Origin of the sequence: Domibacillus sp. DTU_2020_1001157_1_SI_ALB_TIR_016 (assembly GCF_032341995.1) — a bacterium.
GTDB classification, from domain to species: Bacteria; Bacillota; Bacilli; order Bacillales; family Domibacillaceae; genus Domibacillus; species Domibacillus indicus_A.
The window spans coordinates 2,973,547-3,029,868 of sequence record NZ_CP135439.1 but is presented as its reverse complement, the minus strand read 5'-3'; the positions used below and the strand labels follow the sequence as shown (position 1 = coordinate 3,029,868).

The following is a 56,322-nucleotide window of genomic DNA, read 5'->3' as shown; positions in this document are numbered from 1 at the left end:
AATGAAGCCAAAAAAGGATAGGGGGAATGAAATTTGATCAAGGTGCTGCTTATTGAAGATGATTTAATGGTTCAAGAAGTAAACAAGGAGTTTATCAACAAAGTAGACGGATTTGAGGTAATCGGCATTGCGGGCAACGGGAGAGAAGGAATGGAGCTGATCCGCCGCTTGTCTCCAGATCTTATTATTATTGATTTATATATGCCGTTAATGGGCGGGCTTGAGACGCTTCATTTACTGCGGCAGGAAAGCATTCAAGTAGACGTAATCGTGATCACGGCCGCAAGTGATATAGATACCGTCCGCCAGGTGATCCAGCATGGCGCGTTTGATTATATTATGAAGCCGTTTAAATTTGAGCGGATGAAGCAGGCGCTTGAACATTATCAATCTGTTCAAAATCGATTAAGTGAAAAAGGAAGAATCAGCCAGGAAGAGCTTGACAGCCTTTTGTTTCAAAAAGCAGGCGGACCGGATGAAGCGGAGCAGCTTCCGAAAGGGCTGAATGCTGTTACATTGCAAAAAATTGTTTCGCACCTGCAGAAAACGGACAAGCCTTTGTCAGCGGAAGAAGTCGCGGAAGGAGTCGGTGCTGCCCGGGTTACCGTGCGCCGCTACTTAGATTATTTAGAGAAAAGCGGAAAGGTAAAAATTGATATTCAATACGGCGTGATTGGCCGGCCTATCAACCGTTATAAGCTGGCATAACCGGATGCGCCGAATTCTTTTCATAATGATACAATAGAAGCAAACAAAAAGAATGGAGTTCCTTTGTATGCTTCGAGCAGTGAACATATTTTTAACGCGGTGGATGCCGCTTTTAACACCTGTGAGTGTTCTTGCCGGCGTTTTATTAGCGGAATGGATTCACTCATGGGTTTTTATTGTGCCATGGGTCTTTGCTTTTATGACGTTTACCGGCAGTTTAAATTCAAATTTTCGGATGCTGCATCATACGATGACTCATCCGTTTCCTGTTTTTCTTGCGCTTGTGATTCTTCACATGATTACGCCGCTGTTTGCCTGGACGGCTGGACATCTTTTATTTCCTGATGATCCGCTGATTGTTACAGGCTTTACACTGGCGCTTGTGATTCCGACTGGAATTACAAGTGTGATCTGGGTAACGATGTACCGGGGCAGCGTACCGCTTGCGCTTGTGATTATTTTACTTGATACGATTCTGTCACCCATTGTCGTGCCGTTCAGCATGTCTGTGCTGGCCGGGAGTAAAGTGGAAATGGATGTTTTCGAGATGATGAGCGGGCTGTTTTGGATGATTGTACTGCCGTCTTTGCTTGGCATGCTCGTGAACGAGTGGGTAAAATCAGAAAAAGCAAGCCGGATCAGCCAGACGCTGTCGCCTTTTTCAAAGTTGTCGCTTCCACTCGTTATTGCGATTAACAGTGCTGTGGTCGCCCCTTATTTACGTGATATTGATTTGAAATTTGTTCAGATTCTCACGGCTATTTTATTTGTCGTGTTGTGCGGCTATCTGCTTTCCTGGGCCCTTGCCGTGGCGTGCAGACAGCCGCATGAAACCGTTGTGACGCTTATTTACACAGGCGGTATGCGCAACATCAGCGCAGGTGCCGTCATCGCCGTTAACTTTTTTCCGCCGCAGGCAGCAGTGCCGGTTGTAGTATGCATGCTCTTTCAGCAAATGCTCGCGGCATTTCATGGGTTTCTGCTTAAAAGAGTGTACCCTAGGGAGGTCAGGGCATGAGAAAAGGGAGATGGAAGCTGCAGACCGTTATTATTGCTTTTGTTTGTGCAGTCGTTGCTTTTTCTCTGCTTGTCACAGATATTTTAGTTACAAAAACCGTTACCGATTCCGTTGAAGCAGGACAAGCAGAAAAAGCGCAAAGTGCATCGCGCATGGTGGCGCATACGCCGCTTGTTGCTCAGGCGCTTACAGGCGCACGAAGCGAAGAGGACATTCAGGACTTTGCTAGCGATATCCGCAGGGAAACCGGTGTTCAGTTTGTTGTTGTCATGGATATGAATGGGGTACGCAAGTCGCATCCAAACCCTGACAAAATCGGCCAGCCCTTTACTGGCGGCGATGAGGAACATGTACTCGCTGGTGAGGAATATGTGTCTATAGCTGAAGGGACACTGGGACCCTCTGTCCGCTCTTTTACCCCTGTCTTCGATCCAGGTGGAAAACAAGTTGGGGCAGTGGCCGTCGGTATTTCATTGGAAAGTGTTCAAAATGCGGTTGCCAGCAGCCGAAACAATATTCTGGCAGGAACAGCTGCTGGTATTTTGGCTGGTGTTCTCGGCGCTGTACTGCTGGCTCGTTACATCAAAAAAGTGCTGCTTGGCCTGGAGCCTTTTGCGATTGCCCGGCTCGTTGAAGAACGTGATGCCATCCTTCAATCCGTGCATGAAGGCATTATCGCAGTGGACCGCGATTCGACGATTACGCTCATGAACAGGGCAGCCATGTCCCTTTTTAAAGAGGGGAAAACAGAATCGATTCCTCTTCATTCTCTGCAGCGCGTAATGGAAACAGAGCAGCAGGAAATTGACAAGGAGCAGCGGATCGACGGGGTTGAGCTTCTCGTAAACAGCGTACCGATTCACGTGGATGGAATGCTTGCCGGAGCAGTTGCTACATACCGTGATAAAACAGAAGTGAAACTGCTGGCTGAGCAGCTGACAGGGGTTCGTTTATACGCAGACGCACTTCGGGCGCAGACACATGAATTCATGAACAAGCTTCATGTAATCCTGGGAATGGTTCAAATGAAGTCGTATGAGGAGCTTGCCTTGTTTATTCAAGAGACGGTTGATTTTAAAAGCAATGAGATTCAAATGATGACAGAAAAAATAAAAGATCCGGTACTGGCCGGCTTTCTCGTCGGCAAGCTAAGCTATGCGCGTGAATCAGGTGCTTCTTTGCACCTGAAAAGCGATTTTCCGATTCCGCAGCCGGAAGATCCAGCGCTTACACATGATTTGATTACGGTCGTTGGCAATTTAATTGATAATGCGATCGACGCGGTACAAAAAAGCCGGAAAAAAATCATTCATGTTGCGTTCAGCTATGGAGATGATATTCTAACAGTCGAAGTCGCCGACTCCGGTACCGGCATTGAAGAAGAAAAACAGCATCTCTTATTTCAAAAAGGGTTTTCGACGAAAGGAACCGGCCGTGGGATTGGGCTGTCACTAGTGCAAGATATTCTTGCCCAGCGGGACGGTGAGTTTGATTTGTTATCAGAATCAGGCAAAGGAACAAAATTAACCGTTTATATACCATTCCAGGAGAAAGGAGAGGAAAGGAAAGCATGATACGCGTTTTATTAGTAGAAGACGAACAGCGGGTGGCTGCTCTGCACGCAAAGTATGTAGAAAGCATCAGCGGGTTTTCACTGGCCGCATCGGCTGGAACCGTGGAAGAAGCTATTTCGGTTATAGAAAACCAGGAAATTGATCTTATTCTGCTCGATATTTTCATGCCGGGTCCACACGGATTATCATTGCTTACGTATGTAAGGGAAAAGGAAAAAGAAATAGATGTAATCGTCATATCTGCTGCTTCCGATATGGAACGGGTACAAAAAGCGATTCGCTATGGCGCAGTCGATTATTTAATTAAGCCGTTTCAATTTGACCGGTTTGAAGAAGCATTAAAAGAATATCGTGATAAACGAGCATTTATGACACAATCCCGCCAGGTCAGCCAGGAAGAATTGGACCGCCAGCTGCTTGGCAGGGGAGAACAGGATATGCCGAAGGATATTCCAAAAGGGCTGACGAAAGCTACACTCAATCAAGTGTGGGAAGAGATTCAAAAAATAGAGGATGCTTTTTCAACAGAAGACATTGTTAAAAGAGTTGGCATTTCCGGTGTGTCTGCACGCAAGTATTTAAAGTTTCTCGCAGATATCGAAGTGCTTGATGTAAGGGTGGTTTATGGCACGGTAGGACGCCCGGTTTATCAGCATACACGCAACCTTTCCAAGGAGTATATAATGAAAAACTTTCTGTAAGCAGTTTGAAACTGCTTACTTTTTTTAATTAAAAAACAATTTAAAAAAATAAATAATATATGATAACGCTTTAATTCCGGATAAGATGAAGCAAGAAACAAACAGGAGGTTATCACCATGGGAGCAGAACGAAAATTGGAAACGTTTCCTTCAAACGAGCAAAAGCCATCTTTTTTTCAAAAATTAAATAGTATTACTGTAGGACCAGTTCCACTGCCGCTTTATGTGGTGCTGGCTACTGTGATTTATGCAGCGTCTGTATACAATCAGCTGCCGCCGGACATGATTGGCGGGTTTGCCGTTATTATGATTATGGGTATGCTGATGGGCGATCTTGGAATGAAAATTCCCATTTTAAAAGACATTGGCGGTCCAGCCATTTTAGCACTTCTTGTTCCATCTATTTTAGTTTTCTTTGATTTAATTAACCCTAGCGCAACAGAAGCTGTTACAACGCTTATGAAAACATCGAACTTTTTATATTTATATATTTCGGTGCTTGTTGCCGGAAGTATTCTTGGGATGAACCGCAAAGTATTGATCCAAGGGTTTACACGCATGTTTATCCCGCTTGTATTAGGGACGCTGGCATCTGTTGTGGCAGGCTGCCTTGTCGGCATGCTGTTTGGCTACAGCATTAAGCATACGTTCTTTTACATTGTTGTGCCAATTATTGGCGGTGGTATTGGCGAAGGTATTCTGCCGTTGTCGCTTGCTTACGCGCAAATTTCTGGCGGTGCAGCTGAATCATTTGTTTCTCAAATGATCCCTGCAGCAGTAATCGGAAATATCGTCGCCGTTGTATGTGCCGGTCTTATGATGCGTCTTGGAGAGAAAAAACCTGAATTAACAGGAAACGGTGTCCTTGTTAAATCAAAAGAAGGGGACCAGATCTCCTCAGAAACAACGATTAACAAACCAGTTGATTTCTCGTTAATGGGTGCGGGACTGTTAATTGCCTGCAGTTTCTTTATCTTCGGAAGCTTTGCCCACTTGTTCCTTGGTATTCCGGGACCTGTATTGATGATTGTCGGGGCAACGTTAGTAAAAATCTTTCAGGTTATGCCGGCACGAATGGAACAAGGCGCTTATCACTTGTACAAATTCGTTTCAACAAGCTTAACATGGCCTTTAATGGTCGGTCTTGGCATGCTGTACATTCCGCTTGAGGATGTAGTGAAAATTGTAACACCGGCTTACGTGATCGTATGTGCAGCCGTTGTCATTTCAATGGTTGCGACAGGCTACTTTGTCGGAAAGTTCATGAAAATGCATCCAATTGATGCAGCAATCGTAACAGGCTGCCACAGCGGTCTTGGCGGAACGGGTGACGTCGCGATTCTCTCAGCTTCAAATCGTATGTCACTGATGCCGTTCGCGCAGGTAGCAACACGCTTAGGCGGCGCCTCTACGGTTATTTTAGCGACATTGCTAATGAAAATGTTTGGTTAAGAAAAGAAAAACGCTTGTCTCAATCGAGACAAGCGTTTTTTACTTTTTCCTTCTGTTTTGGCGATCCCGGTGGGCAGCAGCTAGCTCTTCTGCATCACCTTTTAGTAAGCAAAATGAAATCATACCGGAGAAAAGGGCCGCTCCCGCTGAAATAAGCAGGCGGGTATCACGTGCAATCATCGTATAATCCTTGTTTAACATCCAGGTGGCAATGGAAAAAACAATCACCATAACAGGAACGACAAAAACAAATCGCTTCAGCATTCTGGCCGCGTCCTTTCCGCTTTTTTCTTAGTGTAGCACATTCTTTTCCAAAAAGCGGGCCGCGCTGAGCTAATGCAGAGAAGGAAAAGCCCGCCTAACATTTCGTGACACGAAGTTTTTTGTTATAATAGTGGAACAGAATAAATAGAAATTGGGTGTAAAAACGTGGAAGGAAAAAAAGAGACGGCCTTTTGGTCGATTATTTTTGCGGTTTTCTTCGGCAATTTTTTAGCTGTGATGAATACTTCTACCGTAAATGTAGCTGTCCCGGCGTTTATGAATCAATTTCATGCGGATCTGCCGGCAGCACAATGGACGGTAACAGGATTTATGCTGGCAGCCGGAGCAGTAGCGCCGGCAGCAGGCTGGTTCGGTGCGCGCTTTGGCTTTAAGCGTGTGTATTTGGCTGCGCTCATTGGCTTTTTTGTTTGTTCACTGATCAGTGTATTTGCCTGGAGTATTGAAAGCTTGATTGTGCTGCGTATTCTACAGGGGATATTCAGCGGAATGATTATGCCGTCAACGATGACACTTGTTTATAAAACGATTGAAAGAAAAAAACAGGCATACGGGATCAGCTTATGGAGTTTATCTGCCGTACTTGCTCCGGCTCTTGGCCCGGTACTGGCCGGCTTTTTTATCGATGCCGCGGGCTGGCCGGCGCTGTTTTATGTAAACCTTCCGATTGCAGCGGCAGCTATCTGGGCAGCTGCGGTATTTATTCCCGGGACTGATGCAGGAGCGAAAATGCCGTTTGATCTGCCAGGGCTCCTTCTGTCTTTTATCGGCAGTATTCTTCTTTTAACCGCTTTTGCTGAAGGGGAGTCATGGGGGTTCACGAGTGCAAAAACGCTCGGCGTTGCCGGAATCGCACTCGTTTTGCTGTTTTTATTTGTGCGGCGCGAGCTCCGTATCCAGTTTCCGCTGCTGAACTTTGAAGTGCTGACGCACCGCCGTTATGCTTACAGTCTTTTGCTTAGTGCCGTTCTGTCTATTGGGCTGTACGCAGGGGCATTTCTCGTGCCGGTTTTTCTGCAAAGCTCACTTGGATTTGGCGCCCTGGAAACAGGACTAATTATGATGCCCGGTGCGCTTGTGATGGCGCTGTTTACACCGGTAACCGGCAGGCTGTATGACAAAACAGGCCCGGCTCCTCTTATATTATCAGGCCTCGTCATTATGATTATTGGCAGTTATATGATGGGGAATTTGGATATCGAGACAACGATCGCTTATGTCATCATCTGGACATCAGTGCGCTATCTTGGAATCGCTCTTTGTAATATGCCTATCACCAATGCGGGCATGTCCGCTATCCCAGTGGAGATTGCCGGGTATGCCTCTGCACTCAACAACTGGGCACGCCAGTCGATTGCTTCTTTGTCTATCGCTTTGTTTTCAGCTCTGCTTGCTTTTCGTTCTTCGATTTATGCAGGAGAAGGAACAGAGGCTCACGCTTCTTCTGCGATAGCAGCAGGGGATGTGTTTGTATACTCGCTCGTTCCGCTTGTAGTAGCATTGCCGCTGTCGTTTTTGTTAAAAGAAAAACGCGCTTTGGCTGAGAAAAGAGGCTAGCTATTGGAACAGCTGAAAAATGAGAGAGCAGGCTTTTCATCCTTGGCAGGTTAAGGATTGTTTATTGAAGATAAAAAACGATCCGGGGCTTCCGGATCGTTTTTTTATTGGAAATATTGATAATAAACCCGCTTGCTTTCTTCAACAGAAGATACCCCTTGAATCAAAACGCGGCCGTCGCGGAAAGCCGTAACCGTATAAGGTGTTTGCTGAAAAGAAAGTAAAAAGCCATTTTGGTGCGTAATCGTGGTTGTTTGTTTAATATGATCCGCCAGCTTGGCCAGGTTTCGTTTCGTTACATCAGCTGGCCGGATTTGTACCGTGTCACGTCCGCACAAAACCGCAAACTTGGTTGTCCGCTCGTACGATAAAAACGGATAAACAGGCTTTGTGCCGCAGGAAGGACAGTCTCGTTTTTTCATACGCTGCACATCAACCGATGAAAATTGGTTTTTCCATAAATCAAAAGAAAAAATGGTCCCGCGCAGTGCCTCCGTGTTTCCTGAAAGCCATTTGAGCGCTTCCGCCGTTTGAACAGACGCAGTCATTTGCACAGCGGGCGAAATAATGCCGGCGGTGTCACAGGTGGCTCCTGTTCCCGGCATCGTATCCATCAAGCAGTGGAGGCAGGGTGTTTTGCCCGGCACGATGAGCATGGATAAGCCGCCTGATGCTACACAAGCTCCATACACCCAGGGAATGCGCTTTTTTTGGGCGACATCGTTTAAGATAAAACGCACATCAAAATTATCGGTGCCATCCACAATCAAATCGATATGGTTTCGGGCCGTGATCTGCTCTAAAAAGGCCGAGTCGGCATCCTGGGTAAGGGCGGTGATGTGAACGTCAGAATTAACTGCGGCCAGTCTTTTTCGCGCTGCTTCTGCTTTTGGCATCCGGTCTACAGCATCTTGCTCAGTGTACAAGTTCTGCCGCTGTAAATTAGAAAAATCTACGTAATCCCGGTCTACAATCGTTACCTGCCCGACACCAGCACGGACAATCATTTCTGCATTAGCCGCACCAAGAGCCCCAGCGCCAATGATCAGCACATGTTTTGTCTGCAGCGATTCCTGACCGCTTCGTCCAATGCCAGGAAACAAAACCTGTCTTGAGTACCGGTCTGTCAAAGCACGCTCATTCCTTCAAGCGGGCTTGAAGCGTTCGCATGAAGTTTTTTTGGAATCCGTCCCGCCTGGAATCCACCTCGTCCGGCAAGCACCGCATATTTCATTGCTTCGGCCATTTGAACCGGGTCCGCTGCGCCGGAAACCGCTGTGTTAAGCAGTACACCATCCGCCCCAAGCTCCATCGCTTTGGCTGCGTCTGATGGTGTGCCGATGCCCGCATCCACAATAACGGGTACATTCGCTTGCTCAATAATGTAATGAATATTGAGCGGATTGACAATTCCAAGGCCGGTGCCAATGGGGGATGCGCCCGGCATAATCGCATGGCAGCCAAGGTCTTCGAGCCGCTTGGCCAAAAGTACGTCATCTGATGTATACGGAAGAACAATAAATCCTTCTTCTAAAAGCATTTCGGATGCACGCAGGGTTTCAACAGGGTCAGGCAGCAATGTTTTGTCGCAGCCAATGACTTCCACTTTAATCATGTCGCATAAACCGGATGCTTTCGCGAGCTTGGCGATCCGTACTGCTTCTTCCGCCGTTTTGGCGCCCGCTGTATTTGGCAGAAGGGTATATTTTTTAACGTCAATTTTTTCTAAAAAGTTCGGCTGATTCGGCTCGAAAATATTCATCCGCCGCACCGCAAACGTTAAAATTTCTGTTTCAGACGCTTCAACCGCCGCTTTTTGTATATCAAAATCAGGGAATTTGCCCGTGCCGAGCAGCAGCCGGGATTCAAATGAGTAAGGTCCAATCTTTAACATGTTTATCCGCCTCCTACAAATTGTACAATTTCCACACGGTCGCCATTTGCCAGCTTTTGATCGTCCCGCGTTGTTTTATCTAAAATAGACTGATTCAATTCCACAATGGCAAGATCTTTATTTAAACCAAAGTGATCCAGCAGGTCACGTACCGTCCTTACATTTTCCGGTACATCTACTTCGCGTCCGTTTACAGTCATTTTCATACAGGTGCCGCCTCCTTTTGGGATAAAAAGCGCGCTGGAGAAAACGGCGCAAGGCGCGCCGCCGTTCTTGAACAGCCGCTCAAATATTTTTCCATTAACAGCCCGGTGGCAGGGCTCAGCAGGATGCCGTTTCGGTAATGCCCGGTGCATATGTATAAGCCGTCAATAAAAGGGTGCGCACCGATAACAGGAAGATGGTCTGCCGCTTGGGGCCGGACTCCGGACCAGGTGCGTTCGATCATGCCCGTATCTAAAACCGGGAGCAGGCGGGCTGCGCGGTTTAACAGCGAGCGAATGCCGCCGGCTGTAACAGATGGATCAAACGTATTTGGCGTGGAGGTCGCACCGATCAGCATTTCATTGTTTCTTTTTGGCACGATGTAGCAGCCATCAACTGCAAATACCGTTTTAACAGGCGCTTCTTCTGTCAGCTTCACGGAGACACATTCGCCTTTCACAGGAATAACGGGCAGAGAGAAGCCAGTGTCTGAAAGAAGAGAAGAACTCCACGCACCCGCTGCGTTAATGACACGATTCGCACACACGTCACCCAATTTTGTTTGGACGCCAAGAACTTGTCCATTTTTGATAAGCAGCTTTTGAACGGCGGTGTGCTCATAAACGTGAACGCCTGCATTGGCTGCTGAACGAAGCAATGCGAGCGCAAGCAGCGGCGCTTTAATTTGATTGTCTTTTTCTAAATAAATCGCACCGGCGGTATGGCCCGTTAACTGAGATTCTATTTTGGGAATCTCTTCAGGCTCAAGCCAGGAAACCGTCGGATCTTTTTCCGACAAAAAACGGTATTGATGGGCTAAAGCGTCCCGATCTTCTTCGGATGCGGCTACTTTCAGCAGGCCGGCTTTTCTGAGCTCGATGTCAACACCGGACTCTTCAAAAAGCTCATCCCGCAGGTCGGGGAACAAATCCCTGCTCTCAAGAGCGATTTCCATAAGCGGGTTTTCACACTCAAATTCATTTTGCGCTCCAAGCATACCGCCGGCGGCCATCGACGCTTTCCCGGCAGCGCCCGAATCAAACAGTGCAACTGAATGACCTGCTTTGGCAAGACGGTAGGCAATAGAACAGCCAATGACACCGCCGCCGATTAAAATATACTCGTATTTGTTCATATACAGTTTCACACCTTTCTGTTGAAAAAAGCCGAAATCATTGCAACACCAGAAGCACCTGCTTCCCGGACTGCTGGAATATTGCTTTGATCAATTCCGCCAATAGCAATGACCGGAATGGCAACAGACTCGGTTACTTTGCGAAGAGCGTCGAGTCCTCGTCCAGGCAGGTTTTTTTTGGAGCTTGTGGCAAATACGTGTCCAAAGTAAAGGTAATCAGCTCCGTCGGCTTCCGCTTTTTGGGCAGAAGAAACAGAATGAACGGACCGGCCGGCAAGCTTGTCAGGATGCTTCTGTTTAAAAGGTGTCAGCCGTTCATCATATTCAGAAAAGTGAACGCCTAATACCGGCAGAAAGGGTACCAGATCGGGGGATGAGTGAAGAATCAGTTTTTCGGGCGGCATTCCCCGCTCAATCAAGCCGGTCAGGCGAGTGAAAAGCTGTTGTGCAGACAATCCTTTTTCCCGGATACAAACAGCATCGATTTCGGGAAAAAGAGAAAGCAGCTTTGTTTGTATATGATCCGGCAGGCCGGCTCCATCAGTTACAGCATGAATCAGCTGCCTCACCTCCTAAAACAAAATAAAAAGCGCTGCTTTCTTCAAAAGAAAGCAGCGCTGAATACACAAAGATGAACGGTTAAAAAGGTTTTCGCCACTTTCCTACGCCAGTATGAACTGGATCAGGTTCCAGGAATCCCAAAGTCACTCACTTTGATCTCAGCCTTTTTAAAAGGCACCTCCAGTGGAAGAATATTCAGTTTTTTTTAGAATAGCACAAATGAAAACAGGTGTCACGATAAATTCGTAAACTAAAAAAGCGCTCTCTTTTTCTTGTCCTTATTTGTCGCAAAGTATGTTTCATAAAGTTTATTTCGGGGGAATAAAATAAAGGCAACAAGAAAAAAGGGGAAGAACACCATGCACACGACAGAAAATGAACAGATGATCTGGATTGAAAAGCTGATGGCTCAAGGAATTTTCAAGTATGGCGACCGTCAGCTTTATGAATTATCAACGGAAGAATTAATGCATTTAAGCGACCAAAGTGAATCAATAGATAATTAAAAACCGTTCAAGCGTTTCCGTGCGCTTGAGCGGTTTTGTTTTTCCAGATGCAATAAACACCGGGCTGCTTGTTTTCAGCATAGAAAATAAGAGGGATTGACCCAGCCAGAAGGGAAAGAATAAATCCAATGACACCACTCCAATTGAAATGTGTCCAAAACCAGCCGCCGAATGATCCAACAACGCTGGAGCCAAGATAATAAAGAAGTAAATACATAGAAGACGCCTGTGTTTTGTTAAATCCTGCATATTCTCCTACCCATGTGCTTGCGATCGAATGAGCGGCAAAAAAACCGAACGTAAAAACAGCAATGCCGATAATTTTCATGAAAAGAGAAGGAAAAAGCGTCAGTACGGCACCGGATGCCATGATGCCAATCGACCATTTCAGCAAAAGCGGAATTCCGTACTTGTCTGCTTTTTTTCCCATATAAACCGCACTGAATGTTCCTGTTAAAAAAACAACGAAAATAAATCCGATCAACGTCTGGCTAAGCGAATAGGGAGGAGTAATCAGTAAAAAACCAATATAGTTATACAGTGTAACGAAGCCGCCCATTAACAAGAAACCAAGCGAGACAACAGCCAACAAGGGGCGGTTATACAAATGAATTCGGTATGTGAAGGCCATTTCTTTGAAAGAAGGCTGCTTCTTTACGGAATGGCGCGGGTTTGGCAGTGAAGTTAAAAAGAGAACACTGGCTGACAGCGCCGTTAGTCCAATCAATAGCAAAGCGATTCGCCAGCTGAAGAAATCGGTTAAAAGCCCCGTTAAGATACGTCCCGACATTCCGCCAATGGTTGTGCCGCTAATATAAAGCCCCATAGCTGATCCAACAGCTTTCGGATTGAATTCTTCCGCTACATATGCCATTGCAATAGCCGGTACACCCGCTAAAAAAAGACCGAGCAGTGCCCGGAAAGCCAGCAGCGTCCAAAAGTTTGGACTCAAAGCTGTCAAGATCCCGATGATAGAGGCTGCAAACATCGAAACAGCCATCAGCTTTTTTTTGCCGTAGGCATCAGAAAGCGCGCCTGCTCCAATCATGGAAAGTGCCAAAACACCGGTAGACAGGGACAGAGCGAGACTGGCAGTTGAAGCAGAAACACCAAATTTCTCCGAAAACAACGGCATGAGCGGCTGTGTGGTATACAGCGTCGCAAAGGTAACGAAGCCTCCTAAAAACAAAGCAAAGCTCGCTTTTTTTTGTTCGGCGGTTCCTTTTTCAATAAATGACATGTGCATCCTTCTTTCCTCATCATCCTATATTTTTACTATACGCTTCTGAAAATGATAGTTCCAATTTATAATTAACATAGGAACAATGCGTTTTAGTTATGGAGGGATTCGATGGAATGGCATCAAATTGAAAATGCCGCAGCCGTTGCGCATACACGTAACTTTACAAGAGCAGCGAAAAAGCAGGCAATTTCCCAGCCCGCCCTCAGCCGGTCGATCATGAAATTAGAAGAAGAGCTTGGTGCACCTCTTTTTTTACGCGGAAAAAAAGAGGTTCAGCTGACGCAGGCAGGTGTCATTTTTGTTCAGAAAGCGCAGCAGGCACTTCAACTTATGAAAGAAGCAAAGGAAGACATTCAAGAAATTGTATCTCCCGATAAAGGCCATGTATCGATTGCTTTTTTGCCGACGTTTGGGCCGCATGTGCTGCCAAATTTAATTGCAGAGTACAAGCGGATCTACCCGAACGTAACTTTTCAGCTTTCTCAGGGAGCAGGAGAAGTCAATATGAAAAAAGTACAGGAAGAAGAAGCAGATTTATGCATTACCGCACCGCCTTATAAACGCCATGATATCGAGTGGACGGTTGTTCGGGAAGAGCAGTTGTATATAACCGTTCCCGCGAGTCATCCATTTGCAAAACGGCCGTATCTTTCATTTCGTGAAGCAGCGGCTGAACCTTTCGTGACCTTTAAAAAGGGGTTTGGTCTCCGATTTATGTTTGATGAGATGTGTGAAAAGCTGGGAATCGAGCCACAGATCACATTTGAAGGAGAGGAGGTCCCGACCATTGCCGGCTTTGTTGCGGCAGGGCTGGGCCTTTGTGTACTCCCAAAAAAACCGGAAATTGCTCACGAGCCGCTTGCTTTTATCGAGATCAGCGATTATTCTCTTGTTCGAAAAATAGCGATCGGCGTAAAAAAGCGTGGAGCCTTATCACCGGCTGCCCGCCAGTTTAAAACATTTGCAGAAAAATATCTGCAACAAAATCATGGCGGCCAGGTATGAAAAAGAAAAAGACGGGGTAATAAGAAGAAATAGAATGAAACCATAAATGGAGGGATTAGCTGGTGAACCACACACTCTGGGCAGGCAGTTATGCCAAAAAAGAAGAGCCGGGTATTTACAAAGTAATCGTAGATACGCAATCGGAAACGCTGACGATCACAAACCGTTTCAGTGGCGTAGAAAATCCGTCTTTCCTGGCAGAAGCAGATGGTTTTTTATATGCAGCGTCTGAATCAATGGACGGAAAAGCGGTTCTTTTTAGTATTGAGCCTGATGATCTCATTTTGAAAGCAGAAGCTGACGCAGGAGAAATGGCTCCCTGCCATATTTATGCAGAAGATACATACGCATGGACAGCGAATTACGGGGGATCTGTAACGAAATACGAACGCAACGGTGATACCCTTCAAAAAACCGCTTTGTCAAAACATGAAGGAAGCGGTCCAAACGAAGAAAGACAGGATGCGCCGCACGTTCATTCAGTTACACCTTTTCCAGACGGGCGTCACTTGCTTGTCTGCGATCTTGGAACAGATACGCTTGTGGTTTATGACAAACATAAACTGGAGATTATAAAAGAAGTTAAAGCGGCACCCGGAGCAGGACCGCGCATGGCTTTTTTTCATCCAGAGCAGCCCGTCGTTTATGTGATGAATGAGCTGGATTCTACGGTTTCTGTTTATAAAGTCGGAGATGGGGGCACCATTACGCATCTCGATACACTTGCCGGGCTTCCGGCCGGTTACAATGGCGAACATACAGGAGCGGATGTGCAAATAAGCTCCGACCGCCGATTTTTATATGGAGCCATCCGGGGCTGGGATGGGCTGGCGGTTTTTGACATCGGCCCAGACGGCACCTTATCTGAACCGCGTCATGTAAAAGTGGATGGAAAAACGCCCCGCAGTTTTTATGCATTGCCGGATGAGCCTTTTCTAGTGGTGGCTTTCCAAGATTCGGATGAAATCTGCTTGTTTAAAATTCAGCCAAATGGCCTGCCTGTGTTGACAGAGGGAAGAGCCGCTGTCACAAAGCCAGTTTGTGTTATTAAGAGAGGAGAGAGGTAAGATGAATACGTCCTTATCAGGTAAAACAGCACTTATCACAGGAGCAGGATCAGGAATTGGCAGAGCGGCCGTGATCAAAATGGCGGAAGCTGGCGCGAATGTTATCCTGCTCGACCGCAGCCCAGAAGATTCAGACAAGCTTGTTCGTGAAATCGGCGAAGATCGCGCCTTTCACGTAACAGCTGATGTATCAAAAGCGGATCAGATGGAAAAAGCCATTCTGGAAGGCGCAGAAAGATTTGGCGGAATCGATATTGTTTTTGCCAATGCAGGGCAAAATGGCACTTTTACGCCGCTTGAGCATTTAGAGCCGGACGATTGGAATTCCGTGATGATGACCAATTTAACCGGCACCTTTTTAACATTGAAATATACCATTCCTTATTTGAAACAGCAGGGTGGCAGCATTATTATCACGTCGTCCATCAACGGGACGCGCACGTTTAAAAACTTTGGATTTTCAGCTTATGCGACTACGAAAGCAGGACAGGTGGGGCTTGGTAAAATGGCTGCCGTCGAGCTTGCGCAGTTTAAAATCCGTGTTAATATCGTCTGCCCGGGAGCCATTGATACGAACATTGACGCCAGCACAAACAAAGAAGAAGAAAAACTGAAAGAAATTACGATTCCGATTGAATACCCAGAAGGCAATCAGCCGCTTGCCGGGGGGTCCGGACAGCCGGAGCAGGTCGCAGACCTTGTTCATTATCTGGCTAGTGACGCGGCCAGTCATGTAACAGGATCTGTTGTGTATGTTGATGGGGTTGAATCGCTTCTATAAAGGACTTCAGTCATATTTTTATAAAAAAGAAAAACCGATGCAAGCTGGTTTTTCTTTTTTTATGGTCCTTTTTTCCTTATTAGGCATTTTTCTGGAACTTTTTTCTTTCTTATCCGTATATAGGGTGAGAAACGATGAAAAGGAGAGAAAAAAATGAAAAAGTGGGCTCAGCTGACCGCAGCGGGTTTTCTGACAATGGGTCTTGCAGCATGCGGCCAGACAGCGGAACCAACACCGGAAACAACGAAGGAACAAACAAGTGATATGACGCTTGGCGAAGTCTTCGATAAGTCGATGGAGGTTTCAAACGAAACGAAAAGCTTAAGTGCTAAAGTGGATATGACCCAGCAATTAGAGCAGCCGTCCCAAGATTTAAAAATGAAAACCGATTCTGTTATGGATATGAATATTACGACCGATCCGCTCGCTATTTATCAAAAAGGAACAACGAATATGAATATGGATGGCACAGAAGAGAGCCAGAAGATGGATATGGAGATGTACATGACAGAGCAGGGCTTTTTTATGAAGGATTCAGCAAGCGGACAGTGGATGAAAATGCCATCTGAAATGTATGGTCAAATTGCGCAAATGACCGAACAGCAGTCCGACCCGTCCCAGCAGCTGAAGCAGCTTGAAGCATTTAAAGATGATTTTACTTTTGAACAGACAGAGGATGCTTACGTCCTGAAGCTGTCGGCTTCCGGTGACAAATTTAATAAGCTCATCCAAGACCAAATGAAGCAGTTTGTCCCGCAGCTTGAAGGAGAGGAAGATCAGGCGGCCATTGACGAAATGATGAAAGGCATGAACATTGAAAAAGTGGACTACACAATCAATGTAGACAAAGAAACCTTTCAGACTACAGCGGTTGATATGATCATGGATATGACAATGGAAATAGAAGGAGAGTCAATGAAAGTTAATCAAGTGATGAACGCGGACTACAGCAACTACAACAAAGTAAAAGCGATCACTGTGCCGGAAGATATTGTGAAAAACGCACAGGAAATACCGATGTAAAAGAAATCCCGCCCTCAAAGGCGGGTTTTTCTTTTGGAGAAAAGGGGAAAATGAGTGAAAAAAGAAAGAAGCGATCGTATGAGAATTCCTGAAGAGCTTGCTGAGCTCGGCAAAAAAAGAATCGAGCCGTATCCGGTCGAAGGATTTGTCTACGGAAGCGGGCCGGAGCACCCAAAGCTTATGCTTGTTGGAGAAGCACCCGGTGAAACCGAAATTGGAAACGGTATTCCGTTCAGCGGCCGGGCAGGAAAAGAGTTAATGAAATTTTTAGCGATGGCAGGGGTTGGCCGGGAAGAGGTGTATATTACAAGTGCCGTACGGAGCCGCCCGTACAAATGGGGTGAAAAAAGGGGACCGGAAGGTGCGGCCGTGAAAAGAAAATACAACCGCGCCCCGACCAGCCGTGAAATTCTTGCGCACGCACCGCTGCTTGATTATGAGATTGAGCATGTAAAGGCGCCGATTATTGTCACACTGGGCAATATCGGCTTAAAACGGCTGGTCGGAAACGACAAAAAAGTATCCGATCTTCATGGTGAACTGCTCGTACAGCCAGTACTGCAGCTAAAGGAAGAACAGTTTGAATGGACAGAAAAGCACTATCGGATTTTTCCCACTTTTCATCCAGCGTCCATCTTTTATAATCGCCGCCTGCTTGAGCTTATTCATGAAGACATGGAAAAGCTTCGCCTGCTACGCCGGGATTTTTCGATGTACGATTAAGCCAATTAACACAAACAGCATCAATGATGAAAGAGCTGCCCGGCTGGCAATGTCACCATGGTCAGCGAGCAAGAGTGTGATTGTGCCATACATAAGCGGGCCAACAATAGCGGACAGCTTGCCGGAAAAAGCAAACAGCCCAAAAAACTGACCTCGCTTGTTTTCAGGAGAAAGCTCGATAATCAGCACGCGGGACGTGACCCAAACTGCGCCGAGTGCCACGCCGAATAAGCTGCCTGTTATCCAAAACATCAGCTGATTGATGGCAAAGGTCCCGAGCAAAAGAGCGGCGAACAAAATGATTCCGACATAAAAAACAGCTTGTCTTGCACCGGCTGACCGCGTAACATAGCCGAAGATAAATGAACCGATGATGCTCGAAATGGTTGAAACAAGGTAAAGTAAAATAAATTCGCCCGATGAAAAACCGACAATGGCTTTTGCATACACGGCCATCATGGCGATGGCAGTGGCAATGGCGTCATTGAGGAAGAAGTAAACGATCATAAACAAAAAGATTGGGCGGTATCTTTTCATATCTTTAAATGTTTCCCACACATCCCGGTAACCGGCGAAAAAAGGCCGTTTTGCCTGCGCAGGGCGCGGCGTTTCTTTGTAAAACAGAACAAGCGGCAGAGTGAAAAGTAAAAACAAGCCCGCAGTCGGTAAAAAAGCATCCGCATACGTACCGCCGCTGGCGAGCGGATAAACAGCCAGGCCGACAAGTGTACCCATATAACCGATGGCCACTCCGAACCCTGACAGAAGCGGCATCGTTTCTTTTGTACTGATGTCAGGCAGCATCGCATCATAAAAAATTAAGCTGGACTGGTAGAAAAACTTGGCCGCCACAAACAATACAACAACCACCATAAAAGCTGCCGGCAGCCCGTGCCAGTTTCCAAAGTTCTGTGGGGCGGCCAGCCCCATAAGAGCAGTGGACAAAATGGCAGCAAAAGCAAAAAACATGACGCAGCGCTTTTTACGTCCGCTTTGGTCAATCCATACACCGAATAAAGGAGAGAAAACAACGAGGAAAAAACTTGAAACAGCATTGGCATAAGACAAGAAGGTACTGGCAATCTGATCAAGCCGTTCGCTTCCGCCCGCGATTTCCTGTACATAAAAAGGGAAGAAAATCGTTGTAATATTCGATGAAAAAATCGTGTTAGCGAAATCATACAAAGCCCAGGAAAGAATGGGCATGGTAAAAAACCATTTCCAGCCCCCTTTGTTTCGCATAGAAACACCTCCATAGTAATATAATTCCAATCTGCATTCTTTCATTCCTGCTCTTTACAATAATTTAACGTTTAAACCAATTAATCTTATAGGTTTTTAAAATCATTTCCGCTATACTGTAATTAAAGCGGGACACTTTTTTCGTTTTACGTTAAAATGAAACGGAATACTCTACATAAAGCGAGGGAAAACAATTGGGAAAAACATTTATTTTTGGCCACAAAAACCCGGATACGGATTCAATCTGCTCAGCAATCGTTTATGCTGATTTGAAAACGAAGCTTGGCTTTGACGTGGAAGCGGTTCGCCTTGGTGATATCAACGATGAAACGGCTTTTGCGTTAAAAACATTTAATGCGGAAGCGCCGCGTTTAATTGAAAAAGCGTCACCAGAAGTAGACTCTGTTATTTTAGTGGACCACAATGAGCGTCAGCAAAGTGTAGATGACATTGATGACGTACATGTTCTTGAAGTTATCGACCACCACCGGATTGCTAACTTTGAAACAACAGATCCACTTTACTACCGTGCGGAGCCAGTTGGCTGCACCACGACTATCCTAAACAAGCTTTACAAAGAGCATGGTGTGGAAATCGAAAAAGAGATTGCCGGCTTGATGCTGTCAGCGATCATTTCTGATTCTCTTTTGTTTAAATCACCAACATGCACAGAGCAGGACGTAAAAGCTGCGCAGGAACTGGCCCAAATTGCTGGGATAGATGCGAATGAATACGGCCTTAATATGCTGAAAGCGGGCGCAGATTTAAGCGGCAAAACAGCAGAAGAGCTTATCGGTATCGATGCGAAAGTATTCCCGATGGGCAGCAAAAAAGTAGAAATCGCACAAATTAACGCTATTGATCCGGCTGATGTGTTAGCGCTGAAAGCGGAGCTTGAGCAAGCGGTAACAGATGCGATTGTAGAAAAAACACTTGATCTATTCCTTGTAGTCATTACGGATATCTTAAACAGCGACTCTGTAGCTATCGCGATTGGTGCAGAAACTTCAGCTGTGGAAGAGGCGTTCAATGTAAAACTTGACGACAACCAGGCGCTTCTAAAAGGCGTTGTATCCCGTAAAAAACAAATCGTTCCTGTATTAACGGAAATTCTTCAGAATCGTTAAAATGAAAAAAGCCGCCTCTTCTGAGTGAAGAGACGGTTTTTTTAATTCATAACCCATTTATCTTTTAAAAATAACAGGCGGCCAATTGTAATGAATGCCGCGATGACGAGAAGGTTAGTGCCAACCATCAGTGCTAAATGCTCGTAGTTAACGACTCCTGCTATTAATTCCTTTAAAATACTAAACAAGTTTAAGATAGGAATGGCAAAATGTTTCAAAGTTAATTCGTTGACGCCGAGGTTCGTAACAAACATCGTTGGAAAAACAGACAGCATCATAACAGGCGCGCTGTAGCTTTGAGATTCTTTAACCGTTTTAGCGACGATGCTTGTCAGCATCAAGAGAGCACCATTAAACATGGAGTACACAGCGGTTACAAGAAGAGCAAAACCGATAATCTGAGGAAATTGATTGCCAAAATGGATAGCTTCCCGCAGGTTTTCAGTTAAAAAAGCCACTTCAAGTGAGACAACCAACAGTGTGACCAAACCGATGACGATGCCAAGCGTGGAGATGACAAGCCACTTTGCTATAAGCATCGTCATCCGATTTACCGGCGTCATCAAAAGTGCCTCCATCGTTTTACGCTCTTTTTCTCCGGCAAACAAATCAGCGGCGGCCGGTCCGGCACCAACGCCAATGGCCAGGGCTAAAATAAGAGGGATCAGCAGTGACAGCATCATCATTGCGCCGCCTTCGGATGAAATTTCTTTTTGTTCTACCGTAAAGGGCTGTATAAGTGACTGATCAATGCCTTGTGACTGGAGCCGTTCTGCGATAATAGTGTTTTCAAAAGCAGACAGGGCAGTAGAGGCTGCACTCATCACATAAGCTGAATTTTCACTAAATGAGTTGCCGATAATGGAAATGGAAGCAGGCACACCCTTTTGAATGTTTGCTATAAACGGTCCATCCGTTAACAATGCCGCCTGGGCTTCGCCATCTGCAACAGCCTGCTCAGGATCAGCCGCTGCATGAATGTCGATATTAGGTGTTTTTAAAAACAGCTGCTCCGCTTCTGAATAAAAGGATTGTTCAACAGCTAATGTATAGGTTGTATCTTCATCATTTGAAAGCATGCTGTCATAAAAAAGCGTCAGGCCTGTCATCATCACAATCGGCAAAAATACCGTTAGAAGCAATGTGCGCCGATCCCGAAAACAGTCCTTTAATTCTTTTAAATAAATATTAAGAAGCATAAGAATTTCCTCCCCGAACAAGTTTGGACATGAAAATATAGTTTAAATCCCGGCTGCCTTCAAGTGCATACAGCATCTCTAGATCTTCATGGCAGACGAGCTCCCCTTTATGCATCATGGCAACAGAATCACACAGCATGGATACTTCCTCCATAATATGACTTGAGAAAACGATCGTTTTGCCGTCACGTTTCAGCTGATGAACAAGCTGTCGAAATACATTCGATGAGGTAATATCAAGCCCGGTGGTTGGTTCATCAAATAAGATAATTTCCGGGTTATGAATTAAGGTGCGGGCAATGGCGACTTTTTGGCGCATCCCTTTAGAAAACCCGTTCACTTTCCGGTCAAGGTAATCCCGCATGCCAAATTTTAATGCCAGATCATCAATACGCACCTTTGTTTCGTGCTTGCTCAAGCCATATAAAGAAGCAAAATACACTAAATTCTCCCGTGCCGTAAGCCGGTCATACAAGCCGGTTTCACCGCCAAACAGGACACCGATTCGTTTTTTGATTTCATCTGGCGTGCGGACCGTATCAAAGCCGGCCACTTCGATTGACCCCTCCGTCGGTGTTAAAAGCGTGGCGATAGAGCGAAGTAATGTTGTTTTTCCTGCCCCGTTTTCGCCAAGCAGACCGACCACCTCTCCCTGTTTAACTGTAAATGATACATGCTTTAAAGCCGTTACGGATTTTTTCTTGTCCTGGAATTTTTTCGTCACTTTATGAATGTTAATCATACTGAGTTTCCTCCGCTCTGTTTGATTTCTTGCTTTTAGCATATAAAAAACAGAAGGTGAAATCTTCCTTTCTGTCGCGAATTGTCCGTTTCCTGTCGTGAAAAGAACCAATAGATGGCAAAAAAGTGATAAACTAAAACCAATATAACGTAGCGGAGGAGCACAATGAAAGTTGGATTAGTAGATGACCGTGCGATTGATTTGGACAAGCTCGAGGCCATTGTGTCTGCAGTTGCAGGAGTAGAAGTTATATTTGCGACGCAGTCCGCGGAGGAAGCATACGGCCATATCAAAAAACAAACGATTGATGTGCTGATTGCCGATATTGAAATGCCGAATTTATCGGGCTATGAACTTGCAGACATTATTCATTCGCATGCGCTCGACATTGCCGTTATCTTTGTAACAGGAACAAGTGGCTATGCGGTTCATGCATTCGAGCTGAATGTGCATGATTACATTATGAAGCCTTATACAAAAGAGCGGCTCAGCCAGTCAATCGAGCGGCTAATTGAAAAGTCAAAGTCATCGGAAATGACAGGCCGGCTTTACATAAAACAAAAAAATGATATTCATATTGTTCAAAAAAAAGATATCGTACTTATTGAGCGATCCGGGCGCTCAACGACCATTCATACAAAATCAGGTCCAATTAAAACATATATGACGTTAAATGAATTGGAAGGAGAGCTGCGCGAACGGGATTTTCTCCGGTCACACCGTTCATTTATCATTAACATTCATTACGTGAAAAATTTTTCCTTGTATGCGAAAAACTCATATACCGTTACCTTTGAAGGATTAAATGAAAAAGCCATTATTACAAAAGAGAAAGTGGAATTTCTGCAAAAGAATTACTTTTAATAGGGAGGGATAAAATGTCTTTTTTGTTTTTTATACTCTTCACATTCACCGGAGTGGCAAGTGTTTACTGGCGCAGGAGAACGATGAATTACCGGCGCCAGGTCATGCAGCTTGAACAGGAACGGGAAAAAATGAATAAAACGTTTTTAAAGGTGCGAAGTGAACGGCATGATTTTTTAAAGCATATTGCGGCTCTTCAATATATGTTTGACCAAAGTCAGCATGATGAAGCAAAAAAGTATATGGATGAACTGATTGGCGGCTATGAGGAAACGAATTTGTCTATTAAAGGAGAGTCGGGGGCAGTAGCCGGGATTTTGCATGACATGTACCGGCGTGCTAAGCAGGCAGGAGTGGAGGTTGTATATGACTTGGATGTTCCGCTTTCTTCTTTACCGCTGCCTGATCAAGAGATTGTCCGGCTGGCTGGCAATTTAGTGGCTAACAGCATTGAAGCGAGTGACGAGTGGCAGAAAAAAAGGGGGCGCCATGGCAGTGTTGTGTTGCAGCTTTCTAAAAGAAGCGGCTTATTTTTGCTTTCCTGCCAAAATAATTGTCTGCCGATTCCAAATGAAGTGGTAGACCATTTGTTTACGAAATCCGGTATTTCTACAAAAGGGGAAGAGCATGCCGGCCTTGGCACAAAAATCATCCGCGAGGCTGTCCGGGCAGCATGCGGCTATCTCGATTTTATTCATAAAGAGGAGACTTTTACGGTTAAAATTAAAATCCCGGCCATTGTCACAAAAGAAATGCATTCAAAAAAAGAAGCATGAGAAAGAAGGAGTGAAGGCTGCCGGCACACTTGTATGAAAACATCGTTTATTAATGAGAAAAGGGTCTCTTGTCAAGAGATGCTTTTTTTGCTTTTGGGAACTTGCTATAATAGAAAGAATAAATATAGGAATAAAGGGGTGAGCGGATGGAACAGCTGCAAGCAGCACCACAAGAACCGAATCGTCAAAGGCAGCATCAAAAAGCAGGGCCGAGGCGCTTATTGAAACGGACATTATTTATTTTTATCGGCGCTATATTAATGGCTATTGGCATTGAAATTTTCCTGGTACCCAACTCGATTATGGATGGTGGCATTGTAGGGATTTCGATTATTTTATCTAGTATCACTGGTGTCAAGATAGGTCTTTTTTTATTTTTACTGAATATTCCGTTCTTTTTCCTCGGCTATAAACAAATCGGCAAAACCTTTGCGCTTTCAACGATTTTTGGGATTACCGTGTTAGCGATATTCTCCACGTTCCTGCATCCGGTAGCCGCTTTTACAAGCGATATTCTGTTGGCTTCTGTGTTTGGCGGCATTGCGCTTGGGGCGGGAGTAGGAACAGTCATCCGGTATGGGGGCTCTCTCGACGGCACGGAAATTTTAGCGATTTTGATCAACAAGAAGCTGCCATTTTCAGTTGGTGAAATTGTCATGTTTTTTAACGTATTTATTTTCTTATGGGGCGGCTTCGTATTCGGCTGGGATCGGGCTATGTATTCTGTGCTCGCGTACTTTGTAGCTTTTAAAACAATTGACGTAGTAATTCAAGGGCTGGATGAGTCGAAATCAGCCTGGATTATCTCTGATCAGTACAAAGAAATCGGTGAAGCGATTATCGCTCGCCTTGGCCGCGGTGTTACGTATTTAGATGGAGAAGGTGCTTATACTGGCGAAGACAAAAAAGTCATTTTCTGTGTCATTACCAGGCTTGAAGAGGCGAAATTAAAATCCATTGTAGAAGATTTGGATGAAGGAGCATTTCTTGCAGTGGCAGATATTGCGGAAGTGCGAGGCGGACGCTTTAAGAAAAAAGATATTCACTAAGCCAAAGGCTTCGGTCAATGCCGAGGCTTTTTTTATGGAAAAAAATCGTACTATTATCTTGAATTCTAAATATATATAGTTTGTATTAAAGTTACAAAGTTACTTTTATGAACTAATGGGGGTATGCAAAATGGCAGTATTAACATTTGACCAGGTACACAGCGGGATTGCGTTTCAAGTAAAACATATGATGGTATCGAAAACAAAAGGTGAATTTACAAGCTTTAATGTGCAATTTGACGGTGATATCAATCAATTAGAAGCTGCAAAATGGGCTGTATCGATTGATACGGCATCGATTGATACAAATAACGAAGATCGGGACAACCACCTTCGTTCAGGTGATTTCTTTAATGCGGAACAGCATCCGAAAATCACATTTATCAGCGATACGATCCAAAAGGTATCCGAAAATGAATACGAGGTAACTGGCCAGCTCACATTAAAAGGTATTACAAATACAGAGACATTTACCGTTGAATACAACGGAACATCAAAAAGCCCACTGGATGGCAGCACAATTGCCGGTTTTGATGCAGAAGGCAAAATAAACCGAGAAGCATACGGTTTAACATGGAATGCTCCGCTTGAAACAGGTGGCGTTCTTGTAGGAAAAGACGTAAAATTCAGTGCGAATTTTGAATTTGTCGTTGGTGAGTAAAAAGAAAAAGCAAGCCCTTCAAGCAAGGGCTTGCTTTCAGTGTGTAGACAAAATCTTTCGCTTTTAAAAAAGAGCCGATAAGTGGTATTGCAGATCAATAACAAGGGCTGAATAGACATTTTCTCTTTTTTAAACAGAAAAATACGACCTTATTAGCTATCGTAAGCCACTTGGCGGCGGGAGGGGGGCGCAGACTCCTATGGGCTCAGCGCCTGCCCTATGGAAAGCGGAGCTGCCTGGACTGCCTGGACGCCGCCGATCCATCCTATTCATGTGCACGGTCATCCATATAATTTGTCTACAATCTGAAGGCATACCCCTCAAACAGGGGTATGCTTTTTCTTTAGCAGTCAGCACCGCTATTACAATTTAGGACTGTTTTCTGAATGTGAAAAAACATATTCATGCATAAGCAGGACTGAACGAAATAGTTGCGGATAAATGATGTTAGACACCGGCCTAGAACACCAAACATATGGAAGCCTGGGATAGATAATCCCAAATCGAAATGGACCGCTTATTGTCATGAATTATTTTTAACCGTTAAAATGCCCTGCTGGTGAATAATTGAACTCTTTCTTGAGTAAAAATAGTTTGTCGTGAAAGAGGCCTCCAAAAAAGTGAAACCTTTAGCGAGAGAATAGCGTATGCATTCATATACTTTGTTATAAAAGGAGCTGGTATATCGTGTTTGGAAAAGTAGCAGCAGATGTATTAGGATTGAGTGATGTCGGAGCGGTGATTAAGCCTGCAGATTATGACAAGGTCGATGCAGACGATTACATTATGCATGAAGACGATGAGAAAATTTATTTTCTGATCAAATCAAAAGCAGATGAATATTGCTTTACCAATCTTGGGCTTGTTCACGTAGATGGAGCGAACGCAGTCAGCAAAAAGCGCCTGCTTCGCCGGTATAACTATGTGGCAAACCGTGTTTCAAGTGTGTACCTCGAAACAGCAGGTACTGTCGATCTGGATGTGGAAATCAAGTTTACGCTTGGAACCCAGACGTATTCGATTGATGTGCATAAAAAGCACCTGGAAGAGCTAAAGGATTTATACAAAGCGCTATTGAAAATTGCTGAAATGCAGCAGGAAAACGAAGTAAATTTTGGCTATGCGCAGCAAAGCTTAGAAATGTCCGCCAATTCTATTAAAAACATTACAAAAACACAAATTGATTTGGCTGCCGAGTTTGAAAAAGTGAATGCATACGCTTTTGACTGGCTGAAAAAATCGAGTGATACGTACCGGGTAAAAGACTTCGGTGCCGTATTTGAAAAATATATCAACAATTAAAAAATACCCCGCCGGTTACCGGCGGGGTATTTTTTAATACAGGCTGTTGACAAACGCCCGCTTTCGGCGTCACTTGCCGTCTGTGAATGCTCATGACCCCCAAAAAGGTCACTCCGCTTCCCAGCCGGCAGCGTTCCTGGAAGAGCAGACGTTTTCAATCAGCCTGCTTTCTTACTTTGTCTATACTCTCTTTAATATTCTACAGTCACATTTTGCAGGTCAGCTTCTTCACACGGAAGAATGGTATAGCCGAGCTCTTTCACTTTCTCTTTCATGCTGGCAGAGCAATCTGGCCCGAGCACAAGAAACGTCCGGTCACGCTGTACGTTTTTGCGAAAAGACGACAGCATACCAAACAGGGCAGATGCTTTTTCTTCCGACAGGGACTGAGTAAAAGAGGAAGTGGACTCTATTACGGGAACAATCCATAATTCACATGCGTTTTCCGTTTGAAGAAGCTGTTCAAATACATCTGCTTTTTCAAGCGGTGTGCGCATCGTATCGTCCCGAAGCTCATACACTTCTTTATTGTCTAACGAAGCCTCCGCGAACGGGCGGCTGTTTTTTTTATCAAAAATTTTAATATCCAGCTTGGATGGTTCAAGATGCTTTTCCATTTAAGTCTCTCCTCTTAACAGGTAACTGTTTCTTTTCAACATTATTTACCCGTTTTTCGTCAGGATAAACCTATTCGATCAGTGAAAGAATATCTTTTAACCGGCTGAGTGTGTGTACAGGATTTGCTCCTTCAACGATTTTTCCTTCTCCGCCATGGTTAATCCAGGCTGATTCGATGCCGGTGCGGGTCGCACCTAAAATGTCCGTGCCTTGATTATCGCCTACCATTAACACATCACCCGGCTCCAGGTCCATTAAGCGGAGGGCGTGGTCAAAAATTGCTTTTTCCGGCTTTCCAAAACCAAAATGTCCGGAGATAAGCACGTGCTCAAAATACGGGACAAGTTCCGGCGTCATCGTCAGCTTTTCCAATTGAAGCGAAGGAGCTCCATTGGTTAAAAGCAGGAGGCGGATGCCTTTATCGCGCAATGTGTTTAAAACATCAAAGGTTTCTTCGTACACAAAAGCAGATTTGCGGCGGACGTTACGGAAACGCTCGCGTGCCCATTCTGCTTCGGACGCAGGGATCCCGGCTTGTTCCAAGCCATTTTCCCAGGCTTTTAATTGATAATCGGCAATTTGATCTCCCATAGACCGGAAGCCGTTATGGTGCACGTCGCCGAAATTACCCCAAAGACCTTCAAACGGATTGATTCCAATGGAAAGAGTGACCGGGTAAAAGTCATATGTTTGATATTGCGCATGGGCAGCCGTGCGGACGTGTTTTTCTATCTCGGCTGCATCCTTTTCATATTTTTCCGACAGCTCGCCGCAAGTCACATCAAATGCAGTTTGGATGCTTTTTCTATCATCCAGCAGTGTATCATCAAGATCAAAAAAAACAGCTTTTTTCAACGTAACGTTCTCCTTCTTTTTAGCATAGTTCTTCACCTATTTCGACAAAAAATTCAAAAATCCTGCTTTTCGGCGCGGCAAAAGAAAAAAAGAAGGCGGTGAATAATCAGGAATGTGGTGGGCAGGCAGGCGTGCGAGCTGGGAAGAAAGGTTATCGTATAAATGAATTAAATGCTCCTGACGTTGTTCGATGGCAGACAAGCGGTCTTCAATCAAAGACAGATAGGCGGTTTGTCCGATCATATTGGCTGCCTGGCCGGGAGGAAGGTCTTCGGAGGCGGCGGTTTCGATCATCTGGCGCAGCGTAGCCATTTCTTTTTCATCAAACATCCGGACATTTCGTTTTCCAGACTCGAACCGGAAGCCAGCTCCCTCAAGAGCGATTACATATTTGCTTAAGGTTGTTGGACTGATGTTTAAAGCAGCGGCCGCTTCTTTTGTAGTATGCACAGAAAATCCCTCCTTTGTTCTATTTAAACTCATTCTTCACCGGACGCTGATTTCCTTTCACTAGTTTTGGCGAAAAAGGGCAGCCAGCTATGTTCTTTTCGTCAAAATCCGGGTATACAAGCGGTAGGTGACTTATTATGAAATTAATCAGCTGGACGTATACAAAGCGGTATAACGTGAAAGCCGTATTTGATCGGTTTCCGCAATCGAATGTGATTTTCCGGCTTATAAACAAATATTATTTTATTTATATTGTGAACTGGTCGGAGCAGGATCCGCCGGTTCGTAAGCAGGATTTGGAGAGGATGGAGCTGCTGTTGAACGATGAACTTGGAACCGGACAGTTTTACCGGAATCGCCGATCAAGTAAACAAGGAGGCAAAGGAAGCATGAAAAGAGCCATGATTATTGCGAATCCTTCTTCTGGAAAAGAACAGGCGGAGGAATACATTGACTCTATTTATAAACAACTCCAGGTGTCAGGATATGAGGTGGAAACCCGTTTAACCAGAGGGGAAGGAGACGCCATGCTTTTTGCAAAAGAAGCCTGCGAACGGCATTTGGATGCAGTGATTGCAATGGGCGGAGATGGAACGATGAACGAAACTGTAAACGGTCTGTCTGAACAGCCGCACCGCCCTGTTATGGGGGTTGTTCCGCTCGGTACCGTAAATGATTTTGCGCGTGCGCTGCATATTCCGCTCGAGCCGGAGGAGGCTATTCGGGTATTAGGAGGCAGAACAAAGCCTGCTGATATTGGCAAAGTAAATGGCCGTTATTTTTTAAATATTTTAGCCATTGGCGGGATTGCAGAAGCAGCCGGTGAAGTAACGTCGGCTCAAAAAACGACGCTGGGCGCGCTCGCTTATTTCGTAGAAGGCTTTAAAACCCTGCGAGATAAAACACCATTTCCATTGACAATTGAAACGCAGGACCGGACATTTGAAGAAGAAGCCCTTATTTTTCTGGCCGCTCTTACAAATTCAGTGGGCGGATTTGAAAAGCTTGCGCCTGAGGCAAAATCGGCAGATGGTTTTTTTCATTGCTTTATCGTTAAAGATGTAGCACTGCCAAAATTGATACGTATCGGTGCGAATTTATTAAAAGGAGACCTGGGAGAAGACCCGGATGTTTTATATTTCCGTTCCCAAAAATTGAATGTCCGCTCTACAACGGAATTAAAAGCAAATGTAGACGGCGATATGGGGGGTGCTGTTCCGCTGAGCCTCGAAGTACTGCAGGGCCATATTAAGGTGTTCATTCCATAAGCGATGTCTTTTAACAAAAAACGCCTGTTCCTGTTTATGGCTAAAAATGACTTTTTCTTCGTTATAGTTAAAAAAGTGAAACAATTCTGCCATCAGTCCGTACATAAAAGTGAGGTGAGTAAAGATGGGGTTTTGGAAGAAGCTTTTTGGAAGCACTGCAGAAACCGTACCGGAAACAAAAGAGCGGACTCTGTTGAATTTACAGGTTGGCGATTTTGTCACGTATGACTTAGCCGATTATGAAGTAACAGGAAAAATCCATTACAATGACAGCGGTTATACGTGGGATGCTTATCAGCTTGCTGCATCCGGTAAAACCCTTTGGCTGAGCGTGGAGCTCGATGATGAGCTGGAAGTTGGCATGTATAAAAAGGTACGGATCCCCGGATTAGAGCCGGGAGCGCAAAAAGTAACGCATGATGGGCGCACATACTACCTTGAAGAAAGCGGACGTGCTTATGTAAAAGCAGAAGGCCGAAGTGAAAACGTCCACGGCAGAAACGTTGATTACTACGATTATACAGATGATTCGGAAGAACACTTTTTGTCTGTGGAAGTATGGGGCGGCGATGTCGAAGTCAGCTATGGATACGAAATTGAAGAATATGAAATCACTATTTTAGCGGGAAGCTAACCAACATTGGAGGAGAGAATATGTTTCAATTTTTTAAACGTGTACAAACATACGTAGGTTCCGAGCTGAATGCGGCACTTGATAAAGCGGAAGACCCGGTGAAAATGCTCGATCAGTTTATGCGGGAAATGTCAGCAGATATTCGTGACGCGGAAACAGCCGTTGCCAAGCAGCTTGCCAACGAAAAAATGCTGAAAAAAAAATATGACGACGCAAACAGCATGGTGGAAAAGCGCCAGCAGCAGGCCATTGACGCTCTTGAAGCAGGAAATGAGGATCTGGCACGCCGGGCGCTTGAGGATAAAAACAATCATGCGAAGCAAGCGGAGTCCATGAAAGAAGCACATAAGCAGGCGGCAGAGGATGTGGCTGTTCTTCGTGAGAAGCTGGCAGAAATGAAGCGTGAATATGAAGAAATGCAGCTGAAAAAAGATTCATTAAAAGCGCGCGCTGAATCGGCCAAAACGCGCACAAAGATGAACCGCGCCATGTCTTCTATCGGCGGGGATGAATCAAGACGCGGCTTTGAGCGTATGGAAGAAAAAGTGATGCAGTATGAAGCAGAAGCTGAAACGTCAGAGGATTTGCGTGCAGGTTCGCGTAGCCTTGATGACGAACTTGCTGCTTTAAAGAAAAACAGCGCAGTAGATGACGAACTCGCCGCACTTAAGCAAAAGCTCGGAAAAGAATAAGGAACCGCGGTCCGCCTGTTGCGGCGGGCCGTTTCTGTTCATTTGGAGTGTTTTCATATGAAAATAAAAAAATGGATGATTGTCACCACTGCATCGGTTTTTCTTTTTGCTGCCTGCGGCCTGCAGGAAGCAGATGACTATGTTGATGAAAATTATACATTTGTTGATGCTGTGCAAAACAATACAAACACAAACGATCAAGCGATGCTTTACCGCACGAATCAAAGCCTGCAGGAAACGGCCGCTGAGCTGATTGATGTAGAGCAGCCAGAAAAAATCGGCCAGGAAGTGGACGGCCGCCAGGTGCTTGTATACAATAATGAATTTATTATTTTAACGCAAGATCCCGATAACCCGGGCTCCACGCTTGTGGAAGTAGCAGAAGATGAATTTGTTCGTACGCATTATAATCCCGGCTTTTTCTCAGGTATGCTGCTCGGTTCATTGCTGAATGGGCGTTTTGGTTCAAATTGGGAGCGGACACAAACGAACCGGTGCCGGTATAACGATGGCGGCTGCTATTCAGGCGGCGGTTATTACGGAGGCGGGACGTTTTCTAACGGCTCTTATGGCCGTGGCTCGACATTCCGCGGCGGCGGACCGGGAGAAGGAAAATAATGAAACGAAATGAGGGAATGAAGCTGTGAATCCATTTTTACTGACATTTTTGTATTTTATCGTAGCCATTGCAGTGGTTGTGGTTGGACTAATTGTTTTTGAACAAATTACAAGAAAGTATAAAGACTGGGATGAAATAAGAGGAAACAATACAGCCGTTGCCCTGTCAATCGGCGGGAAAATTATTGGCATCTGTATTATTATTACTTTTTCTATTTTTCACAACGATACAATTACAGAAACGATTATATGGGGTTTATTCGGTATGGTACTGCAGCTTGCAGCGTATATCTTGTTTGAACTGATGACAAGAAGCTTTTCTGTAGAAGAACAGCTGAAATCAGGCAATCTTGCGGTAGGAATTGTTTCCTTTTCTGTTTCAGTCGGACTGGCGTTTGTTATTGGCGCTTCGATTTCATAAGGCGGTGTTTTGATGACTGAACAGCATTCCATCCGGCAAAGCCGGTCGATTTATTATGCATCGGGCATTGTCTCGATATGCGGTATTATCTTTGAAGTACTGTTCGGCGCACTCGGTTCGTACATTTTAGGAGATGGAGTGAAGCAGTATACACTCACCATCTCCCTTTTTTTAACCGGAATGGGCATCGGCGCATACATAAGCGAGAAAGTAACCCGCCGCTTAATTGCTTCGTTTATTTGGATTGAATACGGCATTGGTATCGTTGGCGGATTTTCAGCTCTTCTTCTATTTGGCGTAACGGCTTATTTGCCGGAAGGAACAGAAGCTTTATTTTTATACAGTGTAACGCTGCTTGTCGGAACGTTAACGGGCGTGGAGCTGCCCATTTTAATCCGGAAAGCAAATGAAATCGGTGTGTCGCTTCAAAAAAGTGCAGCTAAAGTGCTGTTTTCCGATTACGCCGGCGGTTTAATTGGCGGTCTGTTGTTTTTATTTCTGCTTCGGCCATACTTTGGGCTTGTAAAAACGTCTTTTCTTGTCGCTTTAATCAACATCGCGGTCGCACTGTGGATTGTTTTTCAATTTCGTTCTGAATTAAAGCGATTTAAGCTTCATGCGGCGTGCGGCATTGCGTTTTTAGGAATTTTAACAGCCGGGGCTCTTTTTGGTGAGGAAGCGGCATTTCACTTTGAGCAGAAATTATACAAAGATCCAGTCGTGTTTTCGGAACAAACGGCTTACCAAAAAATTGTTTTAACGAGGGAACAGGGAGATACCCGTTTATACTTGGATGGGCAGCTTCAATTCAGTTCGTCCGATGAGCACCGGTATCATGAAATTCTCGTCCATCCAACAATGGCAGCAGCTGCCCGCCACGACCGTGTTTTAGTGCTTGGCGGAGGTGATGGACTGGCAGTAAGAGAGCTGCTGAAATATCAGGATCTTGGTCGTGTTACACTTGTGGACCTTGATCCTGCCATGACAGAAACCGCACGTACGAATCACTTGTTAACCGATTTAAATAAGAGATCACTTGATGATCCGCGTGTAGATATCGTCAATCAGGATGCTTTTCAGTTTTTAGAAAAAGCAGAGGGGTTTTATGATGTCATCATTATCGATTTGCCGGATCCAAACAATGAATCACTGAACAAATTATATACCCAGGAGTTTTACTCTCTCGCCCGCAATCACTTGCAGGTAGACGGTGCGATGATTGTCCAGGCAACAAGTCCCGTATTTGCACCACAAGTTTATTGGACCATTGACCGGACCATCCAGGCAGCCGGATTGAAAACGGAAAACCTGCACGCGGACATTCCAAGCTTTGGCGGGTGGGGATATGTGCTGGCATCAAGAGAGGGCATGGATGTAGAAGGGCTGTCCTTAATAAAAGATACGCGCTATTTAACAGCTGACCTGCTGCCGGCTTTAACGAAATTTGGGAAGGACGAAGATGCAGAAATGGAAGGCGGGGCCCAAATTGAGCCGAACACCCTTATTCGTCCAAATTTAATTGAAGTTTATGAAAAATCTTGGCGCTATTATTAATAAAGAAAAAGCCGGTTCCTATTTAGGAGCCGGCTTTTGTTGTATTGTGATCCATCCCTTAACTGTGTGGATCATCAAACAAAGGGAAGACCATTTTACTTTTCCGCTTTTAAAAGCAGTTTATTTAATTCTTTTAACTCTTTTTCCATTTCAACGAGTCTTTCTTCTGCTTTTGATACGCCGTGTCCGGTAGATTCTAATTTTTCGATGTCGCCTTGTACACGCATATAGTCCATTTTTAATTCTCGAATCTTATATTCAATTTGTGACTTGTTCATGGATAAACCGCCTTTTTTCTTTTAGTTTACCAAATGAAAAAGCTGCCTGCATAGAGCAGGCAGCTTTTAATATTTAGCGGGAAACCATAAATTCAACAGCGAGGTTTAAGAAAAACGCCGTATGGACCACCGCGAAAACGAGCCCGTGTTTATTTAACTGCCGCATAAGTACTTGATCCATATCAATCACCTCGTAATTATTTTGTAAATATACTATATCATATGTTCACAGAATGTTCAAAACTTATTTACGAAATTTCAACAAAAAGAAAAGAAGCGAGTTTCGCTTCTTTAAAGGATCGGCGATAGGAGCCGAGAAATAGATTCCTTGAATTTAATAGCAGGAGAGCGCTGCTGATACAGCTCAGGTGTTAATTCAAAACAGACCGTCATGTCATGACGGAAAATTTTTGCCAGCTGGCGGCCTGTTTCATAATCATACATAAAGGCGTTCACTTCAAAGTTTAAACGGAAGCTGCGGACGTCAATATTTGCAGTGCCGACCGAGCTCAGCTTTTCATCTACGACAATGGTTTTAGCATGAATAAAGCCGTCATCGTAAATATAAATTTTTGCTCCCGCTTTTAATAGTTCTCCGGCATAAGAATAGGTAGCCCAGTAGACAAAAGGGTGATCCGGTTTATTGGGCACCATAATTTTTACATCGATTCCAGACAAAGCGGCAATACGAAGTGCGTCTAAAATACTCGCATCTGGAATAAAATAAGGAGTCTGGATATAAATAGACTTTTTTGCTGTTGAGATAAGCTGAAGGTAGCCGCTTTTAATTTGATCCCATTCTGAATCCGGCCCGCTAGTCACAATTTGCATGGCGGTATCAGCGGTTGTGGCCGGCACGGGGAACAGTCGTTCATCGTACATAAAATCATGCCGTTTAGATGCTTGGTTCCAGTCTAGAATAAACCGGGTCTGCAGTGCATGAACGGCGCTGCCTTCAACACGCAGGTGAGTATCTCTCCAATAGCCGAAGGCCGGGTCCTTTCCTAAGTATTCATCACCAACGTTAAAGCCGCCTACATAGCCGATCTGTCCATCGATGACAACAATTTTTCTATGATTTCGGTAATTCAGCCGTAGATTAATTAAGGGAATGCGGGAAGGGAAAAAGGTCTCTACCACACCGCCGGCTTCAATAAGCTTCCGAAAATGTTTACGCCGAAGTGTTCTTGAACCCATATCATCATATAATACGCGTACCTCCACACCTGTCAGTGCTTTTTCCGTTAAAAGAGTAATAATCTCTTTGCCAAGCCGGTCATTTCGGAAAATATAGTACTGAACATGAATATGGTTTTTGGCTCTGCGCATATCGTTCATCAGAGAATCAAATTTTTCAGCGCCATCTGTGTAGATATAAACTTGATTATCTTCCGATAAAACTGCGTCATTATAGCTTAGCAGCATAGAAATAAGTTTCGTATTTTCTTTTGTATGAGGGTTGGCAAACGGATAAATGCCGCGTTTTATAGCTCTTTTTTGATGGCTGATTTGTTCTTCAAGTCCTATTTTTTTCTTGTCTTCCCAATCAAATAACCGCTTTCTGCTTAAATTCTGTCCGAATATAAGATAAAGAACAAAACCAAGAAGCGGAAGGAAAAACAAGACCATCAGCCACGCCCATGTTGCGCCTGCATCGCGCCGCTCCATAAAAATAATGGCTGAAGCGAGCACGATGTTCAATGTGAAAAGCACGTAAGCAGCCCACGGGAAAAAATACAATTCAATGATCACGTTCATCACCATTCCGTTCAATTTAAATAGTCACTCTCACTATACACGAAAAAGTCATAAATATCCGGATTGAAAAAGGAAAAAAGGGGAACATAAAGAAGGATTATAAAAAAATGAAACGCTTTTGTATAAAGAACGTATAAACCATTAAACGTGAAAAGGATGGATGACCATGAAGAGTGCGGATCGGACGAGAAAAATTGTCGATAATCTTACCAGGCTGGGTGTAAAAGCAACCGTAACCAAATCAAGGACAGCGCTATGGAACGCTTTGCAATGCAGGGAAGCGCAGAGCCAGTTGAAGGCGGTTACCTCCTGCCACTCTGGATAAGAAGGGAGCGTGGCAACGGTGCGTTTTACAAAAGGGCTTTTTATACACAACGAGCATGCTGGAAGTCAAAGAGAACCGGTTATTGAACAAGTAATATCCGTTTTGAAGGAAGCGGTCGGGCACGTTGAGCGGAAAGTGATTACCGAACCCGGAGAAGGAGAAAAACTGTGCTATGAGACCGTTCAGGATTATGATATTGTCATCATTTATGGTGGTGACGGAACGGTTCATGAATGCATTAATGGAATCGCCCGATTGGAAAAAAGGCCTATTGTCGCTGTACTGCCGGGTGGAACCTGTAATGATTTCAGCCGTGCAATTGGAGTTCCGGAAGACTTGGACGCGGCCTGCCGACTCTTAAAAACAGGTGTTGTCCGTAAAGTGGACGTCTGTGCCATGAACGATCGTTTTTTTGCAAACTTTTGGGGGATCGGCATGATTACCGATACTTCCGAAAATATCGATGAAAACAAAAAATCGATGATCGGCAAAATGAGTTATTATTTAAGTGCCCTTGAAACGGTCCGTCATCCATCTTTTTTTCATTATATGATTGAAGCGGACGGAAGGAAACTTGAAGGGGAAGCGGCAATGGTTGTTGCGTTGAATGGAAATTATATCGGGACAGTTGACCTTCCTTTTCAAGCGAATCATGAAGACGGTTACTTAGAACTTATCATCGTAAAAGATTCGGGCTTTCCGCTTATAAAAGAAGTGATTCAAACAAAGAAAATTAAAGCAACAGGAGAACATGCCGCAAATCTTGAACACTACCATGTTCAATCATTCACAATTCAAACCGATCATCCGATGCTTATCGACATGGATGGAGAAGTGTATGCTGTGACGCCGGCTGTCTGCAACGTTAAAAAAGGGCATATTGACTGTCTTTGTTCCGCATAAAAGCGCCCCGCCAAAGAAAGGCAGGGCGCTTATTTAAAAAGAGCCGAACATTCTGTTTTAAGCAGAGCGGCTGCGGAACTTGCGGACAAACCAAATAACTGCCGCGATAAAAATAATGGCCAAAATCGCATAAACGATATTTGAGTACACATCCATATAGTCAACGATGGTATGCCATGAATCGGAGAAAGCGGCACCCAAGTTTACAAGAACAGTATTCCATATTAACGTTCCAGCAGTCGTAAACAAAACAAATAAAAGAAAATTCATATTGGACATGCCGGCAGGGATAGAAATTAAGCTTCGGATAAGAGGAACCATGCGGCAGAGAAAAACCGTCCAAACTCCATATTTATCAAACCAGGCATCCGCCCGGTGAATATCCTCGTTTTTCACACGAAGAAATTTGCCGTAACGGGCCACGACTTTCTCCATTGTTTGCACATCCAATATCAATCCGACACCGTATAGAATAATAGCCCCTACAACCGATCCGGCTGTTGAAACGAGTATAACTCCCGTAACAGTCAAATCTGTCTGGCCGGTCATTACACCGCCAAAAGTAAGAATAACTTCAGACGGAATCGGAGGGAATATATTTTCAAGTGCAATCAAGAAAAAAATGCCCCAGAGTCCATACTGCTCCATCATCGAAATAATCCAGTTTTCCATAATAACCCTTTCCATGAAGAAATTTTTTCGTCTCGGTTGACATTATAGCATGCACCTTTATGCATTCACCAATAAAAACAGGACGCCTGCTTTTACAGCGGGACAGAAGAAGAATTTTTCCCGAAAATAGACAGCAATGTCGTAGTTAAATTCTGCTCTTTTTCAAGACTGTATTGATGAAGTCTTTTTTTCCATTTGCCTCGTTCAATATCACTGTCGATAATGGCAGTAATCTGCTGTTCAATGGGAAGATCATCCGTCAGTTCATAAATAAGTTCGCGCTTTTTTAAATAGTCGGCATTAAACTCTTCCTGGCCGGGCAGGGCGCCTGAAATAAAAACAGGCAGCTCTTTTTCAAGCACTTCACTGACAGTAATGCCGCCCGGTTTTGTAATAATGGCAGATGCTTCTTCATAAAACCGATTCATTTCTTCACGGCTGCTCATATAAGGCAGAGCTTTAATACGTGGATTTTTCAGCAGCTCAATTTGCGTGCGCAGCTTTTCGTTATGGCCGCACAGCACTTTATACGTGTAAGAAAGCTTTCGTTCGTTTAAATGCTGCAGCAATTTTTCAAGCTGTCCCAAACCGCTGTTACCGCCTGCAATAAGAATAGACCGGTGTTTAGTTCGAGCGTGTCCCGTTGCAAAAGAAGGATGAATCGGAATGCCCGTTACGTAAATGCGGCTTGCAGAAACGCCGAGCCGGATAAGCCATTTTTTTGCTTCGAGGTGAGGCACAAAATGATAATCAATGCCGCGTTTTCCCCATACGTCGCTGACAAAGAAGTCTGTATATACGTTGATCACCGGAACCGTAATTTTCTGTTGGCGTTTCAAGTGGTTAAGCAGCTTTGATGGATAGCTGTGTGTACAGATAATATAGTCGGGACGCTCTTTTTCAATGAGCCGGGCAAGACGGAACTCGAAATATTTATCCCACACATGGAGGGGCATTTGATTGCTTCTTCTGCCATCAGGTGTGTAAATAAAAGATTTGTAGAACTTGCTGTAGGATTCGGGTTTTTTGCTGATCCACTGCATGTACATTTTAGATACAACAGATTCCAGTGATTCGTGGCAATAACTGAGAATATCTACAGTTTGAATGTTCGCCTCCGGACAAACCATACTAATATGTTCAATAACCGCTTCCGCTGCTTTATGATGGCCCGATGACAGACGAAATAAAGGAAGCACAATAATTTTCATCTTAACTTGACTCCTTTAACGGCGGGAATGTGACGATTTTTTCCATTTTATAATAAAGTGAATAACAAACAAAACAAAAAAGACAGCACCGGCAATGGCCAGATATTCTGGTTTAATTTGAATATAAGAGCTGATTAAGAAACCAGCTGACATATACATAAGTACCCATACAGAACCGCCTAAAACAGAGAGCGCAAGAAAACCAGAAATGGAAAACTTAGCGATTCCGGCGAAATATGGATTAAACTGCCGAACACCTGGGATAAAAAAGCCAGCTAAAAGCGAGCGTGATAAATCCCAATGCATAATGGTTTTTCGAAGCCTTTTTTTTGTAACACCCAGGTATTTTCCATAACGGTCTAAAAGCGGCTGGCCGACAATCCGCCCCAGCGAATAGCTGACAGCCATTCCGACCAATGTACCCGCGAGAAGGGACGCAAAAGCTTTAGAAAAAGAAAGCGAGCCGTTCTTGGCAAGCATTCCTACATAGACGTATAAACTTTCTTCCGGCACTGGGATGCCGACAATGCCGAAAATACCAGCTAAAAATAAAATAGCGTATCCATATTTCGATAAATAGGCAATGACTAATGATTCCATTTAATCCCTCACTTTAACACGAAGCAGCTTACTTTACGACTTGGAGCGGTACAAAGTGCTAACTGTTACAAATGAAAAAGCAGCCGATTCTTGATCCATTAAAAAAAGGCGCAGGGCTTCCACCATAACTGCAGGAGCTTTTTCATAGGCACCAAAGGTATGTCCACTGTCATGCAGGGTAATAACGGCGCCATTGGAACGGGCAAGGCGCAATTTTTGGGCCAGCTTCTCGGGAGTCATTTTTTTCTTCCAGTCTCCCGGAATAGCTGTCCACATAACCGTCTGAAAAGGCTGTGCTTTTTGCAGCGTGAACGGGTTAAAATGCCCCCAGGGCGGCCGATACAGCTCAGCGCGGTTCCCTGTAATCGCTGTAATATGGCTGGCGGCTTGTACAAGTTCCCGTTCCAGCGCCGCTGGTGAAAGCAGCCAGCTGGATATATGGCGGTTATTATGGATCCCAACCTCGTGGCCTTCTTTTTCCATTCTACGAATCAACTCGGGATAAAGTTTCGCTTTTTCCCCAATAACAAAAAATGTAGCTTTTACATTATATTGTTTGAGCAGGTCTAATAGAAGAGGTGTATAAACGGGGTTTGGACCGTCATCAAAAGTCAGGGCGATTTCTCGACGGTCAGGTCCTTGTTTCTTCACCCTTTTGGCATATGACCGACCGTATACCGTTGGGAGCACTGTCCACGAAGCGGCAAGCAGAAGACCTGCAGCTAAAAGCTTTTTCATGCGAAAACTCCATTTCCGAATATCATTTCTTTCTCATTATAATAGCCCTTGTGGGAAAACACAAAAACCCGCCGGGAGGGCGGGTTTTTACATTAGGCGTTATATGGTTCTATAACCGCAATGGATGAAGGCTCATCCTTGGTTTGTACGGCTTCCCGGTCCGGTACACGCTGAATTTCAACGTGACGGATCTGCTGATCTTCCATTTGTAAAACAGTAAATAAAAATCCACTGTGCTCGATTGATTCACCGGGCTGAATATCATACTTCTCCGTTAACATCCAGCCGCCAAGCGTGTCAACATCCTCGTCATTCATATAAATGCCGAGCAATTGAGCCGTTTCAGAAACGTGCATTTTGCTGCTCGCGATAAAGTGTAAGTCTCCAATTTGCTGAATAACGGGTGGTTCAGCCACATCAAATTCGTCATAGAGTTCGCCGACAATGACCTCAACGATATCTTCCGCTGTTACGATACCTGATGTGCCGCCGTATTCGTTCAACAGTATCACCATTTGTGTCCGCTCTGCCTGCATTTTCGTAAGCAGTTCATGAACGGGAGTAGAGTCAATTACCCGTGTAATGGGCCGGACAAAATGTTTAATGCTTTTTGAACCGACAACCGGGTCTGACACATACTCAGCAATGACTTCTTTAAAGTTGACAAAGCCAATGATACGGTCCTTATCACCGTCCGCTACAGGATAGCGGGTATGCTTTGTTTCACGGAAAATCTTTACACAATCCCGAACTGCATCTTCCTTATCAAAATACACCATCTCTGTTCGAGGCACCATCACCTCTGTTGCTGCCCGGTCATTCAACTGCGACAGGTGATTTTCAGGATCGGTCCCCGTTAATTCAGCGAGAAGAGCGGAAGAATGCTTTCTCGAGGGGGGTTCTCCTGTTTCATTTGTTTCTTTCCGTTTTACGTAACGAATGGCTGTAAATGACAAAGCCAAAAGGATAACAGCAATCAGCCCAATCCATATGTCCAATCAGATTTCTTCTCCCGCAAGCGGCGAAAGAAGAAGTCACCTCCTATTTAATATGATGATCAAATTCGAAAAACCGGCAGTATAGAAAAAGCGAGCTGCTGTCAATGTCCCATTTGATCACCCTCTTTCTATCATCCTTTTTATTAATATTATTATAATAAGAACAGATAATTCGGTCAAACAACGGCATTTTTACAAAAGATGTGTTAAAAACCAAGATGCAATCGTAAAATACGTAATAAGTGAAAAAATATCATTAATGGTTGTGATAAGCGGACCGGATGCAACAGCCGGATCAATGTTTAGTTTATACAGCACGAGCGGGATAATCGTGCCTGACAGGGTTCCAATGATCAGGGTCAGCAAAAGAGACGATGCTACTACAAATCCAAGAACGGCGCTGCCCTGCCAGAAAAACGCAATAAAAAAAATCAAAATACTGCATACCGCGCCGATAATCAAGCCAACGCCAAATTCGCGGCCGACCAAGGCAAGAACAGTCCTCATATCGATGTCCCGTGAGGCAAGTCCGCGCACGACAACGGCCAACGACTGCGTACCGGTATTTCCGGTCATGCCTGAGATCATGGGCATAAAATAGGTGAGTGCTACTACTTGATTGATTGTATTTTCAAAGCCGGAAATAATGCTGCCGGACACAAGCCCGATAAACAGGAGCAGTACAAGCCACGGCAGACGCCTGAAAGCTGCGATGCCTGCTTTTGTATCAAAATCAATCGACTTCCCGGAAGCAGAAAGCTTTTCGATGTCTTCATTTGCTTCTTGAATGACGACATCAATAATATCATCAAATGTAACAATGCCAATTAAAATGCCGGCTTCGTCCACAACCGGGATTGCGAGAAAGTCATACCGTTCAATCAAGCGGGCAATTTCCTCCTGGTCGATATATACATCAACGGAAATCACCCGCCCATACATGATATCGGCAATTTTCTCATGTGTATCTGCAAGAAGCATGTCCCGGTAGGAAACAACGCCAACGAGTTTTTTTTCGCCGTCAATCACATAGAGGTAATTGATCGTCTCAGCAAACTCAGCGAACGTTTTTAATTTTTCCACCGCTTCCCGTACGGTATAAGAATGTTTAATCCAGACAAATCGGTTTGTCATAAGCCGTCCGGCTGTTTCCGGTGGATAGCTCATCATATTGTGAATGATGGTTGACTCTTCTTCTTTCATACCAGATAAAAACTGCTCCATATTTTCTGGAGACATATCATCAAGGAGAGACGCCAAGTCATCATTGTCCATATCATCGAGTACTTTACGAGAGCGTTCTTTTCCGACTTTTTTCAGGACGGCCATCTGCTCATCGTGCTCAAGCTCCTGAATCATATCGGTTAAGATTGGAATCGTTAAATGAAGCAAAAAACGTGTCTGGTGCTTGTTCGGAAGGTTCCGATAAATAGCCGCCATATCATAAGGATGGAGTTCATCGATCAGCTGCTGCAAATCTGTTTTCTTACCTTCTTTTAAATGCTTGATAACAAGCAGGGTCAGCTGATCCTCGGTTAAGTTCGAAATCACAGGCATCCCCTCCTTTAACGTGAAATTTGAGCTGCTTCTTCAGTATAAAGTGAAACTATTTAAAAAGTAGTACTGTTTTGTAAAGTTCCTTAAAATTTACATACGCAGCGAGGCGAATTTTGATAAGATAACAGTATAGCAAAAAAAGCTGGTTTCAGCTATGCACTTTGTCATGATGTGGAGGTAAGGCGATTGAAAAATCCCGGAAACGTGAAAGAGCTCATTTATATACATTTACATCCTATTAATCAGTATGTGATTTCATATGGAATCGAATTCCAGGAATTTTTGAGGTCTCTTCCGGCAACGCCGCCTCATCTGCTTTTGTTAAAACATAAGTTTGAAGGCAGCGACTTTAATATGCATACTCGTTTTGATTATATCGAAGCAGAAGAACTTCCGCGGCTGTTAAAAGAAGATGTCGGTGAGTACGGCGATTTCTGCTGGGTCGATTTTGAAGATTCGGATGGATTAAACGAAATGGAAGGGCCCGAAATTGCCGAACTTCTTTATTTGGCGCACAGTAAAGAACATCTGCGCCGCCCCTTTTACAGCAAGCTGAATAATCGCTATGCATACTTATCACACGATGATGAATGGTTTAATAAAACCTATTATCGAAATATGCAGGACTTTTACGGAATGCTCGGCAAGCTCATTGCCTTAAAGCTCGGACTTTTTCGAAGTGAGCGGTCATTTTTTGCATTAAAAAAGGGATCTGCTTTTCCGCCGATACCACCTGATATGATTGCGAGACTCAGCAGCGGAATGAAGGAAGGGATTGTTATTTCTCTTTCTAAAGCAGAGCAAAGCCGTTTGAAAGTGGAGGTGCCGATGTGGATTGTTGGAGACCACACAAGCATGGACGATGTCTTTGATGATTACGTGACGAGCTTCCGAACACCACCGAATGCCCGGCTTATATTCGATAAGAAAACACACGAATGGAGTATTTTCTCTTGAAAAGCGGATTCTCTTTTTGAGAATCCGCTTCATTATTATGCAAAAGCTTGTTACAGATGCAAGTGCCTAAAGCAACAGGCAAAAGAGAGTTATTTCTTTTGAACGTTAAGCATATACATAAATTGAGTATGAAGTCGGATGGAAAGATTCTGCTTATTAAATGAAAGCATGGTAGAATAAGAGAGACCGACTTTTTTGGAGGATGACTATGAAAACAAAACTTGGATTGCTTTATGGAGGAAAATCAGCAGAACATAACGTGTCACTGCAAACAGCAAAAGCTGTTACAGCCGCGATCAATTTAAATAAATTTGATGTATACCCGATTTACATTTCAATAGATGGTACCTGGACAGAAGGAGAAAAGCTTCAAGGGCCTGCTGAAACAGTAGAAGAACTGAAACTGACTGGTAACGGTGGAACGGAGCATGTTTTATCCATGCTTGCACAAAATAAATATGATGTTGTCTTCCCTCTTTTGCATGGGCCAAATGGAGAAGACGGAACGGTGCAGGGCCTTCTGGAAGTATTAAATGTTCCTTATGTAGGAAACGGTGTGCTTGCTTCATCGGCGGGCATGGACAAAATTATGATGAAAAATGTATTTGCTCAAGCCGGCTTAAAGCAGGTGGATTATACACATATAACGAAAGTGAAATGGGAACAAGACAAGGAAGAGGCATGCCGCCGCATTGAAGAAAAGCTTGGCTGGCCGTGCTTTGTTAAGCCGGCTAACCTCGGTTCAAGCGTCGGGATCAGCAAATGTCAAAGCCAGGATGAGCTAATGGCCGCGATGGAAGAAGCTTTTCAATTTGACCGGAAAGTGATCATTGAAGAAGGGGTAACGGCACGTGAAATCGAAGTCGGCATCCTTGGCAATGACGAGCCGGAATGCTCGGTAATCGGAGAAATTGTACCGAAGAAGGATTTCTACGATTATAAAGCAAAGTATGAAGACGGTGATACCGGGTTGATTATTCCGGCGGACCTTATCGAGGCACAGCAAAAAGAAATGAAGGAACTGGCCATCCGGGCATACCAGTCACTTGACTGTTCAGGCCTTGTGCGGGCGGATTTCTTCTTAACCAAAACGGGTGATTTCCTTATTAATGAAGTGAATACAATGCCGGGCTTTACACCATTCAGCATGTTCCCGCTTCTTTGGAAGGAAGCAGGTGTAGACTATCCGCAGCTGATTGAGAAAATGATTGATCTTGGTATTGAACGACATAAAGAAAAACAATCGATTAAATACACGGTTTAAAGGTGGGCGCTCATGATTGAAAAAACAGTCGAGCAAATAACAGACATGATCAATGTCGAAAATGATGTAACAAAATGGTACAACCAGAAAATTAAAGGTGTTTCGATCGACTCCCGCAAAGTGGACGGCGGCCGCCTGTTTATCCCGTTTTCCGGAGAAAATACAGATGGGCATCAGTACGTACGCCAGGCGATTGAAAGCGGGGCAGGTGCAGCGCTTTGGCAAAAAGACGTACCTGGAATGCCGGAGGATTTGCCTGTACTAGTAGTAGAAGATACGCTGCTTGCTCTGCAGCAGCTGTCAAAATCTTATCGTGATTCCCTGGAAGTGAAAGTGATAGGAGTCACTGGAAGCAACGGAAAAACGACAGTCAAGGATATGACAGCTTCCGTTTTTGGAGAAAAGTACCGCGTGCAAAAAACAGAAGGCAATTACAATAATCATATCGGCCTGCCGCTTACGATGCTTTCTCTCCGTGAGGACACTGAAATTGCGATTTTAGAAATGGGGATGAGCGGCAGAGGAGAAATTGAACTTCTCTCCAAGCTCGCTTCCCCTGATGCTGCGATTATTACCAATATCGGTGAAGCGCATTTGCAGGACTTGGGCTCACGTGAAGCGATTGCAGATGCGAAGCTGGAAATAACGGCAGGAATGTCTGATGACGGTACGCTTGTTTATTTAGGAGATGAGTCGCTTCTTTCAGAACGCGTAACGGAAGAGGTAGATTTCCAGACAAAAACATTCGGTATGGATAAAGGCAATGATATGCACCCAATCTCTATTGAGCAAACAGAAAGGGGCAGCCGCTTTGCCATGAATCAAGCACCTGCTCTTTCGTTTGAGCTTCCTGTTCTTGGCCAGCACAATGTAACCAATGCGCTTGCGGCTGTTTCGGCAGCATCTTTGTTTGATGTACCATTTGAAGCGGCTGTCGAAGGCTTGAAAAAAGTCGAGCTGACTAAAATGCGCATGGAGTGGGTAGAAGGCAAAAATGGCGTAAAAATCATTAATGATGCTTACAATGCCAGTCCTACATCTGTGAAAGCGGCCGTTTCTCTTGTGGCGGATTTACCGTCAACATCTAAAAAAATTGTGGTGCTTGGCGATATGCTGGAGCTCGGTTTGGATGAAGAGCTGTTTCACTATCAGACAGGGCAGGCAATCGATGCGGACAAAATTGATTACGTATTCACATACGGAACACTCGGGCAGTTTATTGCCTCAGGTGCAAAAGGTTCGTTTGGCTCTGAGCGTGTTTTTTCTTTCCAGGACAAAGACGAATTGGTGCAGTCCCTTCAAGGAATGCTCCAAGGCGGTGAGCTGATTCTTGTAAAAGCGTCAAGAGGCATAAAGCTTGAAGAGGTTGTGGAAAGTCTTTCACATTAAAAAAGGCGGTGGATCATCATGAACGGATGCTTATGCATTCATGGCTTCACTGGTTCCCCATATGAAGTACAGCCGCTTGCTGATTATTTGCGTACCCATACGGATTGGAAAATTGCCGTGCCCGTTTTGCCGGGGCACGGCGAAACACTATCCTTGAAAAAAGTTTCCTGTAATGAGTGGCTTGACTGTGCAGAAGCAGCACTGCTTGAGCTTCTAGAGGAATGCGAGACGGTTTACCTGATCGGTTTTTCGATGGGAGGGCTGATCGCTGCTTACTTAGCGGCCCGTTATCCGGTGCGGAAGCTGGTGATGCTGAGTGCAGCGGCTAAATATTTGAATCCGTCCCAGGCTAAGCAGGATATCCGGGTGATGTTCCAGGATTTACGAGAGAAAAAACTCCATGAAAATGAATTGTTTTTAAGATACCGGGAGAAGCTGTTAATGACTCCGCCAAGTGCAGCACGTCAGTTTCAAAAGGTAGTCGGGCTTGCGAGGCCGTCCTTAAGGAAAATTAATATTCCGGTATTTATCGCGCAGGGAACAGCAGATGGAATTGTGCCTGTTAAAAGTGCTGCGTATATTTACCGCCGTCTTTCCTCGGCTGAACGGCATTTGTACTACTCACCTGGCGCAAAGCATTTAATTTGCCATACAGGAAATACAGAAGAGCTTTTCAAGAAAGTCTTTACTTTTCTTTCCGGATAACGTAAAGTTATACAAATGCGCATTGAAAATTCGGACGTGAAATGATAAGATGGAAAAGACATGTTGCTCTTCGCATAAATGTAGAAGGGTATTTTTTTGTGCGGATGGCAGTTTAACATAGAAGGAGAAGAAACTATTGACAAAATTTAAAGATTTAAATTTAAGCGAAGCAACGCTGAAAGCAATTGACAAAATGGGCTTTGAAGAGGCGACGCCAATTCAGTCTGAAACGATTCCTTTAGGCTTAACTGGAAAAGACATCATCGGACAGGCACAAACAGGAACGGGTAAAACAACAGCATTTGGTATCCCGATGGTGGAAAAAATTGACACGAAAAATGAAGCAATCCAAGGGTTGATTATTGCACCGACACGCGAGCTTGCGATTCAGGTTTCAGAAGAACTTTATCGAATCGGCAGCGGCAAACGTGTCCGCGTGCTGGCTGTTTATGGCGGACAGGACATTCAACGCCAAATTCGCGCGCTTAAACAACGCCCGCATATTATCGTTGGAACACCGGGACGTATTCTAGACCATATTAACCGCCGTACATTAAAACTTGAAAATCTTGAAACGCTTGTGCTTGATGAAGCAGATGAAATGTTGAACATGGGCTTTATTCAGGACATTGAATCAATTCTTTCAAATGTTCCTGCAGAGCGCCAGACACTTCTTTTCTCAGCAACAATGCCGGGACCAATCCGGGCGATCGCTGAACGCTTTATGAAAGATCCAGAAATGATCAAAGTAAAAGCGAAGGAAATGACAGTTTCTAACATTGATCAGTATTACGTGAAAGTACCGCAGCGTGAAAAATTCGACGTTCTTGCCCGTTTGATGGATTCTCATTCACCTGAGCTTGCAATCATCTTTGGCCGTACAAAGCGCCGTGTTGATGAGTTGGCAAATGCACTTAGCCTGCGCGGCTACCAGGCGGAAGGTATTCATGGTGACTTGACACAAGCAAAGCGTTTAACGGTATTAAACCGTTTTAAAGCAGGAAAAATCGATGTGCTGGTAGCAACAGACGTTGCGGCGCGCGGTCTTGATATTTCTGGCGTTACACACGTTTATAACTATGATATTCCACAGGACCCTGAAAGCTATGTTCACCGTATCGGCCGTACAGGACGTGCTGGTAAAGAAGGTATGGCGATTACGCTGGTTGACCCGCGTGAAATGAGCTATCTTCGTGAAGTGGAACGTACAACGAAAAAACGCATGAACCCAATGGAAGCTCCATCTTGGGATGATGCGCTTAGCGGTCTGCAGCAAGCGGCTGTTACAGAGCTTGAAGAAGCGATTGCTAAAAATGAATGGGCAGAATATCGCTCATTCGCAAAGGAAATGCTTGACCAGTACGGTGCAGAAGATGTTGTAGCGGCGGCATTAAAACTTATCACAAAAGAGCCGGACCGTACACCAGTTCATATTACAAATGAAGCGGCACTTCCACAAAAACGTGACAAGTTCCGCAGCAAAAACTCAGGCGGATACCGCAAATCTGGCGGAGGTGGACGCCAGGGCGGCGGACGCTCTTACGGAAACCGTGACCGCAAAGGCGGATCAGGCAGCGGGCGCCGTAAATATTCATCTAACTAATCAATGATCGACGAAAGCCGTTCCGGAAGCCCGGAACGGCTTTTTTTTAAGAAAGGATGGCTGTTATGATTAAGGGCATTGGGATGGATATTGTTGAAATTGACCGGATCAAACGGCTGATTGATCGACAGCCGAAATTTTTAGAGAGGGTGCTGACACCGGCGGAGCTCAATTCCTATCTCCAAAAAAAGGGCACGCGCCGCTTTGAATATGCAGCCGGGCGCTTTGCGGTTAAAGAAGCATTCTCAAAAGCGGCAGGGACAGGCATTGGCGGGGAGCTGTCGTTTCAGGATATTGAAGTAGGTGCAGATGAGAAAGGTAAGCCGATTCTCATCCAGCCGTACAGTGAAGGCGTTCATGTCACGATTACCCATAGCCAGCATTATGCCGCAGCAGTTGTGATCATTGAATCATAATTGTACAGGCCTCCTCATATAGTGCTAGTGAGGAAGGGGTGCGGGGATGAAAAAGTGGATCGGATTGCTGTTGATGGTGCTTCTTTTATCTGCGTGCGGAGGATCGCCGTCACAAGAAGATGTTGTAAAGGAAATTTCCGACAAAGCGAGAAATGCCGCCGGTTATAAAGCGAAAGCTATCTTAGAAGTGCAGGCAGGTGAAGAAAAGCAAACGTATAACGTAGACATTTGGAATCAGCGTCATACGAATTACCGCGTTCATCTTGCATCGGTAACCAATAAGCACAGCCAGACGATTGTTAAAAACAAAACAGGGATTTATGTGATGACTCCATCACTCGGCAAAAGCTTCCGCTATGAAAATAATTGGCCGGAAAACAGCAGCCAGTCCTACTTGTTTGAATCGCTGGCTGCCGATATCCAAGCTGATGGAGAAGCCGTATTTAAAGAAACAGAGGATTACTACGTATTCCAAACAAAAACGCGCTACACAAACAGTCAAATGCTTCCAAAGCAAGAGATTTCATTTCACAAGAAAAATTTTACCCCAGCGCTTGTGAAAGTAATGGATACGAAGGGGAAGGTTGTTATTTCGGTTGTATTTAAAAAGATGGACTTAAAGCCGAAATTTGCAAAAGATGATTTTAGTGAAAAGAAAGCCGCCGCTAAAGAAACAGCTGGCGCATCACCTTCGGAATTCATGATTCATTATCCAACAGAGACCGGAGAAGCAGAGCTGGCAGATGAAACCCGGATTGATAACCGTGTGATCTTAACTTATGAAGGCAGCAAGCCATTCACATTGATTGAGCAGCCTGCCGTTCCTAGTGAAGAAGGAATCGCCCGTGCGTCCGGCGACTTGTCCGATATGGGCTTTGCGGCCGGGGAGGCAGAAGACGGGTCACTTCATTGGGTATATAATGGTGTGGAATTTATGCTGGCGTCAGATAAACTCTCCCAGGGCGAGATGGCGCGCATTGCCGCTTCGATCTCACCGGAATCAGTTAAATAAGAGGCAGCGGTGCAGTTTACCGCCGCTTTTTTTTTGTTTAAAATAGGAAATGCGTAAGAATCCCGTTTAGCGCTGTATGGTCTGGAGCACTCTGACGAAGATAAAGGAAACACGAAGAGCGCCAGCGATTCGATGTTGACTTATCGCTGGGAGGAGGGTGAAGAACAGAAAGCGGTGGGATACTGGAGCTGGAAAATAGGAAATGCGTAAGAATCCCGTTTAGCGCTGTATGGTCTGGAGCACTCTGACGAAGATAAAGGAAACACGAAGAGCGCCAGCGATTCGATGTTGACTTATCGCTGGGAGGAGGGTGAAGAACAGAAAGCGGTGGGATACTGGAGCTGGAAAATAGGAAATGCGTAAGAATCCCGTTTAGCGCTGTATGGTCTGGAGCGCTCCGGTTTGGATAAGAAGAACCATGGGCTGAGGACTAGGGAGTAAAAAGCAAGACGATAAATGAACTGGGAAGTGACATCAATGGAATTCTACCGGGACACCTGGGCAGAAATTGATTTGGATGCAATAAAATGGAACGTGAAAAAAACATTAGAACAGCTTGATTCTTCCGTATTTTTATATGCAGTTGTAAAAGCAAACGCATATGGACATGGAGATGTGCAGGTCGCCCGGGCAGCTGTTCAAGCTGGCGCAAAAGGGCTGGCAGTCGCTTTTTTAGATGAAGCATTAAAGCTGAGAGCATCAGGGATTAAAGGTCCTATTCTTGTGTTAGGTGCAAGCCGGCCGGAGGATGCTCATTTAGCAGCAGCCCAAGAAATCTCACTTACGGTGCATAATGAAGAGTGGTTTGAAAAAGCTGCTGTACATAAAGGGCAGCAGTTGAATATACATTTAAAATGCGATACTGGAATGGGGCGTATCGGTTTTAGGGATGAATTTGAGCTGCTTCAAGCGATCAGTCGGATTGAAGCGTCAGACCGGCTTGTTTTTGAAGGGATCTTCACTCATTTCGCAACAGCAGACGAAGAAGAAACAAGCTACATGGAGGAACAGCTTATACGCTTTCAGGAAATGCTTGACGCATTGAAAGAAAAGCCTCAGTTTATTCATTGCTCAAATAGCGCAGCCACGCTTCGGTTTAAAGGAGCTGGCTTTAACGCGGTCCGGCTTGGTATTGCTATGTACGGGTTGACGCCTTCGACTGAAATATCCGCGCAGCTGCCTTTTCCGCTTAAGCCGGCTTTTTCGTTGAAGTCAAAGCTTGTTCATGTAAAAAAGCTTAAGCCTGGTGAAAAAGTAAGTTATGGAGCCACTTACGAAGCTGCTGAGCATGAATGGATCGGCACCCTTCCCATTGGTTATGCAGACGGCTGGATTCGCAAGTTAGGCGGGCAGGATGTGTTAATCGACGGCCGGAGGATGCCAATTGTAGGCAGGATTTGCATGGATCAGTGCATGGTAAGGCTTCCAGAGGAATATAAAACCGGAACATTGGCAACACTCATTGGACAGCAGCAAAATGAAGAAATTTCAATGGAAGAAATCGCCGAGAAAAGAGAAACCATTAATTATGAAATTCCATGTGTGATTACGTCACGTGTGCCAAGAGTGTATGTAGAAAACGGAAAAAAAGTATCTGTGACCAATTCTCTGTTGTAATAGATTTGACCGTCAAAGGTCCTGTTGTGTAACATTTTTTGAAAATGTCTTTCCAAACCCTTTCAGTGAATGGTATGATAAGTGGGACAGTAATAAGCAAAGAGATGTGTGCAGTGATTGGTGGAGGTGTAGTTCTTGTCTGAATCCGGTACGACGACAGATGTGTTAGTAAACTTGCCAAAGCAGTTTGTAAATGAACTTGACTGTTTTGCGGAACAGGAAGAAATTAGCCGCAGTGAATTCATTTACCGCGCAACAAAAATGTATTTACGCGAGCGAAAAAAGCGTCATATTCAAGAATCGATGCGGCGTGGTTATATGGAAATGGCCAAGATCAACCTTGCTATTGCATCAGAAGCGATGCAAGCCGAATTTGAGGCAGGAAACACAGTCGAACGTTTAGTAAGTGGAGGATAAACCGTGTGATCGTAAAACGTGGTGACGTATATTTTGCAGACCTGTCCCCTGTTGTCGGCTCCGAACAAGGCGGCGTCCGGCCTGTTCTTGTCGTTCAAAACGACATCGGGAATCGGTTCAGTCCCACTATTATCGTCGCAGCCATTACAGCTCAGATCCAAAAAGCCAAACTGCCGACGCATGTGGAAATTAATGCGGAGCGGTATGGATTTGAAAGAGACTCCGTTATTTTACTCGAACAGATTCGAACGATCGACAAGCAGCGGCTTACAGATAAGATCACGCAGCTTGACGACGGAATGATGGAGAAAGTGGACGACGCTTTGCAAATTAGTTTAGGTCTTATACAATTTTAACAAAGCACCTCTCGTTTAAACGGAGGTGCTTTTTTCTTTAAACCATAATTTTTCACGCCTGTCAGATGATACGGCTTTTTAATTATTCAAATAACCTTTATAATAAAAATAATGAACGTTTTTGACGAAAACCGCAGATTTGGAGCGGAACGACGATTGGAGAGAACCGAATGCGGAAAAAGATTTTTCAATATGTACAGTCTCACAATGATGACATATTAAACGAGTGGATTGAATTGATGCGCACAGAAGCTGACGAGCGCGCTGTTCTGGCTATGTCTGACCATATGTTTGTAAAAACAAGTTCAGAGTTTATCCAGCTCGTTATGTCGAACTTTTCAGATTCCGAGGAAAAATTCCAAGAGCGTGCTGTTGACTTCTCAGAAAAGATTGTCCGTCTTGGATGGCCGTTGACAATGATTACAGATGGTCTTCGTGTTTTTGGGAAGATTGTTGAAAACGGCATGCAGCGCTCAGGTGAAATTAATCAACAAACTTATATTGATTTTACAGCAGAAATCAACAACTGGATTTTTCCGATGTATAAAACCATCACAGAAGCGTACACCACATCTTGGGAACGGACGATTTCTCTTCAAAAAATTGCCCTTCAGGAACTATCTGCACCACTGATTCCGGTTTTTGACAAAATCTCTGTTATGCCGCTTGTCGGCACAATTGATACGGAGCGGGCAAAGCAAATTATGGAAAACTTGCTTGAAGGGGTCGTCAGCCATCGAGCCGAAGTGGTATTAATTGATATTACCGGTGTACCGGTTGTAGATACAATGGTTGCCCACCATATTATCCAAGCAGCGGAAGCGGTCCGTCTTGTTGGAGCAAAGTGCACCATTGTCGGCATTCGTCCAGAAATTGCTCAAACGATTGTAAATTTAGGTATTAATCTTGAAGATGTAACAACGACGAGCACAATGAAAAAAGGCGTAGAGCAGGCACTTGCATCGACGTCAAGACAAATTGTGGAGGTACAAGAATGAACATGAGAATTCCGATTTTAAAACTGCACGATTGTTTACTCATTTCGATCCAATGGGAGCTTGATGATCAAACAGCCCTCCAATTTCAAGAAGATCTTCTTCATAAAATCCATGAAACAAGTGCAAGAGGAGTCGTCATTGATTTTACATCCATTGATTTCATCGATTCATTCATTGCAAAAGTACTGGGCGATGTAATCAGCATGTCTAAGCTAATGGGAGCTAAAGTAGTAATTACAGGTATTCAGCCTGCCGTTGCGATTACGCTGATCGAGCTTGGTATTCGTCTGGAGGAAGTGATGACCGCACTGGATCTCGAAAAAGGTTTGGAGAAACTTCAACGGGAACTGGGGGACTGACACGATGGACTCTAGTGTGAAAATTATAAATGAATGGGATATCGTAGCGGCGAGACAACTTGGCCGGAATGTAGCGAAAGAACTTGGTTTCGGTACGGTTGACCAGGCTCGTATTACGACTGCGATCAGTGAACTGGCTCGTAATATTTACTTGTACGCAGGCCAGGGAGAAATAACGATAGAGAAAGTAGAGAATGGAGCGAAAAAAGGAATGACCATTGTTTCCCGTGATGAGGGGCCGGGTATTCCGGATCTTCGAAAAGTCATGGAAGACGGTTTTTCAACTTCGGGTGGACTTGGAGCTGGACTTCCCGGTGTAAAAAGGCTTATGGATGAATTTTCCATTGAATCTACGCCGGGTGAAGGGACGCTTATTAAGTCGGTGAAGTGGCTCCGTTAGGAGGACGAGGATGAATTTCAGAGATACGATGCTCGATGAATACAAAGAAATACTAAAGACGTATATTAATGACCAAACTGAACAGGCTTTATACATGAGCCAAAAATTCAGCCGGAAGTCAATCGAGTATAAAATATCGCCGGAGGAAATGATCAGCCTTCATAAAACATCCATTATGGATCTTGAACCGGATCTTCCGGAATCGCTTCTTCTGTCGCTTGATATTCTGCTTGAGGTGATGATGAGTTATGGCTTGGCGTATCGTGAGCATCAAAGCTTGCGTACGATCCAGCGAGAACTGATCAATGAAATCGAAGTAGCTGCGAGCATGCAGCAGACACTTCTTGGCACACAGATTCCCCGCATTCCATCTATGGACATCGGGGCAATCAGTGTGCCGGCCAAGCAAATGAGCGGAGACTATTACCATTTTGTATCACATGAAAATGGCGCGATTAGTGTAGCGATTGCTGATATTATTGGCAAAGGAATTCCTGCAGCCCTTTGTATGTCGATGATTAAATATTCGATGGATAGTATGCCGGAGGACAGCCAGGCCCCGGGCGATGTACTTGAGCGCCTGAACCGCGTTGTAGAACAGAATGTAGACCCGACAATGTTTATTACCATGTTCAGTGGTTTGTATAATCCGGAAACACATGTTTTTTCTTACTCATCTGCCGGCCACGAACCAGGCTTTTTTTATCATGCCGATACGGGAGAGTTTGATGAGATGCAGGCAAAAGGTCTGCTGCTCGGCGTAGATAAGAAAACAAAGTACAAAGAGTACGAACGGAAAGTAGAAGTTGGGGATATTATTCTGCTCATGTCAGATGGTGTAACAGAATGCCGAACAGAAGAAGGTTTTTTAGAGGTAGACACACTTATTGGGTATATTAAAAAATACATACATCTTGACGCGCAGGATATCGCCGACAAAGTGTACAAAGAGCTGGAGTATTTACAGGATTTTCAGCTTCGTGACGATTTTACGCTCATTATTTTAAAAAGAACTTCTTAATGGGTTTAATCCTTATGCACCAAGGGTATAAAAGGGATATTGAGTAATGAAGCGATTAATATGTTAAAGGTGGTTTATCCTAAATGAATATTTCAATTGACGTACAAGAACAGGAACAACAGACAACGATCAAACTTGCAGGTGAAATTGATGCCTACACGGCACCAAAATTGCGTGAAACAGCGTTTCCTTATACAGAGAAAAAAGAAGCGGATCTTGTCGTTGACCTGTCTGGTGTTACATATATGGACAGTACAGGTCTTGGCGTTTTCGTCGGCCTTTTTAAAAGCTTAAATGCGAATGATGGAACCATGAAGCTAGTTGGGTTATCTGATCGCTTAAAGCGTCTTTTCGATATTACAGGCCTTGCGGACATCATGAACATTAATTCTGGATCAGAAGGTGGCGTGTAAGAATGACGTATGCTGATTATGTAGAAATGAAAATCCCGGCCAAGCCAGAATTTGTCGGTATTACAAGATTGACGCTCTCCGGTATTGCCAGCCGGATGGGTTTTTCATATGACACGATTGAGGATTTGAAAATTGCAACAAGTGAAGCCATTACGAATGCTGTCCAGCACGCTTATAAAGGGGAAGAAGGAGAAGTGCTGATCGGCTTTCGCCTTTATGAGGATCACCTGGAAGTGATTGTATCGGATAACGGGAATAGTTTTGATTTTAAAGAAACAAAAGAGGCACTGGGGCCCTATACAGAAAAGTCAGTTGAATTCCTTCGTGAAGGAGGGCTGGGCCTTTATTTGATCGAAACACTGATGGATGAAGTGAAAGTACATCAAAATGAAGGGATTACTTTGTTTATGACAAAGTATCTCGAAGGAGAGCAGGTGGAGAGGGATGCAGAAACCATCTCGACCTAACCAAGCTGCAAAGCTTCAGGCAATCGAATGGATCAAGGCTTTTCAGGAAAACGGAGACCGGGACGCTCAAGATAAGCTTGTGAAACATTATCATGGATTGGTGGAGTCTATTGCCAGAAAATATTCAAAAGGGCGTTCCCACCATGAAGACATCGTGCAAGTAGGGATGATGGGACTGCTGGGAGCAATCCGCCGCTATGACGATTCTTTTGGGAAAAGCTTTGAAGCATTTGCCATTCCGACTATTGTAGGGGAAATCAAGCGATTTTTGCGCGATAAAACATGGAGTGTACATGTACCGAGGCGCATAAAAGAACTAGGCCCAAAAATTAAATCAGCGAATGAAGAATTAACCACTTCTCTTCAGCGGTCACCCCGCGTT

At 44.5% G+C, this 56,322-nt stretch carries 66 protein-coding genes and 1 riboswitch (2 of these 67 cut by a window edge); of the genes, 45 read left to right on the top strand and 21 right to left on the bottom strand.

What is annotated here, in order from left to right; all coding sequences use genetic code 11:
* The 6 genes from RRU94_RS23650 to RRU94_RS23625 form a co-directional block, all read left to right on the top strand.
* On the top strand, positions 1-37 hold the 3' portion of the coding sequence (locus RRU94_RS23650; RefSeq protein ID WP_315693282.1) for a sensor histidine kinase. It extends 1,568 nt beyond the left edge of the window; only the last 37 of its 1,605 coding nucleotides appear in the window; the start codon falls outside the window, past its left edge; it ends in the stop codon at positions 35-37.
* Positions 34-708 (top strand): response regulator, encoded by a 675-nt coding sequence (locus RRU94_RS23645; RefSeq protein WP_315693281.1) that lies wholly within the window; start codon positions 34-36, stop codon positions 706-708. The genes RRU94_RS23650 and RRU94_RS23645 overlap by 4 nt, the downstream gene beginning before the upstream one ends.
* Positions 709-775: 67 nt before the next feature.
* Complete coding sequence (locus tag RRU94_RS23640; RefSeq protein WP_315693280.1) at positions 776-1,726, top strand: bile acid:sodium symporter family protein; 951 nt, start codon at positions 776-778, stop codon at positions 1,724-1,726.
* Entirely contained in the window at positions 1,723-3,300 is a 1,578-nt protein-coding gene (gene dcuS, locus RRU94_RS23635; protein WP_315693278.1) for a DcuS/MalK family sensor histidine kinase, read from the top strand. The genes RRU94_RS23640 and dcuS overlap by 4 nt, the downstream gene beginning before the upstream one ends.
* Positions 3,297-4,001, top strand: a complete 705-nt coding sequence (locus tag RRU94_RS23630) for a response regulator (protein ID WP_315693277.1) — start codon at positions 3,297-3,299, stop codon at positions 3,999-4,001. The genes dcuS and RRU94_RS23630 overlap by 4 nt, the downstream gene beginning before the upstream one ends.
* A gap of 117 nt (positions 4,002-4,118) precedes the next feature.
* Entirely contained in the window at positions 4,119-5,453 is a 1,335-nt protein-coding gene (locus tag RRU94_RS23625; protein WP_315693276.1) for a 2-hydroxycarboxylate transporter family protein, read from the top strand.
* A 39-nt stretch (positions 5,454-5,492) separates the two neighbouring features.
* Here RRU94_RS23625 and RRU94_RS23620 read toward each other — a convergent pair whose 3' ends face one another.
* Positions 5,493-5,717 (bottom strand): hypothetical protein, encoded by a 225-nt coding sequence (locus RRU94_RS23620; RefSeq protein WP_315693275.1) that lies wholly within the window; start codon positions 5,715-5,717, stop codon positions 5,493-5,495.
* Between the two features lie 165 nt (positions 5,718-5,882).
* Between RRU94_RS23620 and RRU94_RS23615 the strand changes: the two genes are divergently transcribed.
* On the top strand, positions 5,883-7,292 hold the full coding sequence (locus RRU94_RS23615) for a DHA2 family efflux MFS transporter permease subunit (RefSeq protein ID WP_315693274.1): 1,410 nt from the start codon (positions 5,883-5,885) through the stop codon (positions 7,290-7,292).
* Positions 7,293-7,396: 104 nt separating this feature from the next.
* Here the strand turns inward: RRU94_RS23615 and RRU94_RS23610 are convergent, their stop codons facing one another.
* The 5 genes from RRU94_RS23610 to RRU94_RS23590 are packed head-to-tail and all read right to left on the bottom strand — an operon-like array spanning position 7,397 to position 11,094.
* A complete protein-coding gene (locus RRU94_RS23610) occupies positions 7,397-8,422 on the bottom strand; it encodes a ThiF family adenylyltransferase (RefSeq protein ID WP_315693273.1) in 1,026 nt (341 codons plus the stop codon).
* Positions 8,419-9,186 (bottom strand): thiazole synthase, encoded by a 768-nt coding sequence (locus RRU94_RS23605; protein ID WP_242235336.1) that lies wholly within the window; start codon positions 9,184-9,186, stop codon positions 8,419-8,421. The genes RRU94_RS23610 and RRU94_RS23605 overlap by 4 nt, the downstream gene beginning before the upstream one ends.
* A 2-nt stretch (positions 9,187-9,188) precedes the next feature.
* Positions 9,189-9,392: a sulfur carrier protein ThiS gene (gene thiS, locus RRU94_RS23600; protein ID WP_251273264.1), complete on the bottom strand. Its 204-nt coding sequence runs from the start codon at positions 9,390-9,392 to the stop codon at positions 9,189-9,191.
* On the bottom strand, positions 9,389-10,525 hold the full coding sequence (gene thiO, locus RRU94_RS23595) for a glycine oxidase ThiO (protein ID WP_315693272.1): 1,137 nt from the start codon (positions 10,523-10,525) through the stop codon (positions 9,389-9,391). Before thiO ends, thiS begins: the two co-directional genes overlap by 4 nt.
* An 8-nt stretch (positions 10,526-10,533) precedes the next feature.
* Positions 10,534-11,094: a thiamine phosphate synthase gene (locus tag RRU94_RS23590; protein WP_315693271.1), complete on the bottom strand. Its 561-nt coding sequence runs from the start codon at positions 11,092-11,094 to the stop codon at positions 10,534-10,536.
* Positions 11,095-11,167: 73 nt separating this feature from the next.
* A riboswitch (TPP riboswitch) is annotated at positions 11,168-11,278 on the bottom strand.
* A gap of 167 nt (positions 11,279-11,445) precedes the next feature.
* Between RRU94_RS23590 and RRU94_RS23585 the strand changes: the two genes are divergently transcribed.
* Positions 11,446-11,592: a Fur-regulated basic protein FbpA gene (locus RRU94_RS23585; protein WP_315693270.1), complete on the top strand. Its 147-nt coding sequence runs from the start codon at positions 11,446-11,448 to the stop codon at positions 11,590-11,592.
* Positions 11,593-11,599: 7 nt separating this feature from the next.
* Here RRU94_RS23585 and RRU94_RS23580 read toward each other — a convergent pair whose 3' ends face one another.
* A complete protein-coding gene (locus RRU94_RS23580; protein WP_315693269.1) occupies positions 11,600-12,832 on the bottom strand; it encodes an MFS transporter in 1,233 nt (410 codons plus the stop codon).
* Between the two features lie 111 nt (positions 12,833-12,943).
* Between RRU94_RS23580 and RRU94_RS23575 the strand changes: the two genes are divergently transcribed.
* From RRU94_RS23575 to RRU94_RS23555, 5 genes are all read left to right on the top strand, one after another.
* Entirely contained in the window at positions 12,944-13,840 is an 897-nt protein-coding gene (locus RRU94_RS23575) for a LysR family transcriptional regulator (RefSeq protein WP_315693268.1), read from the top strand.
* Positions 13,841-13,902: 62 nt separating this feature from the next.
* Positions 13,903-14,907 (top strand): lactonase family protein, encoded by a 1,005-nt coding sequence (locus RRU94_RS23570; protein WP_315693266.1) that lies wholly within the window; start codon positions 13,903-13,905, stop codon positions 14,905-14,907.
* A gap of 1 nt (position 14,908) precedes the next feature.
* Positions 14,909-15,688, top strand: a complete 780-nt coding sequence (locus RRU94_RS23565; protein ID WP_315693265.1) for an SDR family oxidoreductase — start codon at positions 14,909-14,911, stop codon at positions 15,686-15,688.
* A 153-nt stretch (positions 15,689-15,841) separates the two neighbouring features.
* Positions 15,842-16,711 carry a DUF6612 family protein gene (locus RRU94_RS23560; RefSeq protein ID WP_315693264.1) on the top strand — a complete coding sequence of 290 codons (870 nt, stop codon included), beginning with the start codon at positions 15,842-15,844 and terminating at the stop codon, positions 16,709-16,711.
* A 78-nt stretch (positions 16,712-16,789) separates the two neighbouring features.
* On the top strand, positions 16,790-17,434 hold the full coding sequence (locus tag RRU94_RS23555; protein ID WP_315696115.1) for a uracil-DNA glycosylase: 645 nt from the start codon (positions 16,790-16,792) through the stop codon (positions 17,432-17,434).
* Here RRU94_RS23555 and RRU94_RS23550 read toward each other — a convergent pair.
* Positions 17,405-18,676, bottom strand: coding sequence for an MFS transporter (locus tag RRU94_RS23550; RefSeq protein WP_315693262.1), 1,272 nt, complete (start codon positions 18,674-18,676; stop codon positions 17,405-17,407). The two genes, RRU94_RS23555 and RRU94_RS23550, sit on opposite strands and share 30 nt — an antisense overlap.
* A 194-nt stretch (positions 18,677-18,870) precedes the next feature.
* Here RRU94_RS23550 and RRU94_RS23545 point away from each other — a divergent pair, with 194 nt between their 5' ends.
* Positions 18,871-19,803 carry a manganese-dependent inorganic pyrophosphatase gene (locus RRU94_RS23545; protein WP_251273274.1) on the top strand — a complete coding sequence of 311 codons (933 nt, stop codon included), beginning with the start codon at positions 18,871-18,873 and terminating at the stop codon, positions 19,801-19,803.
* Positions 19,804-19,844: 41 nt separating this feature from the next.
* Here RRU94_RS23545 and RRU94_RS23540 read toward each other — a convergent pair whose 3' ends face one another.
* Together RRU94_RS23540 and RRU94_RS23535 are read right to left on the bottom strand one after the other, a co-directional pair.
* A complete protein-coding gene (locus tag RRU94_RS23540) occupies positions 19,845-21,002 on the bottom strand; it encodes an ABC transporter permease (protein WP_315693261.1) in 1,158 nt (385 codons plus the stop codon).
* Positions 20,992-21,744: an ATP-binding cassette domain-containing protein gene (locus RRU94_RS23535; protein WP_315693260.1), complete on the bottom strand. Its 753-nt coding sequence runs from the start codon at positions 21,742-21,744 to the stop codon at positions 20,992-20,994. The genes RRU94_RS23540 and RRU94_RS23535 overlap by 11 nt, the downstream gene beginning before the upstream one ends.
* 165 nt (positions 21,745-21,909) lie before the next feature.
* Between RRU94_RS23535 and RRU94_RS23530 the strand changes: the two genes are divergently transcribed.
* From RRU94_RS23530 to RRU94_RS23510, 5 genes are all read left to right on the top strand, one after another.
* Complete coding sequence (locus RRU94_RS23530) at positions 21,910-22,608, top strand: LytR/AlgR family response regulator transcription factor (protein ID WP_315693258.1); 699 nt, start codon at positions 21,910-21,912, stop codon at positions 22,606-22,608.
* Between the two features lie 14 nt (positions 22,609-22,622).
* Positions 22,623-23,384, top strand: coding sequence for a sensor histidine kinase (locus tag RRU94_RS23525; RefSeq protein WP_315693257.1), 762 nt, complete (start codon positions 22,623-22,625; stop codon positions 23,382-23,384).
* 146 nt (positions 23,385-23,530) lie between these two features.
* A complete protein-coding gene (locus tag RRU94_RS23520) occupies positions 23,531-24,433 on the top strand; it encodes a YitT family protein (RefSeq protein WP_315693256.1) in 903 nt (300 codons plus the stop codon).
* Between the two features lie 130 nt (positions 24,434-24,563).
* Positions 24,564-25,094, top strand: a complete 531-nt coding sequence (locus RRU94_RS23515; protein ID WP_315693255.1) for a YceI family protein — start codon at positions 24,564-24,566, stop codon at positions 25,092-25,094.
* Positions 25,095-25,781: 687 nt separating this feature from the next.
* Positions 25,782-26,396 (top strand): PH domain-containing protein, encoded by a 615-nt coding sequence (locus RRU94_RS23510; protein WP_315693253.1) that lies wholly within the window; start codon positions 25,782-25,784, stop codon positions 26,394-26,396.
* A gap of 191 nt (positions 26,397-26,587) precedes the next feature.
* On the opposite strand, the gene RRU94_RS23505 is transcribed toward RRU94_RS23510, so the two are convergent.
* The 3 genes from RRU94_RS23505 to RRU94_RS23495 form a co-directional block, all read right to left on the bottom strand.
* Positions 26,588-27,013 (bottom strand): hypothetical protein, encoded by a 426-nt coding sequence (locus RRU94_RS23505; protein ID WP_242235305.1) that lies wholly within the window; start codon positions 27,011-27,013, stop codon positions 26,588-26,590.
* Between the two features lie 70 nt (positions 27,014-27,083).
* Positions 27,084-27,869 (bottom strand): HAD family hydrolase, encoded by a 786-nt coding sequence (locus tag RRU94_RS23500; RefSeq protein ID WP_315693252.1) that lies wholly within the window; start codon positions 27,867-27,869, stop codon positions 27,084-27,086.
* Between the two features lie 36 nt (positions 27,870-27,905).
* Entirely contained in the window at positions 27,906-28,319 is a 414-nt protein-coding gene (locus RRU94_RS23495; RefSeq protein ID WP_251273279.1) for a MerR family transcriptional regulator, read from the bottom strand.
* A gap of 137 nt (positions 28,320-28,456) precedes the next feature.
* Between RRU94_RS23495 and RRU94_RS23490 the strand changes: the two genes are divergently transcribed.
* The 6 genes from RRU94_RS23490 (at position 28,457) to RRU94_RS23465 (ending at position 33,506) form a co-directional block, all read left to right on the top strand.
* On the top strand, positions 28,457-29,587 hold the full coding sequence (locus RRU94_RS23490) for a YegS/Rv2252/BmrU family lipid kinase (protein ID WP_315693250.1): 1,131 nt from the start codon (positions 28,457-28,459) through the stop codon (positions 29,585-29,587).
* Between the two features lie 124 nt (positions 29,588-29,711).
* Complete coding sequence (locus tag RRU94_RS23485; RefSeq protein WP_315693248.1) at positions 29,712-30,221, top strand: DUF4178 domain-containing protein; 510 nt, start codon at positions 29,712-29,714, stop codon at positions 30,219-30,221.
* A 20-nt stretch (positions 30,222-30,241) separates the two neighbouring features.
* Positions 30,242-30,913 (top strand): PspA/IM30 family protein, encoded by a 672-nt coding sequence (locus tag RRU94_RS23480; protein WP_315693246.1) that lies wholly within the window; start codon positions 30,242-30,244, stop codon positions 30,911-30,913.
* 57 nt (positions 30,914-30,970) lie between these two features.
* Positions 30,971-31,531 carry a DUF4247 domain-containing protein gene (locus RRU94_RS23475; protein ID WP_315693245.1) on the top strand — a complete coding sequence of 187 codons (561 nt, stop codon included), beginning with the start codon at positions 30,971-30,973 and terminating at the stop codon, positions 31,529-31,531.
* A 25-nt stretch (positions 31,532-31,556) separates the two neighbouring features.
* Entirely contained in the window at positions 31,557-31,952 is a 396-nt protein-coding gene (locus RRU94_RS23470) for a DUF350 domain-containing protein (protein ID WP_242235291.1), read from the top strand.
* Between the two features lie 12 nt (positions 31,953-31,964).
* A complete protein-coding gene (locus RRU94_RS23465; RefSeq protein WP_315693244.1) occupies positions 31,965-33,506 on the top strand; it encodes a polyamine aminopropyltransferase in 1,542 nt (513 codons plus the stop codon).
* 95 nt (positions 33,507-33,601) lie between these two features.
* Here the strand turns inward: RRU94_RS23465 and RRU94_RS23460 are convergent, their stop codons facing one another.
* Together RRU94_RS23460 and cls are read right to left on the bottom strand one after the other, a co-directional pair.
* A complete protein-coding gene (locus RRU94_RS23460; RefSeq protein ID WP_315693242.1) occupies positions 33,602-33,784 on the bottom strand; it encodes an SE1832 family protein in 183 nt (60 codons plus the stop codon).
* 291 nt (positions 33,785-34,075) lie between these two features.
* Complete coding sequence (gene cls / locus RRU94_RS23455) at positions 34,076-35,548, bottom strand: cardiolipin synthase (RefSeq protein ID WP_410493061.1); 1,473 nt, start codon at positions 35,546-35,548, stop codon at positions 34,076-34,078.
* A 160-nt stretch (positions 35,549-35,708) separates the two neighbouring features.
* On the opposite strand from cls, the gene RRU94_RS23450 reads away from it, so the two are divergent.
* Both RRU94_RS23450 and RRU94_RS23445 read left to right on the top strand, forming a co-directional pair.
* Entirely contained in the window at positions 35,709-35,867 is a 159-nt protein-coding gene (locus tag RRU94_RS23450) for an Lmo0850 family protein (RefSeq protein WP_242235285.1), read from the top strand.
* 9 nt (positions 35,868-35,876) lie between these two features.
* Entirely contained in the window at positions 35,877-36,770 is an 894-nt protein-coding gene (locus RRU94_RS23445; protein ID WP_315693240.1) for a diacylglycerol/lipid kinase family protein, read from the top strand.
* Positions 36,771-36,827: 57 nt separating this feature from the next.
* Here the strand turns inward: RRU94_RS23445 and RRU94_RS23440 are convergent, their stop codons facing one another.
* The 6 genes from RRU94_RS23440 to mgtE form a co-directional block, all read right to left on the bottom strand.
* Positions 36,828-37,442 (bottom strand): DedA family protein, encoded by a 615-nt coding sequence (locus RRU94_RS23440; RefSeq protein ID WP_251273289.1) that lies wholly within the window; start codon positions 37,440-37,442, stop codon positions 36,828-36,830.
* A gap of 92 nt (positions 37,443-37,534) precedes the next feature.
* Positions 37,535-38,653, bottom strand: coding sequence for an MGDG synthase family glycosyltransferase (locus RRU94_RS23435; RefSeq protein ID WP_315693239.1), 1,119 nt, complete (start codon positions 38,651-38,653; stop codon positions 37,535-37,537).
* 15 nt (positions 38,654-38,668) lie between these two features.
* Positions 38,669-39,253, bottom strand: coding sequence for a DedA family protein (locus tag RRU94_RS23430; protein WP_251273291.1), 585 nt, complete (start codon positions 39,251-39,253; stop codon positions 38,669-38,671).
* 33 nt (positions 39,254-39,286) lie between these two features.
* The gene (locus RRU94_RS23425) at positions 39,287-39,991 is read right to left on the bottom strand and encodes a polysaccharide deacetylase family protein (RefSeq protein WP_315693237.1); all 705 of its coding nucleotides are present in this window, start codon (positions 39,989-39,991) and stop codon (positions 39,287-39,289) included.
* 92 nt (positions 39,992-40,083) lie between these two features.
* The gene (locus tag RRU94_RS23420) at positions 40,084-40,989 is read right to left on the bottom strand and encodes a hemolysin family protein (protein ID WP_315693235.1); all 906 of its coding nucleotides are present in this window, start codon (positions 40,987-40,989) and stop codon (positions 40,084-40,086) included.
* A 192-nt stretch (positions 40,990-41,181) separates the two neighbouring features.
* Positions 41,182-42,540 (bottom strand): magnesium transporter, encoded by a 1,359-nt coding sequence (gene mgtE / locus RRU94_RS23415; protein ID WP_315693234.1) that lies wholly within the window; start codon positions 42,538-42,540, stop codon positions 41,182-41,184.
* 192 nt (positions 42,541-42,732) lie between these two features.
* Between mgtE and RRU94_RS23410 the strand changes: the two genes are divergently transcribed.
* The 18 genes from RRU94_RS23410 to sigB all read left to right on the top strand — a co-directional run.
* Entirely contained in the window at positions 42,733-43,503 is a 771-nt protein-coding gene (locus RRU94_RS23410; RefSeq protein WP_315693233.1) for a hypothetical protein, read from the top strand.
* Positions 43,451-43,573, top strand: coding sequence for a YSIRK-type signal peptide-containing protein (locus RRU94_RS25760; protein WP_396120412.1), 123 nt, complete (start codon positions 43,451-43,453; stop codon positions 43,571-43,573). Before RRU94_RS23410 ends, RRU94_RS25760 begins: the two co-directional genes overlap by 53 nt.
* Positions 43,574-43,711: 138 nt before the next feature.
* Entirely contained in the window at positions 43,712-44,767 is a 1,056-nt protein-coding gene (locus tag RRU94_RS23405) for a D-alanine--D-alanine ligase (RefSeq protein WP_315693232.1), read from the top strand.
* Positions 44,768-44,779: 12 nt separating this feature from the next.
* Positions 44,780-46,156: a UDP-N-acetylmuramoyl-tripeptide--D-alanyl-D-alanine ligase gene (locus tag RRU94_RS23400; protein WP_315693230.1), complete on the top strand. Its 1,377-nt coding sequence runs from the start codon at positions 44,780-44,782 to the stop codon at positions 46,154-46,156.
* Between the two features lie 18 nt (positions 46,157-46,174).
* Positions 46,175-46,861 carry an alpha/beta hydrolase gene (locus RRU94_RS23395; protein WP_315693229.1) on the top strand — a complete coding sequence of 229 codons (687 nt, stop codon included), beginning with the start codon at positions 46,175-46,177 and terminating at the stop codon, positions 46,859-46,861.
* A gap of 136 nt (positions 46,862-46,997) precedes the next feature.
* A complete protein-coding gene (locus tag RRU94_RS23390) occupies positions 46,998-48,464 on the top strand; it encodes a degradosome RNA helicase CshA (protein ID WP_242235261.1) in 1,467 nt (488 codons plus the stop codon).
* 65 nt (positions 48,465-48,529) lie between these two features.
* Positions 48,530-48,880, top strand: a complete 351-nt coding sequence (gene acpS, locus RRU94_RS23385) for a holo-ACP synthase (protein ID WP_315693228.1) — start codon at positions 48,530-48,532, stop codon at positions 48,878-48,880.
* 46 nt (positions 48,881-48,926) lie between these two features.
* The gene (locus tag RRU94_RS23380) at positions 48,927-49,892 is read left to right on the top strand and encodes a LolA family protein (protein ID WP_315693227.1); all 966 of its coding nucleotides are present in this window, start codon (positions 48,927-48,929) and stop codon (positions 49,890-49,892) included.
* A gap of 456 nt (positions 49,893-50,348) precedes the next feature.
* The gene (alr, locus tag RRU94_RS23375) at positions 50,349-51,509 is read left to right on the top strand and encodes an alanine racemase (RefSeq protein ID WP_315693226.1); all 1,161 of its coding nucleotides are present in this window, start codon (positions 50,349-50,351) and stop codon (positions 51,507-51,509) included.
* 135 nt (positions 51,510-51,644) lie between these two features.
* Positions 51,645-51,926: a CopG family ribbon-helix-helix protein gene (locus tag RRU94_RS23370; RefSeq protein ID WP_050182177.1), complete on the top strand. Its 282-nt coding sequence runs from the start codon at positions 51,645-51,647 to the stop codon at positions 51,924-51,926.
* A gap of 5 nt (positions 51,927-51,931) precedes the next feature.
* Positions 51,932-52,282 carry a type II toxin-antitoxin system PemK/MazF family toxin gene (locus RRU94_RS23365; protein ID WP_018395451.1) on the top strand — a complete coding sequence of 117 codons (351 nt, stop codon included), beginning with the start codon at positions 51,932-51,934 and terminating at the stop codon, positions 52,280-52,282.
* 170 nt (positions 52,283-52,452) lie between these two features.
* Positions 52,453-53,280 (top strand): STAS domain-containing protein, encoded by an 828-nt coding sequence (locus RRU94_RS23360; RefSeq protein ID WP_315693225.1) that lies wholly within the window; start codon positions 52,453-52,455, stop codon positions 53,278-53,280.
* Positions 53,277-53,639 (top strand): STAS domain-containing protein, encoded by a 363-nt coding sequence (locus tag RRU94_RS23355; protein ID WP_172645569.1) that lies wholly within the window; start codon positions 53,277-53,279, stop codon positions 53,637-53,639. Before RRU94_RS23360 ends, RRU94_RS23355 begins: the two co-directional genes overlap by 4 nt.
* A gap of 4 nt (positions 53,640-53,643) precedes the next feature.
* Complete coding sequence (locus RRU94_RS23350) at positions 53,644-54,039, top strand: anti-sigma regulatory factor (RefSeq protein WP_242235251.1); 396 nt, start codon at positions 53,644-53,646, stop codon at positions 54,037-54,039.
* 10 nt (positions 54,040-54,049) lie between these two features.
* Positions 54,050-55,060: a PP2C family protein-serine/threonine phosphatase gene (locus tag RRU94_RS23345; RefSeq protein ID WP_251273302.1), complete on the top strand. Its 1,011-nt coding sequence runs from the start codon at positions 54,050-54,052 to the stop codon at positions 55,058-55,060.
* An 83-nt stretch (positions 55,061-55,143) separates the two neighbouring features.
* A complete protein-coding gene (locus RRU94_RS23340) occupies positions 55,144-55,473 on the top strand; it encodes an anti-sigma factor antagonist (protein ID WP_242235246.1) in 330 nt (109 codons plus the stop codon).
* A 2-nt stretch (positions 55,474-55,475) separates the two neighbouring features.
* Complete coding sequence (rsbW, locus tag RRU94_RS23335) at positions 55,476-55,940, top strand: anti-sigma B factor RsbW (RefSeq protein ID WP_242235244.1); 465 nt, start codon at positions 55,476-55,478, stop codon at positions 55,938-55,940.
* Positions 55,918-56,322: the 5' portion of an RNA polymerase sigma factor SigB gene (sigB, locus tag RRU94_RS23330; RefSeq protein ID WP_242235241.1), read on the top strand. It continues 390 nt past the right edge of the window; the window shows 405 of its 795 coding nt (coding positions 1-405); the start codon lies at positions 55,918-55,920; the stop codon falls past the right edge of the window. The genes rsbW and sigB overlap by 23 nt, the downstream gene beginning before the upstream one ends.

What these genes read in the sequence shown, in the direction of transcription:
- RRU94_RS23355 (WP_172645569.1), top strand. Translation starts at nt 53,277, where the DNA reads ATGAACATGAGAATTCCGATTTTAAAACTGCACGATTGTTTACTCATT.
- RRU94_RS23515 (WP_315693255.1), top strand. Translation starts at nt 24,564, where the DNA reads ATGGCAGTATTAACATTTGACCAGGTACACAGCGGGATTGCGTTTCAA.
- thiS (WP_251273264.1), bottom strand. Translation starts at nt 9,392, where the DNA reads ATGAAAATGACTGTAAACGGACGCGAAGTAGATGTACCGGAAAATGTA.
- RRU94_RS23540 (WP_315693261.1), bottom strand. Translation starts at nt 21,002, where the DNA reads ATGCTTCTTAATATTTATTTAAAAGAATTAAAGGACTGTTTTCGGGAT.
- thiO (WP_315693272.1), bottom strand. Translation starts at nt 10,525, where the DNA reads ATGAACAAATACGAGTATATTTTAATCGGCGGCGGTGTCATTGGCTGT.
- cls (WP_410493061.1), bottom strand. Translation starts at nt 35,548, where the DNA reads ATGGTGATGAACGTGATCATTGAATTGTATTTTTTCCCGTGGGCTGCT.
- RRU94_RS23430 (WP_251273291.1), bottom strand. Translation starts at nt 39,253, where the DNA reads ATGGAATCATTAGTCATTGCCTATTTATCGAAATATGGATACGCTATT.
- alr (WP_315693226.1), top strand. Translation starts at nt 50,349, where the DNA reads ATGAACTGGGAAGTGACATCAATGGAATTCTACCGGGACACCTGGGCA.
- RRU94_RS23460 (WP_315693242.1), bottom strand. Translation starts at nt 33,784, where the DNA reads ATGAACAAGTCACAAATTGAATATAAGATTCGAGAATTAAAAATGGAC.
- RRU94_RS23405 (WP_315693232.1), top strand. Translation starts at nt 43,712, where the DNA reads ATGAAAACAAAACTTGGATTGCTTTATGGAGGAAAATCAGCAGAACAT.
- RRU94_RS23490 (WP_315693250.1), top strand. Translation starts at nt 28,457, where the DNA reads ATGAAATTAATCAGCTGGACGTATACAAAGCGGTATAACGTGAAAGCC.
- RRU94_RS23465 (WP_315693244.1), top strand. Translation starts at nt 31,965, where the DNA reads ATGACTGAACAGCATTCCATCCGGCAAAGCCGGTCGATTTATTATGCA.
- RRU94_RS23475 (WP_315693245.1), top strand. Translation starts at nt 30,971, where the DNA reads ATGAAAATAAAAAAATGGATGATTGTCACCACTGCATCGGTTTTTCTT.
- RRU94_RS23580 (WP_315693269.1), bottom strand. Translation starts at nt 12,832, where the DNA reads ATGTCATTTATTGAAAAAGGAACCGCCGAACAAAAAAAAGCGAGCTTT.
- RRU94_RS25760 (WP_396120412.1), top strand. Translation starts at nt 43,451, where the DNA reads ATGCCCGGCTTATATTCGATAAGAAAACACACGAATGGAGTATTTTCT.
- RRU94_RS23565 (WP_315693265.1), top strand. Translation starts at nt 14,909, where the DNA reads ATGAATACGTCCTTATCAGGTAAAACAGCACTTATCACAGGAGCAGGA.
- RRU94_RS23435 (WP_315693239.1), bottom strand. Translation starts at nt 38,653, where the DNA reads ATGAAAATTATTGTGCTTCCTTTATTTCGTCTGTCATCGGGCCATCAT.
- RRU94_RS23575 (WP_315693268.1), top strand. Translation starts at nt 12,944, where the DNA reads ATGGAATGGCATCAAATTGAAAATGCCGCAGCCGTTGCGCATACACGT.
- RRU94_RS23625 (WP_315693276.1), top strand. Translation starts at nt 4,119, where the DNA reads ATGGGAGCAGAACGAAAATTGGAAACGTTTCCTTCAAACGAGCAAAAG.
- RRU94_RS23585 (WP_315693270.1), top strand. Translation starts at nt 11,446, where the DNA reads ATGCACACGACAGAAAATGAACAGATGATCTGGATTGAAAAGCTGATG.
- acpS (WP_315693228.1), top strand. Translation starts at nt 48,530, where the DNA reads ATGATTAAGGGCATTGGGATGGATATTGTTGAAATTGACCGGATCAAA.
- RRU94_RS23395 (WP_315693229.1), top strand. Translation starts at nt 46,175, where the DNA reads ATGAACGGATGCTTATGCATTCATGGCTTCACTGGTTCCCCATATGAA.
- RRU94_RS23505 (WP_242235305.1), bottom strand. Translation starts at nt 27,013, where the DNA reads ATGGAAAAGCATCTTGAACCATCCAAGCTGGATATTAAAATTTTTGAT.
- RRU94_RS23520 (WP_315693256.1), top strand. Translation starts at nt 23,531, where the DNA reads ATGGAACAGCTGCAAGCAGCACCACAAGAACCGAATCGTCAAAGGCAG.
- RRU94_RS23560 (WP_315693264.1), top strand. Translation starts at nt 15,842, where the DNA reads ATGAAAAAGTGGGCTCAGCTGACCGCAGCGGGTTTTCTGACAATGGGT.
- RRU94_RS23535 (WP_315693260.1), bottom strand. Translation starts at nt 21,744, where the DNA reads ATGATTAACATTCATAAAGTGACGAAAAAATTCCAGGACAAGAAAAAA.
- RRU94_RS23485 (WP_315693248.1), top strand. Translation starts at nt 29,712, where the DNA reads ATGGGGTTTTGGAAGAAGCTTTTTGGAAGCACTGCAGAAACCGTACCG.
- RRU94_RS23360 (WP_315693225.1), top strand. Translation starts at nt 52,453, where the DNA reads ATGCGGAAAAAGATTTTTCAATATGTACAGTCTCACAATGATGACATA.
- RRU94_RS23555 (WP_315696115.1), top strand. Translation starts at nt 16,790, where the DNA reads ATGAGAATTCCTGAAGAGCTTGCTGAGCTCGGCAAAAAAAGAATCGAG.
- RRU94_RS23640 (WP_315693280.1), top strand. Translation starts at nt 776, where the DNA reads ATGCTTCGAGCAGTGAACATATTTTTAACGCGGTGGATGCCGCTTTTA.
- RRU94_RS23525 (WP_315693257.1), top strand. Translation starts at nt 22,623, where the DNA reads ATGTCTTTTTTGTTTTTTATACTCTTCACATTCACCGGAGTGGCAAGT.
- RRU94_RS23380 (WP_315693227.1), top strand. Translation starts at nt 48,927, where the DNA reads ATGAAAAAGTGGATCGGATTGCTGTTGATGGTGCTTCTTTTATCTGCG.
- RRU94_RS23605 (WP_242235336.1), bottom strand. Translation starts at nt 9,186, where the DNA reads ATGTTAAAGATTGGACCTTACTCATTTGAATCCCGGCTGCTGCTCGGC.
- RRU94_RS23440 (WP_251273289.1), bottom strand. Translation starts at nt 37,442, where the DNA reads ATGGAAAACTGGATTATTTCGATGATGGAGCAGTATGGACTCTGGGGC.
- RRU94_RS23350 (WP_242235251.1), top strand. Translation starts at nt 53,644, where the DNA reads ATGGACTCTAGTGTGAAAATTATAAATGAATGGGATATCGTAGCGGCG.
- RRU94_RS23400 (WP_315693230.1), top strand. Translation starts at nt 44,780, where the DNA reads ATGATTGAAAAAACAGTCGAGCAAATAACAGACATGATCAATGTCGAA.
- RRU94_RS23345 (WP_251273302.1), top strand. Translation starts at nt 54,050, where the DNA reads ATGAATTTCAGAGATACGATGCTCGATGAATACAAAGAAATACTAAAG.
- rsbW (WP_242235244.1), top strand. Translation starts at nt 55,476, where the DNA reads ATGACGTATGCTGATTATGTAGAAATGAAAATCCCGGCCAAGCCAGAA.
- RRU94_RS23480 (WP_315693246.1), top strand. Translation starts at nt 30,242, where the DNA reads ATGTTTCAATTTTTTAAACGTGTACAAACATACGTAGGTTCCGAGCTG.
- RRU94_RS23530 (WP_315693258.1), top strand. Translation starts at nt 21,910, where the DNA reads ATGAAAGTTGGATTAGTAGATGACCGTGCGATTGATTTGGACAAGCTC.
- RRU94_RS23630 (WP_315693277.1), top strand. Translation starts at nt 3,297, where the DNA reads ATGATACGCGTTTTATTAGTAGAAGACGAACAGCGGGTGGCTGCTCTG.
- dcuS (WP_315693278.1), top strand. Translation starts at nt 1,723, where the DNA reads ATGAGAAAAGGGAGATGGAAGCTGCAGACCGTTATTATTGCTTTTGTT.
- RRU94_RS23340 (WP_242235246.1), top strand. Translation starts at nt 55,144, where the DNA reads ATGAATATTTCAATTGACGTACAAGAACAGGAACAACAGACAACGATC.
- RRU94_RS23620 (WP_315693275.1), bottom strand. Translation starts at nt 5,717, where the DNA reads ATGCTGAAGCGATTTGTTTTTGTCGTTCCTGTTATGGTGATTGTTTTT.
- RRU94_RS23450 (WP_242235285.1), top strand. Translation starts at nt 35,709, where the DNA reads ATGAAGAGTGCGGATCGGACGAGAAAAATTGTCGATAATCTTACCAGG.
- RRU94_RS23550 (WP_315693262.1), bottom strand. Translation starts at nt 18,676, where the DNA reads ATGCGAAACAAAGGGGGCTGGAAATGGTTTTTTACCATGCCCATTCTT.
- RRU94_RS23425 (WP_315693237.1), bottom strand. Translation starts at nt 39,991, where the DNA reads ATGAAAAAGCTTTTAGCTGCAGGTCTTCTGCTTGCCGCTTCGTGGACA.